At 71.4% G+C, this 56163-nt stretch carries 55 protein-coding genes and 1 pseudogene (2 of these 56 running past the window's edge); 21 read left to right on the forward strand and 35 right to left on the reverse strand.

Annotated features, from left to right (window positions below; translation table 11 throughout):
* Both DV20_RS37695 and DV20_RS37700 read right to left on the reverse strand, forming a co-directional pair.
* Window positions 1–1855, reverse strand: partial view of an ABC transporter ATP-binding protein gene (locus DV20_RS37695; RefSeq protein ID WP_043788216.1) — the 5' portion only. Its footprint begins 17 nt before the window's first position; the window shows 1855 of its 1872 coding nt (coding positions 1–1855); it begins with the start codon at window positions 1853–1855; its stop codon lies beyond the left edge, outside the window.
* A 98-nt stretch (window positions 1856–1953) separates the two neighbouring features.
* A complete protein-coding gene (locus DV20_RS37700) occupies window positions 1954–2385 on the reverse strand; it encodes a MarR family winged helix-turn-helix transcriptional regulator (RefSeq protein WP_043788217.1) in 432 nt (143 codons plus the stop codon).
* Window positions 2386–2457: 72 nt separating this feature from the next.
* On the opposite strand from DV20_RS37700, the gene DV20_RS37705 reads away from it, so the two are divergent.
* A complete protein-coding gene (locus DV20_RS37705) occupies window positions 2458–3312 on the forward strand; it encodes an LLM class flavin-dependent oxidoreductase (protein WP_043788218.1) in 855 nt (284 codons plus the stop codon).
* A gap of 33 nt (window positions 3313–3345) precedes the next feature.
* Complete coding sequence (locus tag DV20_RS37710) at window positions 3346–4698, forward strand: glycosyltransferase 87 family protein (RefSeq protein WP_043788219.1); 1353 nt, start codon at window positions 3346–3348, stop codon at window positions 4696–4698.
* Here DV20_RS37710 and DV20_RS37715 read toward each other — a convergent pair.
* From DV20_RS37715 to DV20_RS37735, 5 genes are all read right to left on the reverse strand, one after another.
* Window positions 4685–4894, reverse strand: coding sequence for a helix-turn-helix domain-containing protein (locus DV20_RS37715; protein ID WP_003071237.1), 210 nt, complete (start codon window positions 4892–4894; stop codon window positions 4685–4687). The two genes, DV20_RS37710 and DV20_RS37715, sit on opposite strands and share 14 nt — an antisense overlap.
* 178 nt (window positions 4895–5072) lie before the next feature.
* Window positions 5073–6701 (reverse strand): ABC-F family ATP-binding cassette domain-containing protein, encoded by a 1629-nt coding sequence (locus tag DV20_RS37720; RefSeq protein ID WP_043788220.1) that lies wholly within the window; start codon window positions 6699–6701, stop codon window positions 5073–5075.
* Between the two features lie 137 nt (window positions 6702–6838).
* A complete protein-coding gene (locus DV20_RS37725; protein ID WP_043788222.1) occupies window positions 6839–7486 on the reverse strand; it encodes an acVLRF1 family peptidyl-tRNA hydrolase in 648 nt (215 codons plus the stop codon).
* 73 nt (window positions 7487–7559) lie between these two features.
* Window positions 7560–10430 (reverse strand): S8 family serine peptidase, encoded by a 2871-nt coding sequence (locus DV20_RS37730; RefSeq protein ID WP_043788224.1) that lies wholly within the window; start codon window positions 10428–10430, stop codon window positions 7560–7562.
* A gap of 350 nt (window positions 10431–10780) precedes the next feature.
* Window positions 10781–12352, reverse strand: coding sequence for a deoxyguanosinetriphosphate triphosphohydrolase family protein (locus DV20_RS37735; RefSeq protein WP_043788225.1), 1572 nt, complete (start codon window positions 12350–12352; stop codon window positions 10781–10783).
* A 62-nt stretch (window positions 12353–12414) separates the two neighbouring features.
* On the opposite strand from DV20_RS37735, the gene DV20_RS37740 reads away from it, so the two are divergent.
* Entirely contained in the window at window positions 12415–12786 is a 372-nt protein-coding gene (locus tag DV20_RS37740; RefSeq protein ID WP_043788227.1) for a PASTA domain-containing protein, read from the forward strand.
* Window positions 12787–12845: 59 nt separating this feature from the next.
* Here the strand turns inward: DV20_RS37740 and DV20_RS37745 are convergent, their stop codons facing one another.
* A complete protein-coding gene (locus tag DV20_RS37745; RefSeq protein WP_043788229.1) occupies window positions 12846–13484 on the reverse strand; it encodes an SRPBCC family protein in 639 nt (212 codons plus the stop codon).
* Complete coding sequence (locus DV20_RS37750; protein WP_043788230.1) at window positions 13481–13828, reverse strand: ArsR/SmtB family transcription factor; 348 nt, start codon at window positions 13826–13828, stop codon at window positions 13481–13483. Before DV20_RS37750 ends, DV20_RS37745 begins: the two co-directional genes overlap by 4 nt.
* Window positions 13829–13956: 128 nt before the next feature.
* Here DV20_RS37750 and DV20_RS37755 point away from each other — a divergent pair, with 128 nt between their 5' ends.
* Together DV20_RS37755 and DV20_RS37760 are read left to right on the forward strand one after the other, a co-directional pair.
* Entirely contained in the window at window positions 13957–15630 is a 1674-nt protein-coding gene (locus DV20_RS37755; RefSeq protein WP_043788336.1) for a GGDEF domain-containing protein, read from the forward strand.
* Window positions 15631–15767: 137 nt separating this feature from the next.
* A complete protein-coding gene (locus tag DV20_RS37760; protein WP_084093868.1) occupies window positions 15768–17033 on the forward strand; it encodes a TIR domain-containing protein in 1266 nt (421 codons plus the stop codon).
* Window positions 17034–17070: 37 nt separating this feature from the next.
* On the opposite strand, the gene DV20_RS37765 is transcribed toward DV20_RS37760, so the two are convergent.
* A complete protein-coding gene (locus tag DV20_RS37765) occupies window positions 17071–17694 on the reverse strand; it encodes a TetR/AcrR family transcriptional regulator (protein ID WP_043788232.1) in 624 nt (207 codons plus the stop codon).
* A gap of 38 nt (window positions 17695–17732) precedes the next feature.
* Between DV20_RS37765 and DV20_RS37770 the strand changes: the two genes are divergently transcribed.
* On the forward strand, window positions 17733–18926 hold the full coding sequence (locus DV20_RS37770; protein WP_043788234.1) for a glycosyltransferase: 1194 nt from the start codon (window positions 17733–17735) through the stop codon (window positions 18924–18926).
* Here DV20_RS37770 and DV20_RS37775 read toward each other — a convergent pair.
* The 4 genes from DV20_RS37775 to DV20_RS37790 are packed head-to-tail and all read right to left on the reverse strand — an operon-like array spanning window position 18916 to window position 22547.
* Window positions 18916–20085, reverse strand: coding sequence for a sulfotransferase family protein (locus DV20_RS37775; protein ID WP_043788235.1), 1170 nt, complete (start codon window positions 20083–20085; stop codon window positions 18916–18918). The two genes, DV20_RS37770 and DV20_RS37775, sit on opposite strands and share 11 nt — an antisense overlap.
* 10 nt (window positions 20086–20095) lie before the next feature.
* Entirely contained in the window at window positions 20096–20884 is a 789-nt protein-coding gene (locus DV20_RS37780) for an SDR family oxidoreductase (protein WP_043788236.1), read from the reverse strand.
* Entirely contained in the window at window positions 20881–22071 is a 1191-nt protein-coding gene (locus DV20_RS37785) for a hypothetical protein (protein WP_043788237.1), read from the reverse strand. Before DV20_RS37785 ends, DV20_RS37780 begins: the two co-directional genes overlap by 4 nt.
* Window positions 22068–22547, reverse strand: a complete 480-nt coding sequence (locus tag DV20_RS37790) for a nuclear transport factor 2 family protein (RefSeq protein ID WP_043788239.1) — start codon at window positions 22545–22547, stop codon at window positions 22068–22070. Before DV20_RS37790 ends, DV20_RS37785 begins: the two co-directional genes overlap by 4 nt.
* Window positions 22548–22586: 39 nt before the next feature.
* Here DV20_RS37790 and cysD point away from each other — a divergent pair, with 39 nt between their 5' ends.
* Genes cysD through DV20_RS37805 form a run of 3 tightly spaced genes read left to right on the forward strand, consistent with a single transcriptional unit; the run spans window position 22587 to window position 25735 of the window.
* Window positions 22587–23519, forward strand: coding sequence for a sulfate adenylyltransferase subunit CysD (gene cysD / locus DV20_RS37795; RefSeq protein ID WP_043788240.1), 933 nt, complete (start codon window positions 22587–22589; stop codon window positions 23517–23519).
* Window positions 23519–25330, forward strand: coding sequence for an adenylyl-sulfate kinase (gene cysC / locus DV20_RS37800; RefSeq protein ID WP_043788245.1), 1812 nt, complete (start codon window positions 23519–23521; stop codon window positions 25328–25330). Before cysD ends, cysC begins: the two co-directional genes overlap by 1 nt.
* A 33-nt stretch (window positions 25331–25363) precedes the next feature.
* Window positions 25364–25735, forward strand: a complete 372-nt coding sequence (locus tag DV20_RS37805; protein WP_043788246.1) for a VOC family protein — start codon at window positions 25364–25366, stop codon at window positions 25733–25735.
* Window positions 25736–25738: 3 nt separating this feature from the next.
* Here the strand turns inward: DV20_RS37805 and DV20_RS37810 are convergent, their stop codons facing one another.
* The 4 genes from DV20_RS37810 to DV20_RS37825 are packed head-to-tail and all read right to left on the reverse strand — an operon-like array spanning window position 25739 to window position 28855.
* Complete coding sequence (locus DV20_RS37810) at window positions 25739–26443, reverse strand: class I SAM-dependent methyltransferase (RefSeq protein WP_043788338.1); 705 nt, start codon at window positions 26441–26443, stop codon at window positions 25739–25741.
* 19 nt (window positions 26444–26462) lie between these two features.
* Window positions 26463–27110 carry a response regulator gene (locus DV20_RS37815; protein WP_043788339.1) on the reverse strand — a complete coding sequence of 216 codons (648 nt, stop codon included), beginning with the start codon at window positions 27108–27110 and terminating at the stop codon, window positions 26463–26465.
* A complete protein-coding gene (locus DV20_RS37820) occupies window positions 27107–28333 on the reverse strand; it encodes a sensor histidine kinase (protein WP_043788247.1) in 1227 nt (408 codons plus the stop codon). Before DV20_RS37820 ends, DV20_RS37815 begins: the two co-directional genes overlap by 4 nt.
* 57 nt (window positions 28334–28390) lie before the next feature.
* Complete coding sequence (locus DV20_RS37825) at window positions 28391–28855, reverse strand: Lrp/AsnC family transcriptional regulator (RefSeq protein WP_043788248.1); 465 nt, start codon at window positions 28853–28855, stop codon at window positions 28391–28393.
* Window positions 28856–28964: 109 nt separating this feature from the next.
* Here DV20_RS37825 and DV20_RS37830 point away from each other — a divergent pair, with 109 nt between their 5' ends.
* Window positions 28965–29930: a DMT family transporter gene (locus tag DV20_RS37830; protein ID WP_051736296.1), complete on the forward strand. Its 966-nt coding sequence runs from the start codon at window positions 28965–28967 to the stop codon at window positions 29928–29930.
* On the opposite strand, the gene DV20_RS37835 is transcribed toward DV20_RS37830, so the two are convergent.
* Window positions 29884–30417, reverse strand: coding sequence for a snapalysin family zinc-dependent metalloprotease (locus DV20_RS37835; protein WP_043788249.1), 534 nt, complete (start codon window positions 30415–30417; stop codon window positions 29884–29886). The genes DV20_RS37830 and DV20_RS37835 overlap by 47 nt on opposite strands.
* Before the next feature lie 183 nt (window positions 30418–30600).
* On the opposite strand from DV20_RS37835, the gene DV20_RS37840 reads away from it, so the two are divergent.
* A complete protein-coding gene (locus tag DV20_RS37840) occupies window positions 30601–32547 on the forward strand; it encodes an ABC1 kinase family protein (protein WP_043788250.1) in 1947 nt (648 codons plus the stop codon).
* On the opposite strand, the gene lepB is transcribed toward DV20_RS37840, so the two are convergent.
* Together lepB and DV20_RS37850 are read right to left on the reverse strand one after the other, a co-directional pair.
* Window positions 32471–33241, reverse strand: a complete 771-nt coding sequence (gene lepB, locus DV20_RS44480) for a signal peptidase I (protein ID WP_235191114.1) — start codon at window positions 33239–33241, stop codon at window positions 32471–32473. The two genes, DV20_RS37840 and lepB, sit on opposite strands and share 77 nt — an antisense overlap.
* Before the next feature lie 38 nt (window positions 33242–33279).
* Window positions 33280–33612 (reverse strand): YnfA family protein, encoded by a 333-nt coding sequence (locus tag DV20_RS37850; RefSeq protein WP_043788252.1) that lies wholly within the window; start codon window positions 33610–33612, stop codon window positions 33280–33282.
* Between the two features lie 74 nt (window positions 33613–33686).
* Between DV20_RS37850 and DV20_RS37855 the strand changes: the two are divergent.
* Window positions 33687–34259, forward strand: a pseudogene (locus DV20_RS37855) (DUF4184 family protein); the annotation flags it as partial.
* A gap of 150 nt (window positions 34260–34409) precedes the next feature.
* Here DV20_RS37855 and DV20_RS37860 read toward each other — a convergent pair.
* The 7 genes from DV20_RS37860 to DV20_RS37890 are packed head-to-tail and all read right to left on the reverse strand — an operon-like array spanning window position 34410 to window position 40819.
* Window positions 34410–34805, reverse strand: coding sequence for a metal-sulfur cluster assembly factor (locus tag DV20_RS37860; RefSeq protein ID WP_043788253.1), 396 nt, complete (start codon window positions 34803–34805; stop codon window positions 34410–34412).
* Window positions 34802–35251 carry a Fe-S cluster assembly sulfur transfer protein SufU gene (gene sufU / locus DV20_RS37865; protein ID WP_043788254.1) on the reverse strand — a complete coding sequence of 150 codons (450 nt, stop codon included), beginning with the start codon at window positions 35249–35251 and terminating at the stop codon, window positions 34802–34804. Before sufU ends, DV20_RS37860 begins: the two co-directional genes overlap by 4 nt.
* On the reverse strand, window positions 35248–36537 hold the full coding sequence (locus DV20_RS37870; protein ID WP_043788255.1) for a cysteine desulfurase: 1290 nt from the start codon (window positions 36535–36537) through the stop codon (window positions 35248–35250). The genes sufU and DV20_RS37870 overlap by 4 nt, the downstream gene beginning before the upstream one ends.
* Window positions 36538–36580: 43 nt before the next feature.
* On the reverse strand, window positions 36581–37351 hold the full coding sequence (sufC, locus tag DV20_RS37875) for a Fe-S cluster assembly ATPase SufC (RefSeq protein WP_043788256.1): 771 nt from the start codon (window positions 37349–37351) through the stop codon (window positions 36581–36583).
* Window positions 37352–37380: 29 nt separating this feature from the next.
* Window positions 37381–38553 (reverse strand): Fe-S cluster assembly protein SufD, encoded by a 1173-nt coding sequence (sufD, locus tag DV20_RS37880; protein WP_043788257.1) that lies wholly within the window; start codon window positions 38551–38553, stop codon window positions 37381–37383.
* Between the two features lie 2 nt (window positions 38554–38555).
* Window positions 38556–40004: a Fe-S cluster assembly protein SufB gene (gene sufB / locus DV20_RS37885; protein ID WP_043788259.1), complete on the reverse strand. Its 1449-nt coding sequence runs from the start codon at window positions 40002–40004 to the stop codon at window positions 38556–38558.
* A complete protein-coding gene (locus DV20_RS37890; protein ID WP_152603810.1) occupies window positions 40001–40819 on the reverse strand; it encodes a helix-turn-helix transcriptional regulator in 819 nt (272 codons plus the stop codon). Before DV20_RS37890 ends, sufB begins: the two co-directional genes overlap by 4 nt.
* Window positions 40820–40939: 120 nt before the next feature.
* On the opposite strand from DV20_RS37890, the gene mptB reads away from it, so the two are divergent.
* The 6 genes from mptB (at window position 40940) to DV20_RS37920 (ending at window position 46671) form a co-directional block, all read left to right on the forward strand.
* A complete protein-coding gene (gene mptB / locus DV20_RS37895) occupies window positions 40940–42571 on the forward strand; it encodes a polyprenol phosphomannose-dependent alpha 1,6 mannosyltransferase MptB (protein WP_043788342.1) in 1632 nt (543 codons plus the stop codon).
* Window positions 42572–42577: 6 nt separating this feature from the next.
* Window positions 42578–43504 (forward strand): ABC transporter ATP-binding protein, encoded by a 927-nt coding sequence (locus tag DV20_RS37900; RefSeq protein ID WP_043788261.1) that lies wholly within the window; start codon window positions 42578–42580, stop codon window positions 43502–43504.
* A complete protein-coding gene (locus DV20_RS37905) occupies window positions 43501–44286 on the forward strand; it encodes an ABC transporter permease (RefSeq protein WP_043788262.1) in 786 nt (261 codons plus the stop codon). Before DV20_RS37900 ends, DV20_RS37905 begins: the two co-directional genes overlap by 4 nt.
* Before the next feature lie 155 nt (window positions 44287–44441).
* The gene (locus tag DV20_RS37910) at window positions 44442–45407 is read left to right on the forward strand and encodes a COX15/CtaA family protein (RefSeq protein WP_043788263.1); all 966 of its coding nucleotides are present in this window, start codon (window positions 44442–44444) and stop codon (window positions 45405–45407) included.
* A 64-nt stretch (window positions 45408–45471) separates the two neighbouring features.
* A complete protein-coding gene (locus tag DV20_RS37915) occupies window positions 45472–46389 on the forward strand; it encodes an acyl-CoA desaturase (RefSeq protein ID WP_043788264.1) in 918 nt (305 codons plus the stop codon).
* A gap of 102 nt (window positions 46390–46491) precedes the next feature.
* A complete protein-coding gene (locus tag DV20_RS37920; protein ID WP_043788265.1) occupies window positions 46492–46671 on the forward strand; it encodes a hypothetical protein in 180 nt (59 codons plus the stop codon).
* A 59-nt stretch (window positions 46672–46730) separates the two neighbouring features.
* On the opposite strand, the gene DV20_RS37925 is transcribed toward DV20_RS37920, so the two are convergent.
* Window positions 46731–47933: a hypothetical protein gene (locus DV20_RS37925; protein WP_235191115.1), complete on the reverse strand. Its 1203-nt coding sequence runs from the start codon at window positions 47931–47933 to the stop codon at window positions 46731–46733.
* A 181-nt stretch (window positions 47934–48114) separates the two neighbouring features.
* On the opposite strand from DV20_RS37925, the gene DV20_RS37930 reads away from it, so the two are divergent.
* Window positions 48115–48306, forward strand: a complete 192-nt coding sequence (locus tag DV20_RS37930; protein WP_043788266.1) for a hypothetical protein — start codon at window positions 48115–48117, stop codon at window positions 48304–48306.
* Here DV20_RS37930 and DV20_RS37935 read toward each other — a convergent pair whose 3' ends face one another.
* Both DV20_RS37935 and DV20_RS37940 read right to left on the reverse strand, forming a co-directional pair.
* On the reverse strand, window positions 48307–49167 hold the full coding sequence (locus DV20_RS37935; RefSeq protein ID WP_043788267.1) for an ATP-grasp domain-containing protein: 861 nt from the start codon (window positions 49165–49167) through the stop codon (window positions 48307–48309).
* Window positions 49164–49466 carry a hypothetical protein gene (locus DV20_RS37940; protein WP_043788344.1) on the reverse strand — a complete coding sequence of 101 codons (303 nt, stop codon included), beginning with the start codon at window positions 49464–49466 and terminating at the stop codon, window positions 49164–49166. The genes DV20_RS37935 and DV20_RS37940 overlap by 4 nt, the downstream gene beginning before the upstream one ends.
* Before the next feature lie 92 nt (window positions 49467–49558).
* Here DV20_RS37940 and DV20_RS37945 point away from each other — a divergent pair, with 92 nt between their 5' ends.
* The gene (locus DV20_RS37945; RefSeq protein ID WP_043788268.1) at window positions 49559–50527 is read left to right on the forward strand and encodes a quinone oxidoreductase family protein; all 969 of its coding nucleotides are present in this window, start codon (window positions 49559–49561) and stop codon (window positions 50525–50527) included.
* 45 nt (window positions 50528–50572) lie between these two features.
* On the opposite strand, the gene DV20_RS37950 is transcribed toward DV20_RS37945, so the two are convergent.
* From DV20_RS37950 to DV20_RS37965, 4 genes are all read right to left on the reverse strand, one after another.
* Window positions 50573–51133 carry an FKBP-type peptidyl-prolyl cis-trans isomerase gene (locus DV20_RS37950; RefSeq protein WP_043788346.1) on the reverse strand — a complete coding sequence of 187 codons (561 nt, stop codon included), beginning with the start codon at window positions 51131–51133 and terminating at the stop codon, window positions 50573–50575.
* Between the two features lie 10 nt (window positions 51134–51143).
* Window positions 51144–53381, reverse strand: coding sequence for a HelD family protein (locus DV20_RS37955; RefSeq protein ID WP_043788269.1), 2238 nt, complete (start codon window positions 53379–53381; stop codon window positions 51144–51146).
* Window positions 53382–53441: 60 nt separating this feature from the next.
* Window positions 53442–53873: a hypothetical protein gene (locus DV20_RS37960; RefSeq protein ID WP_200876583.1), complete on the reverse strand. Its 432-nt coding sequence runs from the start codon at window positions 53871–53873 to the stop codon at window positions 53442–53444.
* 173 nt (window positions 53874–54046) lie between these two features.
* Window positions 54047–55027 carry a heme o synthase gene (locus DV20_RS37965; protein WP_043788271.1) on the reverse strand — a complete coding sequence of 327 codons (981 nt, stop codon included), beginning with the start codon at window positions 55025–55027 and terminating at the stop codon, window positions 54047–54049.
* Between the two features lie 282 nt (window positions 55028–55309).
* Between DV20_RS37965 and tkt the strand changes: the two genes are divergently transcribed.
* On the forward strand, window positions 55310–56163 hold the 5' end (the start) of the coding sequence (gene tkt, locus DV20_RS37970) for a transketolase (RefSeq protein WP_043788272.1). Its footprint extends 1249 nt past the window's final position; the window shows 854 of its 2103 coding nt (coding positions 1–854); its start codon is at window positions 55310–55312; its stop codon lies off the right edge, out of view.

Consider the following 56163-nt stretch of genomic DNA (forward strand, 5'->3'; position numbering starts at 1 on the left):
CCTGGTCGGCGAACTGGGTCGCGTGGAGGGTGGCGTAGCGGCCGTTGCGGGCCAGGAGTTCGTCGTGGGTTCCGCGCTCGACGATCTCGCCGTGTTCCAGGACCAGGATCTGGTCGGCCGCGCGGACCGTCGAGAGGCGGTGGGCGATGACCAGGGCCGTGCGGCCGGCCAGGGCGTGGGTCAGGGCCTCGCCGACGGCGGCTTCGGACTCCGAGTCCAGGTGGGCGGTCGCCTCGTCGAGGATCACGACCTTCGGCTGGGCCAGCAGGAGACGCGCGATCGTGAGCCGCTGGCGTTCGCCGCCGGAGAGGCGGTAGCCGCGTTCGCCGACCGTCGTGTCGAGGCCGTCCGGCAGGGAACGCACCAGGTCACCGAGCCGGGCCCGGTCCAGGGCGGCCCAGATCTCGTCGTCGGTGACGCCGGGCCGCGCGTACGCCAGGTTGGCGCGGATCGTGTCGTGGAAGAGGTGCCCGTCCTGCGTCACAACGCCGACGGTCTCCCGCAGCGAAGCGAAAGTCAGGTCCCGGACGTCCACATCGGACAGCCGCACCGCGCCGGAGTCGACGTCGTAGAGCCGCGGCAGCAGGGACGCGATCGTCGACTTCCCCGCCCCCGAGGACCCGACCAGCGCGACCATCTGCCCCGGCTCGGCGCGGAACGAGATCCCGTGCAGCACCTCTTCCCCACCGCGGTGGTCGAGCGTGGCCACGTCCTCCAGCGAAGCCAGCGAGTACTTGTCCGCCGCCGGGTAGCCGAAGCGGACGTCGGAGAACTCGACCGAGACGCCACCCGGCGAAGACAACGTCCGCGCGTCCGGCTTCTCCTGGATCATCGGCTCCAGGTCGAGCACCTCGAAGACCCGCTCGAAGGAGACCAGCGCCGTCATGACGTCGACGCGGACGTTGGCCAGCGCGGTCAGCGGCGCGTAGAGCCGGGTCAGCAGCAGGGCCAGCGCGACGACGGTGCCCGGCGCGAGCTTGCCGGTCAGCGCGAGGTAACCGCCGAGGCCGTAGACGAGCGCTTGCGCCAGCGCCGAAACCAGGGTCAGGCTGGTCATGAACCAGCGGGTCAGCATCGCGGTCCGGACCCCGATGTCCCGCACGCGCCCGGCCCGCACCCCGAAGTCGTCCGCCTCCTGGACCGGACGGCCGAAGAGCTTCACCAGCGTCGCGCCCGGCGCGGAGAACCGCTCGGTCATCTGGGTGGTCATCCCGGCGTTGAGGTTGGCGGCTTCCCGCTGCAGCCCGGCCATCCGGCGGCCCAGCCGGCGCGCGGGGACGACGAAGATCGGCAGCAGCACCAGCGCGAGCAGGGTGACCTGCCAGGACAGCGTGAGCATGACGGCCAGCGACAGCGCCAGCTGGATGACGTTGGTGACCAGCCCGGACAGCGTCGCGGTGAACGTCCGCTGCGCGCCGATGACGTCGTTGTTGAGCCGCGAAACCAGCGCGCCGGTGCGGGTGCGGGTGAAGAAGGCGATCGGCATGCGCTGCACGTGCTCGAAGACCGCGCGGCGCAGGTCGTAGATGATGCCTTCCCCGATGCGCGCCGACTGCCACCGCTCGATCAGGCCGAACCCGGCGTCGGCGACGGCCAGCGCGGCGATCACCACGGCGAGCCAGACGACCGCGGTGACGTCGTGGCCGCCGACGATCGCGTCGACCACCTTGCCCGCCAGCACGGGCGTCGACACGGCGAGGACGGCCGAAACGACGGTCAGCACCAGGAAAGCCAGCAGGCGCCGCCAGTGCGGCCGGGCGAAGCGCGCGACGCGGTTGAGCGTGCCGCGGGTGAGCGCCTTCGGCGTGTCGCCGGCGCGCATCGCCGAACTCCACAGCCCCCACATGTTGTCCACGGGAAACCCCCAGGATCAGAAACCTCTACATTGGCTGAGGTTTTCGCCGGATATGACCTGGACAACGCCCTCGTTGCCCGTTTGCTTCCCCAGGTCGTTCACTCGGCGCGAACAACCTGGTGCAGGGCCGCGCGCAGCCGCTCGGCGTCGTCGGCGGAGAGCGGTTCCAGCAGGAGCGCCTCGGCCTTCCGCGTGACCTCCGCCCCCGCTTCGCGGACGCGCTCCCCTTCGGGAGTCAGCACCACGAGGCGCTTGCGCCGGTCCCCCGGCGCGACCTCGCGCCGGACCAGGCCCTTGGCCTCGAGTTCGTCGACGAGGGCGACCATCGTCGTCCGGTCGACGCCGAGCCGCGCCGCGCCGTCCTGCTGCGACTGCGCCGGCCCGTCACCGAAGAGGGTGAGCAGCGCGAGCTGCCGGCCGGTGACACCCAGAGGTGCGTACAGCGGCTCCGCCAGCTCGGCGAGCCGCAGCTGGGCGTGTTTGAGCAGGTAGCCGAGCCGCTGGGTGACGGCGAGGGGCGCGCTGGACATGGGCTGACTCTACACCTACACTGATCGTCAGTAACACTGATGATTTGGCTGACTGACTATCAGGAGTTCCTCATGCCTACCGTCGGGCTCAAGCCCCCTCAGCAGCACATCGGCATCCCCGCGCTCCGCGACATCTGGGCGATCGCCGACGACGCCGGCTTCGACGGCTGCTGGGTGTTCGACCACCTCGCCCCGATGGGCCCCGACCGCACCGGCGACGTCTTCGACGGCTGGAGCCTGCTGGCCGCGATGGCCGAGGCGACGAAGCGGGTGCGGATCGGCTGCCTGGTGTCCGGCAACACCAACCGGCACCCGGGCACGTTCGCCAAGATCGCGGCGACCGTCGACCACCTCTCCGGCGGCCGGCTCGACGTCGGCCTCGGCGCGGGCGGCGACACCTGGACCGACGCGATGATGGGCACCCCGACCCCGTCGGCGGTCGAACGCGTCGAACGGCTGGCCGAGACCTGCGAAATCCTCCGTCTGCTGTGGACCCGGCCCGAGACCACCTACCCGGGCCGCCACTACAGGCTGACCGGCGCGATCAGCGATCCGAAGCCGGTGCAACGGCCGAAACCGCCGCTGTGGCTGGGCAGCAGCGGCGAAAAGCGCGGTCTGCGCGTCGTCGCCGAGCACGCCGACGTCTGGCTCAACGCCGCCCTGCCGGGGACGGAAATCGCCGAGCTGCAACGGCTTTCGCGCGTCTTGGACGAGCACTGCGCGGCGGTGGGCCGCGACCCGGCGGCGATCCGCCGTGCCGTGCAGTTCCGGCTGCCGTCCGATGCGGACAGTGCCCTGCGCCTCGCGGAGAGCTACGCGAAAGCGGGCTTCACCGAGCTGGTCCTGATGCCCGGCGGCTCCGGGGACGTCGTCGCGGCCGCCGAAGCGGCCGCGAAGCTGCTGTCCCGCCTGCGAGACGTCGGCTGAACCGGGCGGCGGCCCGCTCGGTAGCCTGACGAGGTGGGAACGGAGGTGGGCCAGGCGCCCGCATGGCGGCGCGCGGCCCGGCTCTTCACGGCGCCGGCACGCCCCGGCGAGGTCGGCCCCCTGCGCTGGGACCTGGGGTTTTACCTGGCCTGTCTGGCTTTCGCGCTGCCGACGGCGTTGGTGGCCGAGTTCTACGGATACCGCGTGTGGGGCAATTTCGCGACGGTGGCCTACGGCTTCGGCGCGGCGCACAGCGGATACCTGCTGCTGTCCGCCCGCCGGGGACGCGCCCCGCGCGGACTCCTCGGCTCACGCTGGTGCGGTATCGCCGCGGTCGCGCTGTTGGCCATGATCATCCCGCTGGCGCTTCTGGTGATTCGCCGGCTGACCGGGGTGGACTGGCTGATCACGCCGGGCTCGTGGGCCGCGCAGCCCGAGGTCTGGGTGATCGAGCGGTCCGCGGATCTGCTGCTGCGCCACGGAACCCCGTACGTCGACGTCACCGCGCTCGACCGGGCGCCCGAGGTGAACGACTACACCCCCTACGGCCCGGTGATGACGGTCTTCGGCCTGCCGCGGGCGCTGTTCGGCGGCACCCCGCTGACGAACGCCCTCACCGACGCTCGGTGGATGTTCGCCCTGGCCGCCGTCGCGTGCGTGCTCGGCACGCTGAAGCTGCTGAAGTGGCCGAAGGTGCCGGTCGGCGCCGCACAGCTCGCGGTGGCCTGCCCGCTCACCGCGCTCACCTGGGCCGTGGCCGGCCCGGACCTGGCCATCGTCGGGCTGCTGGTGCTCAGCTGCGCGCTCGCGGCCACCGGGCGGGTCGCCTGGTCGGGCCTGGTGCTCGCGCTGGTCGTCAGCGCGAAGCTCATCGTCGCGCCCGCGGCCGCGGTCCTGGCGGTGCTGGTGCTGGTGCGCCGGGGACGGGGTCTCGACTGGGCGGCGCTGGGCCGGTTCGCGGCGGCGCTGGTGGCGACGACGGCCGCCGTGCACCTGCCGGTGTACCTGGTGGATCCGGCGGCGTTCGTCGAGCACGTCTTCCGGTTCCCGCTCGGCATGGGCGTCGTGCGCTCGCCCGCGGCCAGCCCGCTCCCGGGCCACCTGATCGCCGAGACCGGCCCGTTGGGCCAGGTGGCGGCGTTCGCGCTCGTCGGCGCCGCGGCCGTGGCGATGGTCGTCTGGCTGGTGCGCCGGCCCCCCGCGAACGGCTCCGCCGCACTGCTGCGCATCGCCGTCGGACTCGGCGCGTTGATCCTGCTCACCCCGGCCACCCGGTACGGCTACCTGGTGTACCCGCTGGTCCTGCTCGGGGCCCACCTGGCGTTCCGCGTGGCCGAAGTTCCCGCTGCGCCCCCCGCGCAGCAGTCCTCGCCTACTTCTTCTTGACCCTGGTGGCCCCGCCGCGCCCCCGCAGCTGGACACCCGACTCCGACAGCACCCGGTGGACGAACCCGTAGGACCGCCCCGTCGACTCCGCCAGCGCCCGGATGCTCGAGCCCTTCTCGTATTTCTTCTTCAGGTCAGCGGCCAGCTTGTCGCGCGTGTTGCCGGTGATCCGCGCGCCTTTCTTGAGATCAGCCACGTCGATCGCCTTCCCGCCGAGAGTGTTCTGGGCCACATATCGGCCCCTGCCGGGGCAATGATCGAACACTGAGCGCCGGAATGCCAGACGACAGCCGCGAAACAGCCGAAATTGCGATCACATTGGGCCATTCCAGTGCTCTACGGCGAGTGATCTTGCACCCGAATGGACGCACGCCTCACGCGAGCTGGACAAGTTCGAGGTAGTCCGCCGACCAGTGGTCCTCGGTTCCGTCGGGCAGCAGGATGACCCGCTCGGGCTCCAGTGCCTCGACCGCGCCCGGGTCGTGCGTGACCAGGACGACGGCACCGGCGAAGCTGCGCAAGGCGTCCAGGACCTGGGCCCGGCTGGCCGGGTCGAGGTTGTTCGTCGGCTCGTCGAGCAGCAAGACGTTGGCCGCACTGGAGACCAGTCCCGCCAGCGCGAGCCGGGTCTTCTCGCCGCCGGAAAGCGTGCCGGCGGGCTGGTCGAGTTGTTCGCCGGTGAAGAGGAACGAGCCGAGCAGGTTCCGCAACTCCTGCGCCCCGGTGTCCGGAGCGAGATGTCGGATGTTTTCCCACACCGACGCTTCATGATCAAGAGTTTCGTGTTCCTGTGCGTAATAGCCCAACCGCAATCCGTGACCCGGAACGACGGATCCGGTGTCCGGGGTTTCCATTCCGCCGAGCAGCCGGAGCAAAGTCGTCTTTCCCGCGCCGTTCAACCCGAGTACGACAACCTTCGAACCGCGGTCGATCGCGAGATCGACGCCGGTGAAGATTTCCAGTGAGCCGTAGGACTTCGAGAGGCCTTCGGCGGTGAGCGGGGTGCGTCCGCAGGGCGCGGGCTCGGGGAACTTGATCCGGGCGACCTTGTCGGCCTGCCGGGTGTCCTCGAGGGAGGACAGCATCTGCTCGGCGCGGCGCGCCATGTTCTTGGCCGCCACCGCCTTCGTGGCCTTCGCCCCGAGCTTCGCGGCCTGCTGCTGCAGCGCCGACGCCTTCTTCTCGGCGTTGGCCCGCTCACGGCGGCGGCGCTTCTCGTCGGTGGCCCGCGCGTCGAGGTAGCGCTGCCAACCCATGTTGTACAGGTCCAGCTCGGCGCGGGTGGCGTCGAGGAACCACACCTTGTTGACCACGTCGGCCAGCAGCTCGACGTCGTGGCTGATCACGACCAGGCCGCCGTCGTGCTGCTTGAGGAACCCGCGCAGCCAGTTGATGGAGTCGGCGTCGAGGTGGTTGGTCGGCTCGTCGAGCAGCAGGATCGTCTCGGACTTGCCACCGGCGCCGGCTTCGGCCGCGGCGAACAGGATCCGCGCCAGCTCGACGCGGCGGCGCTGGCCACCGGAGAGCGTTCCCAGCGTCTGCGCGAGGATGCGGTCGGCGAGGCCCAGGTTGGAGCAGATCCGCGCGGCTTCGCTCTCCGCGGCGTACCCGCCGAGGGAGGCGAAACGCTCTTCGAGGCGGGCGTAGCGGTTGATGGCCTTGTCGCGCGCGGCGTCGTCGACGAGCTCGGCCATCGAGGCCTGCGCCTTCTCCATGTCGCGCATCAGCTTGTCCAGACCACGCGCGGAGAGCACGCGGTCCTTCGCCGTGACCGACAGGTCGCCTTCGCGCGGGTCCTGCGGCAGGTAGCCGAGCTCGCCGGTGCGGCGGACCTCGCCCGCGTGCGGCTCGCCTTCGCCGGCGAGGACCTTCAGCGAGGTGGTCTTGCCCGCGCCGTTGCGGCCGACGAGGCCGATGCGGTCGCCGGACTGGATGCGGACGGTGACGCCGTTGAGCAGGATGCGCGAACCCGCGCGCAGCTCAAGGCCGGTGGCCGTGATCAAGGGGAACTCCCGTGGAAAGGGGGCGTACGGAGGACAGCATCAGGCGGCCGCTCGGGCCGCGGCGTCACTCCAGCTGGATATCCACGGAACCCAGTGTACGGGCCGCCGTCCACCGGTTTTCCCGGACGTGGGCGGTCTCACCCGTCGCGCAGGGTGACCTGCACGGACAGCGCTCGGACGGCGGCCTCCCCCAGCACGGCCCGGCTCGGTTCGCCGACGTCCAGCACGCGGGGTTCGGCACGGGAGAACAGCGGGGCCAGGCGCCGGTCCTCGCGCAGCTCGTCGAGCGCCCGGCGGTCACCGCCCAGCACCACGGCATCCACTTCGGACAGCCGGGGCACGAGCACCTCGAAGACGTCCTTCGCCGCGTCCTGGAGCGCGTGGCGGGCCTGGTCCGCGCGACGCCGGGCGAAGCGCTGCTGCGACCACCCGCCCGCGGCGGAGCGGCCCTGCACGAGGTGCCGGTCGGTGCGCGAGACCTCGATCCGGCCGTCCCGCGCGATGCCGACGCTGTGGCCGCCCCGGCGCACCAGCACGAGCGCGATGCGCCGCGGCACCAGCGCGTGGGCGACAAGCCCGGCCACGGATGGTTCTCCGAGTGGCCCGAACGGGACGGGGGCGGTCGCGGTGGTGCCGTCGGCCGCGGTCACGCGGACCTCGTGCGGGGTGGCCTCGGTGCGGGCGATCCCGTCGTGCCGCTCGGCGAAGCGGGCGAAGAAGCCGTCCAGCCGCTCGGGCGGTACCTCGACCGTGCGGCCGCCGCCCGCAGCCTCCCGTGGCTTCATACGAACTGTGCCTTCACCAGAAAAGGGTACGGGGCCGCCGCGATCATCGCGACGGCCCCGCACCGGGTGCTGCTTACAGCGGGTGGACCGGACCGTTGTTGGTCACGCCCCGCACGTTCGACGGCGCTCCGGCCGCCGGGGGCTGGACGAACCCGTTGATGTGCAGGGCCACCGAGCGGATCGAGCCCGCGTCGCCGCCGGCCGCGTCGACCACGGAGAACGTCCACGTGCCGTCGGCCGCCGCACCGGTCAGGCCGCCGGTCAGCGACTGCGTCGGCCGCCAGGTGCCGGTGAACGGCGCGTTGGCCGAGGTCACCGTGCTGAACGCGGCCGCCGCGTCGTCGGCGAAGACGACCTTGCACAGGTTCTTGCCCGAGCTGCCGTTGCGCTGGAACACCGTCGCCTTCCCACCCGAAGGCGCGGTCAGCGTGCCGACCAGGTCACCGACGTACGAGTGGTTCAGCCCCACCGTCGTCGACGCCGGGTCGGTGCCGCAGGTGGTGCCGTCCACGGAGAACGTCACCTTGGACGCGCGGCCGACCCCGGTGACCGGGATGGTCACCGACGCCCCGACCGGGCTGTTGTCCGGGATCGCCACCGGCGCGCCGGTGTAGGCGAAGTCCTGCGCGACCGGCGACGGGGTGCCGACCGGGAGCGAGAACGTCGTCGTCGTCGGCGAGTGCGCCCCCGCGAAGGTGACGCGGGCGTTCAGCACCACCGGCACGCCGAGCTGCTGGCTCGCCGGGACGGTGATGGTGAAGTCGTTGACGCCGGTCTGTCCCGGGCTGATGGTGCCGTAGGACTTCGACCGCGGCGCCACCGTGACCCCCGGGGTGGGGCTGGTGAGCACGACGCTGGTGGACACCGCGGTGCCGTCGCCGTCGTTGGTCACCGGCAGCGTCACCTTGGCGGTGTCACCCGGGTCGAGCGCCGAGCCGCCGTCGGCCGGGGTGACCGTCGGCTGCTTGGCCACCGCGAGGGGCTGCGGGCTGGCGCCGGTGTAGGCCAGCACCTTGTCCGCGAGGATGACGCCGGCCCCGGTGAAGTTGTCGCTGCCCGGGGTCTCGATGTCGATCGCGGTGTTGATCAGCGCTTCCCGCACCTCCGCGGGCGGCAGGCCGGGGTTGCCGGACAGCACGAGCGCGGCGATGGCGGCCGCGTGCGGGGCGGCGGCCGAGGTGCCGAAGAACGGGTTGAACCCGGTCACGCTGGTGGTGACGCCGTCGGCCGCGGTGATCTCCGGCTTGTTCCGGACCTCGCCGCCGGTCGAAGACACGTTGCCCGGGGTGATCGGCGTGCCGTTCGCCTCGTAGAACACGCGCCGCGGGCCGTCGGAGGTGAACCGCTCGGCCTTGGTGGCGCCGCTGAACGCGCCCGGGTACGGGCCCGCCGGGTTGGCCGGGTCGCCCGGTTCCAGTGCCCGGCCGAACGCCTTGGCCGCCGGGGCGGCCGCGACGCTGAAGGCGTCACGGGCGGCCGAGTGGCCGACGGTCACACCCGGGGTGTTGTAGGCCTTGAGCCCGGCCGAGTCGGAGAACCGGCCGCGCAGCGCGGAAAGCGACAGGTAGCGGTTCTGGCCGGAGAACTTGACGATGGCCAGCCGCAGGCCGGTTCCGCCGAACGTGGGCGTCCGCAGGATCTCGTACGGGTCCTGCGTGCCGTCCTGGACGTTCTGGCTGAAGCTGACCACCGCGCCCGTGGCGTCGAGCAGGTAGAGGTCGTAGTCGTTCGCGGACGCGCCGAGCGGGTCGGACCAGTGCAGCGTCACCGGCACGCCGGCCGACGAAGCGCTCGAGATCGGTTCGTAGATCTGGCTGCCCGCCGCGCCGGCGAAGTTGTGCGCGGTGCCGGCGAACTTGCCGACCGACTTGCCGGAGTCGGCGAAGTCGCCTTCCCAGTGCGCGGCGGTGCCGCTGGCGACGTTGCCTTCGTTGCCCGCGGAGGAGAAGTACAGCGCGCCGTCGGCGGTCACGTCGTTCACGGCCTGGGCGATGATCCAGTCCTGGAACGGCGATTCCTTGAAGTAGATCACGTCGTCGACGATGACGTCGCAGTGCGACTCGAAGCGCAGCTTGCGGATGTTGTCGGCGAAGCTGGCGTCGGAGTTGAACGCCGAGGCGAAGCCGAGCGCGGCGCGGGGCGCGAGGTCGTGGATGATCTCGAGCATCGCGGTGCCCTCGTCGCCCTCGCCCTCCTGGCCGGCGATGACGTCGACGTCCGGCAGTTCGCCCTTGGCCTGCGAAGCGGCCAGGGAGTCGACGCCGTCGGACAGCGCGCACGCCTTGACGCCGACGCCGGTGACGCCGAACTGCTGGCGGGCGAGGTCGGCGTTGTGCGCCCGGTCGCCTTCGCTGACCAGCGGTGCGGCCGCGGCGGCGCTGCGCTGGGACTGGGCGCTGACGGCCTTTTGCAGCTCGCCGGCGATGCGGTCGGCCTTCTGCTGCTTGGTCTCGGTCTTTTCCGGCGTCGTCGCCGGGGTGGCCAGTTCCCGGGCGGTCATCGCCTGGTCGGCCTGCTCGACGCGCTTGACGTCGCCGCGGGCGGCGATCTCGCCGACCTTGTCCAGCGGCACTTCGGCGCGGACGCTGCCGTAGCGGTCCGACACCGCGCGGATGCCCGCCCCGGCCTTGGTGAGCCCGGCGAGCAGGTCCGGGGAGACCTTGCTCGCGCGGATGTCGACCAGGACGGTTCCGGTCGCGGAAACGGCGGCCCCATCCCGCAAGCTGTTCAGCTGCTTCCCCACGCCCTTGGCGGCGACGAGCAGCTTGCTGTCTACTTTGGACTCGGCGGCGGTGCGGCCCGCCTTGACCGCCTGCAGGGCGGCGATCTGCTGTTGTGCGGTCTCGCTGAACGCGTCCGGAGCGGACGCGGGTGCGGCCCCCGCGACGGGCGGGGAAACCAGGCCGAGCGCGGCGAGCAGAGCCGCGGCGCCGGCGGTGAGCACTGTGGATCTCGATCTGTTGGAACGGGTACGGCGCACGGGCGCCCTCCGATTCTCCAGGCGCGTGCCCCGACTCACGCTGACCGACCGCCGGTGATCACCGGCTGAGCACAGCTAAGTACCGGTAGTTCTACGTAAACATCAGCCGTTCGAGTGACAAAGGACGGATAATTTCCCGAATGGGCCGGATGACGTAGGCCGTTCAGCGCAGCGGTCAACCGGTCACCGGACACGCACCGGACAAATGATCGCTCCACCGCCCGCCGCAAGGGCGACCACGGGCTGGGACGTCCACAAGCAACTCGCGGAGCGTGCAACCGGGGGAGCCACGCGGGAAGTTCGTTACCGCTGCCTCAAAGGACGAACGAGTCCGACCACGGCTGCGACGCCCGCCCGGACAGCGCGTCCAGCAGCGTCACCGCCTGCTTGTCGGTCAGCGAAGCCACGAAGTCGACCACCGCCCGCCCGCGGGCCAGGCCGCGCACCGCGTCCGCCCCCGTCACCGGCTCACCCGTCGCCCCCACCAGCAGCTCCGGCGCCGACCGGGCCAGCCCGGCGTACTCGGCGCGGGCCAGCTCGACCAGGTCGTGCAGCCGGCGCGGCAGGCGGGAGACCTCGTCGCGGTCGAGCAGCCACGCGTCGAGCGCGTCGACCAGGCTCGTCACCACGCCGGCCTGCCCGCGCTGGTGCAGCGCGAGGTCGGGGCGCAGCAGCACGAACCGGCGGTGCACGAACTTGAGCACCTGGACCTCGTGCCACTGGGCGGGCCGCAGCGAGACGTGCCCGGTGCGGGTGGACGGCGACGCGAGCAGGTACACGCCGTCGACCAGCCGGGCGGTCCAGTTCGCGGAGAACGCCGCGGTGGCCTGCTCCGCCTCGATCGAGCCGTCGAACTCCCCCGCCAGCAGGCCGTCGGCCAGCTCGGCGCGCACCCGCGCGACGGCGGCGGCGAACGCGTCGTCGTCGACGATCCACGCGTCCTTGGCGTGCATGCGGCGGCGGAGGCGTTCCAGCGACCGGCCCGGGCGGCGCAGGTCCGCGTGCAGCGTCTCGTCGTCCAGCGACGCCAGCTCGACGGCGTGCTCGAGCCACTCCCCCAGCTCCGCGGCGACCGGTGCGTGCTGCAGCACGCCGATGCGGTGGAAGTCCTGCAGGTCGTGGATGGCGTAGGCGATGTCGTCGGCGGTGTCCATCACGGACGCTTCGACGGTCTGCTGCCACCCTTCGACGCGGCCGGCGAAGGCCGCGCGCGCCTGCTCGAAGTCGTCGAGTTCGGTGGCGTAGGCGGAGAACTTGGCCGCGCCGGTGCCGGGCAGGCCGCCCGGCTCGCCCGCCCCGCGGGGCGGCACGGCCAGCTCCGAGGGGTGCGGCGCGGGGTGGTGCAGCCGCAGCCACGGGTACTTGAGGACGGCGGCCCGCACCGCGGCGGTCAGGTCCAGCCCGATCGCCGACGGCCCCCGCACGTCGGTCGTGGTGATGATCCGGAACGTCTGCGCGTTGCCCTCGAAGCCGTCGGCGAGGCCGAAGCGGTGCCGGGCGATCCGGTCGAGCGTCTGCTCCCCGAGGTGCCCGAACGGCGGGTGCCCGAGGTCGTGGGCGAGCGACGCGGCCTCGGCGACGTCGGGGTCGCAGCCGCCCAGCTTGTCGGCCAGCCCGGCGTCCGGCCCGCCGGTGATGCGCTCGGCGATGGCCCGGGCGACCTGCGCGACCTTGAGGCTGTGGGTGAGCCGGTTGTGCAGCAGCCCGGCCCCGCCGGCGCTGACGACCTGGGTCACCCCGCCGAGCCGCGCGAAGAACGGCGACGCGGCGATCCGGTCGCGGTCGATCCGGAACGGGCTGGTCGCCAGGTCGGTGAACCCGCCGACGTTCGCCACGGGGTCGCGCCGCGCGGCCCGCGGGTCGGTGTGCTCGCTGCCCTGCTCCATGCGCCGACCTTATCCGCCAGGTTCACCTGAACGGCGGGCAGGCGCGTGGGTACCCCGGCAGCATGTCCCGACGAACGGTCACGGCAGTCGCGGTCCTCGCCTTCGCCCCGGTCGCGTGCGGCGCCCCGCCCGGCGGGCCGGGCACGGCGACCGTCACCTCGATCTCGGAATCGACCACGACTTCGGCTCCGGCTGCGGCTCCGGCGAAGCTCATCAAGGTCCCGGACGTCTCCGGCATGAACCACCAGGACGCCCAGGACGCGATGCAGCGCGCCGGGCTCTACAACCTGCGCGAAGTCGACGGCACCGGCCAGGGCCGCGCGCTGGTGATCGACCGCAACTGGCGCCAGACGGGCCAGGACCCGGCACCAGGCACGGAGGTCCCGGCCGACGCGGTGATCACCTTGACCGCGGTCAAGTACGACGACCGCTGACCCGTGATGCCCCTCCCGTCACGCGTGATGCCTTCCTCGTCACGCGTAATGCCCCGCGGCTACCCCTCCGGCTGGGCCGTGTAGGCCGCCAGGCAGCGGTCGGCCTGCGCGCGGGCCACGGCTTCGTCCTCGCCGCCGGCGACGTGGGCCGCATACCAGGCCTCCCCCGCCTCGGTCACGAACTCGACGCCTTCGGGTGACGCCATCCAGGCCATCGCCTCCTGCGGGTCGACGACGTACCCCGGGCCGGCGGCCAGGTGACGGACCAGGGCCGTCAGCGCCATGTCCCAGCCGATGCCGACCGCGCCCGGGCCGAACTGGTCCCAGTGGTCGTCGATGTGGGCGACGTGCTCCAGCTCGAACCGCGTCCCCTCGCCTTCGGGACTCAGCCGGACTTCGATCCAGCTCACGCCGCCGTGCATCTCCCACGTGGCGGCGAAGCTCTTCGGCGGGTCGCAGCGCTCGACCGTGCCGCCCGCGTTGCCCTCCAGCTGGTACTTCCCGCCGGCGCGCAGCTCGCCGGACACCGGCAGGAACCAGCGCGGGATGCGTTCGGCGTTCGTCACCGCGTCCCACATGTCTTCGACGTCGGTGTCGTAGACCTGGCTGATGGTCATGACGCGCGCCTCGCCCGCTTCGAGCACGCGCCGGCCGACCGTCCGGCGGACGGCGCTGATCTGGTGGCTGACGTCGATCACGGGGCTTCTCCTTCGGTGAGGCGCCGGGCACGTTTGCCGCGGGCGATTTCGGTGGCCAGCGCGTCCAGCGGCGGCGTCCAGTACCGGCGGAACCGGTCGAGCCAGACGTCGACGTCCCGCAACGGCGCGTGGCCGACCGCGTAGAGCCGCCGGGTCCCGTCCTGGCGGACGACGGCGAAGCCGTTCTCGCGCAACACCTTCAGGTGCTGGGAGACGGCCGGCTGGGAGATGCCGAACTCGGCGCGGATCACCTCGGTCACCGCGCCGGCGGCCCGTTCGCCGTCGGCCAGGAGCTCGAGGATCCGGCGGCGGACCGGGTCGCCGAGGACGTCGAACGCGTGCACCCGGCCAAGCTACAAGCAGCGACTTATATAAGTCAACACTGAAACAGTTACTCCGATGCAGGGAACCCCCGGTGAACATCAGCCGACATCGGTTCCGCTGCGCCGCCCGGCCCGCGACGATCGAGGCCGTGAAGTCGCCACGCACGGTCCGCTTCGCCTTCCAGCCGCTGTACAGCCTCCACACCGGAGGCGTCGTGGCGCACGAAGCGCTGGCCAGGCCCGGCCGCGGAACCGTCCCCGAGCTGCTCGCGCAGGCGCGCCGCGACGGCAGGCTCGCCGAGGCCGACATCGGCCTCGCGGTCGCCGCCGTCCGGCAGGACGCCGAAAACCCGGCGAAGCTCCCGCTGCACCTCAACCTCTCCGCCCGCACCCTGGCCGCGCCGCCGTCGATGTACGACGACCTCCTCGAAGAGCTCGGCGACGCCGGCCGCCGCACCCGCGACGTCGTCCTGGAGATCGGCCCGCCGTTCGCGCCGCTGCCCGCCGGCCGCGCGCTCGCCGGGATGCGGGAGCTCACCGAGCTCGGCTTCCGGCTCGCGCTCGACGGCCTCGGCCGCGGCGACCTGCCGCTGGGCCTGCTGGTCGAGGCGCCGATCGACCTGGTCAAGCTCGACCGGACGGTGCTGCGCGGGCTGCCGGACGACCCGGCTCCGGCGGCCGTGGTCGAGGCGCTGCTGCACTACACGAACCGCACCGGCACCCGGCTCGTCGCGACCGGCGTGGAAACCGGCGCCCAGCTCGACGCCGTCCGCGAGCTCGGGGTCCGGATCGCGCAGGGGCACCTGCTCGCGCCGCCGACCGCGGCCGGTCCGGCGCCGGCGCTGCTCACGCGCGGCCGTCCGGCGAGCGGGCCGGGGGCACCGGCGCCGTGCGTCGGCGACTTCCTCCGCCCGGCGACGACCCTGCCCGAGTCCGCGACCTGCGACGAGGTCCGCGAGGTGCTCGCGGCCGCGGACGCGCCTTCGGGGGTGGTCGGGGTGGACGAGCTGAACCGGCCGCGCTGGTCGGTCGACCGGACGCGGTTCCTGGTGGCGGTCACCGGCCCGTACGGGCACGCGCTGCACGCGAAGCGCCCGGCGGCCCGGCTCGCCGACACCCCGCACACGATCGAGGCCCGCGCCGGCGCGATGGAGTTCCTCGAGCTGGTCACCGACGCCGACTGGGGCCGCACCGGCGACGACGTGGTCGTGGTCGACGAGCTCGGCCGCTGCCTCGGCGTGGTGCTGGTGACCGAGGTGGTCCGCGGCGTGGCCGAGGCGAAGGTCGAGGCGGCCGCGGCGCTGAACCCGCTGACCCGCCTGCCGGGCAGCGACACGATCGCCCGCGACGTCGCCCGCCGCATCACCATCGGCGAGCCGTTCGTGGCGGCCTGGCTGGACATCGACGGCTTCAAGACGATCAACGACACGGCGGGCTTCGCGGCGGGCGACGACCTGATCCGCGAGCTGGGCGCGGCCCTGACGGAGCTGGCCGGCAGCCTGCGGCGCATGCGCGTGAGCCACGTCGGCGGCGACGACTTCCTGGTGGTGTGCGACGTCGACGAGATCGCCACGGTGGCGGGGGCGCTGCTCGACCGCCCGTGGTCGGCCGACGGCCTGCCGGTGACGGTGTCACTGGCGACGCTGGTCTGCGCGAGCGGTGCGATCGCCTCCTACCAGGAGGTTTCCCGGCTGCTGGCGCCGTTGAAGAAGCGCGCGAAGGCGGTGCCGGGGTCGAGCTGGGTGCTGAGCCGCCCGGGCTCGGACCGGATGGAAGTGCTGCGGGGCGTCGGAACCCGCGGGTTGCGGGCGGCCGCGGGCTGAGGCCTTCTGCACCACAGCACGGCCTGGCAAATTGGGGCAAACGACACCGACGTATTCGCCGGCACGGACAACGTTGTAACCGCCTCGAACCGGGTTGACCGGGCGGGTAGAATTCGCGCCGGCGAAGGGAACCACGTATGGACGACAACGATCGGCGAATCCCCCCGCCTGTCGGCCCCTTGCGAGGACTGGGCCCAAAGGTTTTTCTCAGCTACAGCTTTCGGGATCGCGCCTTCGTGGACACAATTGCCGAAGATCTACGCGCACACGGAATGCAAGTACGCATGGAAGACGAAAGAAGCCTGCTCGGATCACGGCTTGACGTCGCCCTGCCCGCACGTATCGCCGACTGCGAGGTTTTTATCCAGGTAGTGACAGAAACGTCCGCAAACTCGGCATGGGTTGCCCGCGAATTCGAATGGGCGACCTCGGACCACGCCGGACACACCAGGCCACCCGTCGTCTTGCCGGTGGCCGTGGACGGTGCGCGGGTGCCCGACCGAGTCGCGTCATGGGTGTATCTGTCGGTGAATACGCCGATCGACCTCGCCTCCCTGGAAGTGATCCGCGCGGTCGCCATGCGAGCGGTCGTGCCGCTCCCTCTCGATCCGGACGCACCGTACCAACTCGCGGAACGCGAACTCGTCGAGTACTGCGGCAGCAACCTGGAAGAACAACGGCGGGTCGTGCTCGATTCAGGTGGCCTCGTCCCAAATCTGGTCCGAGAAACCGCGCGGTTCGTCGCCGGACTGACCGAAAGTCACGGAGACAAGGTTCTCGCGGCTCTCACACAGCAAGTCAGGAGCCACCAACGCCTGAAACGTTATCTGTCCATACTTGACGCGCTCATCCCCGACGTGGCCCGTCGGGTCCAGCCTTTGGCGCAAACCCACTGGGATCTGAAGGACTGGCTGACCGAAATGGTGCGCATCATGCAGCGCATAGTGAAACTCACCTTGGGACGGATTGTCCTCGACCTCATCGAGCAATGGGGCATTTCCCTTGAAGGCAGCCTTGCGCCATCAACCCGTGATCGCTGCACGGCAGCCGTTGCCAAGACCAAAGAACTCCAGGAAATCATGAAAAACCATGGCGGCGCGGGACAATTTTTCTGGGCCCTTGATGCGTCACCCGGCCAGCGATGGCTTGACCTGGGATTCGACGCAGACCACGTCGACGGAGTCCACGTCCGCCTCCCGGCCGATCATTTTGACGAAATCGGGATCCTGGCACTTCGCTCCGGCGATCGTCCGGCCCATGAGGTCACCGGCGCCGACTGGCTCACCATCGGCCTGCCCCAAGTCATCGCCCGCATCGTACCCACCGCCGTGTCGGACGTGCCGGGCGTGCTCGAGCGAGTCGGCTGGTCGATCACGGACTACGACCGGTCCGGTCCGCACTGAGCTCCGGACGCGAGCGGGGCGGGACAAGCACCGGGGCTCACGCCCAGCCGAGGGTCAGCTGGGCTTGGACCGCTTTCGCCGCCCAGGCCACGTACTCCTCGTGCGTCCAGCCGCAGACCGCCGTCAAGTGGTCGTACGCCTCGTGGGACATGACGAGCCCGACCGCGTCGGCCAAGCGGCCGATCCCCTCGCCTTTCGGCGCCAGGCCCGCCGCCGAGAGGCGGCCCGCGATCTCCGCGCGGCGGGCCACCGCCTGCTCCGCGCGGACCGCCGCCACCGCCGGATCGGCCGCCGCCGCCGTGGTGAACGCGCGCCAGATCGGCAGTGAGCGGCGCACGCCCGCCGCGACGCGGGCGACCACCGCCGGCAGGTCGGCCAGGCCGGCCGGCCCGACCACCGCGTCCAGGTTCACCGCGTCCGGGTCGCCCGCGAAGCCGTCGCGGAACGCGGCGATCAGCAGCTGCGGCTTGCGGCCCGTCTGGGTCACCGTCTCGAGGCTCACCCCCGCCTCCGCGGCGATCTGCCGCATGCTCGTGCCCGCGTAGCCGCGGGAGGCGAACAACTTCCCCGCCGTGGCCACCACGTGGGCCCGGGTGCGCCGGGCGCGGGCTTCGCGCACCGGCGAGTCGTACCGGCGCCGCGAACCTTCGGGTATCGTCATCAATTGGATAGTACAACGTATCGATCAAAGGACGCGCCATGGCCCGGATACTCGTGTGCGTGCAACCCGCCCGCGGCCACGTGGGACCGACCAAGCCGGTCGTCGAGGCGCTGGTCGCCGCCGGCCACGACGTCGCCGTCGTCACCGGGGCGCGCTACCGGGAGCCGTTCGAGAAGCTGGGGGCCACCGTCGAACCGCTGCCCGAAGAGGCCGACTTCGACGAGACCGACCTGGACGGCTCGATCCCCGGCCGCGCCGGGCTGCGCGGGCTGAAGCTCGCCCGGTTCGACCTGACCAACTTCGTCCGCGCGATGCCCGCCCAGCTGAGCGTGATCGACGCCCACGACGCCGACGTCGTGCTGTGCGATCCGCTGATGATGGCCGGGCTGGCCCTGGTCGGCCGCGAACGACGGCCCCGCCTGCTGGTCCTGGGGTTCCTGCCGTTCATGCCGCCCGTCCCGACCGGCCCGCCGGGGCACCCCCTGCGCGGCGCGGTCTTCAAGGCACTCGCGCCGCGAGTGCTCGGGCCGGCGCAGCGGCTGGCCCGCGAGCTGCTCGGCGGCGACCCCGGCCTGCTGTTCGCGGACTGGCCATTGCGCAGCGACGGCGTCCTGCAGATGACCTGCCCGGGCTTCGAATACCCGCGCGAGGGGGCGCCGCTGCACTTCATCGGGCCGACGACGGTCAGCGCGGCGAGCGAGCACCCGCTGCCGCCGTGGTGGGCCGACCTCGACGGCGGACGACCGGTCGTGCACGTGACCCAGGGGACGGTGGCGAACGACGACCTCGGCCGGCTCGTCGAGCCCGCCATCGAGGCGCTGGCCGGACAGGACGTGTTGGTCGTCGCGACGACGTGCGGCGGACGGCTGCGGTCCGGCGCGCTGCCGGAGAACGTCCGGGTGGCGGACTTCCTGCCCTACGACGAGCTGCTCCCCCGCTGCGCCGCCATGGTCGGCAACGGCGGGTACGGCGGCGTCAACCACGCCCTCCGCTACGGCGTCCCGCTGGTCGTGGTCGGCGCCAGCGAGGACAAGCGCGAGGTGGCGGCCCGGGTCAGCTGGTCCGGGGCCGGGATCGGCCGCGCCCGCGCCTCGGCCTCGCCGCGGACGCTGCGGCGGGACGTCCGCGCGGTTCTGGACGATCCGCGCTACCGCACCCGGGCTCGGGAACTGGCCGCCGAGATGGCCGCCGGGCCGGCGATGGACGAGGTGGTGAAGCTGATCACCGGCTGAGCGGCGCGTGCGCCGCCAGGTAGCTCGCGAACCGCTCGTCGACCTCCGCGCGGGTCAAGCCGAAGTCGGCCAAGCGGTAGCGGTGCACCGGCTTCCGGTCCCCCGTGCGGCTCGCCTCGTGCACCGCCGTCATGGCCGCGCGCGCCTCCGGCGTGAAGTCCAGTCCGAAGTGGTCGTACACAGTGGACACCGTGCCGATCGGGTCCGCGACGAAGTCCTCGTACCGGACGTCGCAGAACTGCGCCGGGTCGTGCCGCGCCCGGGCCCAGCCGAACTCGTCCGCTCCGCGCGCCCACAGCTCCAGCTGCCCGCGGCCGATCACCTCGCCGCGGAATTTCGAAGACCAGCCGTCCGCGGCCTTCTCGGCGAGGCTGCACATCGACGCCATGATCGTGCTCGGCGCCCGGTGCGTCTGGATCACCAGCGCGTCCGGGTAGTTCGCCATCAGCGCGTCCAGGGCGAACAGGTGGCTGGGGTTCTTGAGCACCCAGCGCTTGCCGGCGTCGGGCAGCCCGATCAGCTGCAGGTTGCGCTTGTGCCGGGCGTAGGCGTCCGTCCAGTCCTGCTTGGCCAGCCAGCGCGAGTAGCGCGGCAGGTGCGCGAGGCATTCGAAGGACACCGACCGCATCGACTGGCGCAGCAGCTGCCAGCACTCCTCCACCTGGTCGGCGGACATGTGGTGCACGCCCATGAACTCCGGGTGTTCGACGTGGTGGCGTTCGTAGCCGGCCTGGATGCCCTGGAAGATCGGGTTGTCCGCCCACGACGCCCGTGGCGGCCGCGGCTGCGGGACCTCGGCGAGCCACACCTCGAGCCCCTGGTGCGCGGGGTCTTCGGCGAGCAGCCGGTGCAGCGCGGTCGTGCCGGTGCGCGGCAGGCCGGTGACGAAGATCGGCCGCTCGATGCGGACGTCGGCGTACGCCGGGTTCTGCTTCCACGACGCCTCGCTCAGCAGCCGCGCCACGAGCGCGCCGCGCAGGAACGCCCGGTGCACCTTGTTGCCGAACGGCGTCAGTTCCGCGTCGGCCTCGTAGGACTCCAGCAGCACGCGCAGGCCTTCGAGGTACTCGTCGGTGCCGAAGTCGTCGAGCCCGGTGAGCTTCGACGCCGAGGCGTGCAGGTCCTCGACGGTGCCCACGTCTTCCCGGCCGGGGAGCATGTGGTCCTCCTCAGTGGTGGTACTCGCCGCCGTTGACGTCGAGGCATTGCCCGGTGATCGCGCGCGCCATCGGCGAGGCGAGGAACACCACGGTGTCGGCGATCTCGTCGGGCTCCGGCAGTTTCCGGAGATCTGTCGTGGCCGCTGTCTCGGCGTAGACCTCCTCCGGCGTGACGCCGCGTTCCTTGGCCAGGTAGGCGAAGTACCACTGCAGGTTCGGCCCCCAGATGTAGCCGGGTGCCACGGTGTTGACGCGCACGCCGTCCGGCCCCAGCTCGCTGGCGAGGCTTTGGGAGAGCGACAGCAGCGCCGACTTCGCCATCTTGTAGGCGCCGAACGTCCGCCGCGAATGCCGCAGCACGGCGGAGTTGATCATCACCAGCGAGCCCTTGCTCTCCTTGAGCGCGGGCAGGAACAGGCGGGTCAGCCGGAGCACCGACACGGCCGCGGTTTCGAAGCCCGCGCGGACGGCGTCGAGGTCCACAGTGGCCAGATCGGTCAGCGGCGGAACGGCGAAGGCGTTGTGCACCACGGTGTCCACCCGCCCGAACGCCGCGAGCGCCTCGGTCACCAGGTTCGCCGCGGAGTCCGCGTCGTCGATGTCGGTGCGGACCGCGACCGCCCGGCGGCCGAGGTCGGTCACCTCCTTCGCGACCTCGCTCAGCCGCGACTCGGTTCGCGCGGCGAGCACGACGTCCGCGCCGGCCCGTGCGCTGCGCACGGCGATCGACCGGCCGAGCCCGGGGCCGATCCCCGAGACGACGACCACCTTGTCCTGCAGCAGGTTGTCCACGCTCACCCCAGCATCCGGGCGGCGACGGCGTCCTGCCGGGCCGCGATCCGCGCCGCCCACTGCTCCGGCGTCACGCGCGCTTGTTCGTGGTGGGGCAGCCGGTCGGGCAGTTCGTCGGTCTTGACCACCTCGACGACCGGCCCGTCGGCCGGGCCGAGGTCGCGGGCGAGCCGTTGCCAGCGGATCTGCACGTACCCGCGGTCGTGCCCGGTCAGCTCCAGCCAGTTCGCCAGGCCAGGGTCGCGCTCGGCGATGACGAACCGGATCTTGCCGTCCGGGTCGACGTGCGCCTGGTCGGCGGTGAGGCTCGTCTGGTGGTTGATGTAGTCGAGCGAGACGTACCAGCGGCTGCCGAGCTGGATGCCCTGGTAGGGGGCGTCCGCGCAGCGCGGCACGGTGACGATCATCGCCTCTTCTCCGGCCAGCTCGTAGTGGCCGGCCGAGGAGAACTGCGTGGTGAGCCCACCCGGCGTCGAACGCGGCTCGGTCATCGTGTTCACCGGCAGGTTGTCGTAGAACCACTTCGGGAAGGCCAGGAACGTCTTGAGCCTGCTCAGCAGGATCTTGCCGGTGACGCCGTAGCGCTTGGCCAGCGCGGACCGGTCCGGCACCGGCGGCGCCTGGCCGGCCGTGTCGACGCACCGGATGCGGATCTCGCCCCGCCGTTCGGTGGCCCAGTCGCTGTAGACCTCGCGGACGACGAGCATCGCCGAGCCCTCGCCGAGGACGAAGTAGTTCGGGCCCGGGTTCTCGCGAGCCGGGCCGAAGCGGAGCTCGAACCGGCCGTCCGGGCCGATCTCGATCGCCCGGTCGTCGAACGCGGCGAGGCTGTCGGGCACCTCCACCGGCGAGTAGTCGCCGTTGAGGACCTGGAAGCTCAGGTCGGCGGTGGTCCCGCGGACCCCGGTGACCAGGTACTCGCGGTCGGCGCGGATGTTCGCGTTGAAGTACAGCGTGTCCGGGTTGTCGAGGCCCATCTTGGTGTAGGGCCCGGTGGACGCGGTGAAGTACGGGAAGTCGCGCTGGTAGGCCCAGGCCATCTGCAGCGACGCCCGGATGCTGCCGGCGAGGTAGTCGTAGCCCTCGAGGAGGCCCTGCTCGGTCTGCGCCGGCGGGGCTTCGGCGATCAGCTTCTCGGCCTCGACGATGGCGTCGGCGAACGGCCGGGTCAACGAGAACTCGTTCTCGATCATGCCGGGACGGCCCAGCGGTTCGCGAGCAGCCGGAAGCCGGGGACGGCGTCCCAGGACGTCATCGATTCGTAGGTGCGGACGTACCCGATGTGCGACATCCGCCAGGCGCCGTCGTGGTCGCGGCGGTAGGTGTCCTCGTAGAACGCGGCGCCTTCGATGATCACCTTGTGGTCGGGCACGATGACCTTGTCGGTGAACGACCACCGCCCGGTCGCGGTGTCGCCGTCGACGTCGATCTCGGGCTGAGCGGCGTGGTGCACGGTGATGATGCCGTTGCCGAGGCTCTGGGTGAGGAATCCGACGATGGCGTCGCGGCCTTCGAACCGCTTGCCGTCACCGCCCACCGCGTGCGTCCCGTAGTTCGCCGTGGCGTCGGCGGTGAACGTGCCGGCCACCTCGTCCCACAGTTTCAGGTCCACCCCGCGCAGGTACCGGTACTTCAGCCGCTTGATCTCTTCGAGTACGACCAGGTCCATGCCCCTAGCGTCCCGCACGCCTTGACCAAAGACAAGAACATGTTCTACTTTTTTCCGGTGTCCGTGACCTCGTACGAGTTGTCGCACCTGGCCGCGCTCGAAGCGGAGGCCGTGCACGTCTTCCGCGAAGTCGCGGCGACCTTCGAGCGCCCGGTCCTGCTCTTCTCCGGCGGCAAGGACTCGGTGGTGATGCTGCACGCCGCCGCGAAGGCGTTCTGGCCCGCTCCCCTGCCGTTTCCCGTCCTGCACGTCGACACCGGTCACAACTTCGACGAGGTCATCCGGTTCCGCGACGAGACGGTGGCCGCACTCGGCCTGCGCCTGGAGGTGGCCAGGGTGCAGGACGACCTCGACGCCGGCCGCGTCGTCGAGGAGACCGGGCCGCGGGCCAGCCGCAACCGGCTGCAGACGGTGACGCTGCTGCGGGCGATCCGCGAGGGCGGGTTCGACGCCGTGTTCGGCGGCGCCCGCCGGGACGAGGAGAAGGCCCGCGCGAAGGAGCGCGTGTTCAGCTTCCGCGACGAGCACGGCCAGTGGGACCCGCGGGCACAGCGCCCGGAGCTGTGGAACCTGTACAACGGCCGGCACCGCCGCGGCGAGCACATCCGCGTCTTCCCCCTGTCGAACTGGACCGAACTGGACATCTGGCAGTACGTCCGCGACGAGCGCATCGCGCTGCCGCCCCTGTACTACGCGCACCAGCGGCCCGTGGTGCAGCGCGACGGCATGCTGCTGGCGGCCACCCGCTTTCTGTCCCTTGTGGACGGGGAGACACCGTACGAGGCGACCGTCCGCTTCCGGACCGTCGGCGACGCCACCTGCACCGGCTGCGTCGAGTCTTCGGCGACGACACCGTCCGAAGTGGTCGCCGAGGTGGCCGCCACCCGCGTCACCGAGCGCGGCGCCACGCGCGCCGACGACCGGATCTCCGAGGCCGGCATGGAAGACCGCAAGCGAGAGGGTTACTTCTGATGCAGCTGCTGCGGGTCGCCACCGCCGGGAGCGTGGACGACGGCAAGTCGACGTTGATCGGGCGGCTGCTGTTCGACTCGAAGGCCATCTTCACCGACCAGCTCGCCGCCGTCGAACGCGCCAGCCGCGACCGCGGCGAGGACTACCCGGATCTCGCGCTGCTCACCGACGGGCTGCGCGCCGAGCGCGAGCAGGGCATCACCATCGACGTCGCCCACCGCTACTTCGCGACACCGCGGCGGAAGTTCATCATCGCCGACACGCCGGGGCACCTGCAGTACACACGCAACATGGTGACCGGCGCGTCCACGGCCGACCTGGCGCTGATCCTCGTCGACGCCCGCAAAGGCGTCCTCGAGCAGTCGCGGCGGCACGCGTTCCTCGCCTCCCTGCTCGGGATCGGGCACCTCGTCGTGTGCGTGAACAAGATGGACCTCGTCGGGTGGTCGCCGGAGCGGTTCGACGAGATCCGCGAGGACTTCCGCCGGTTCGCGATGAAACTCGACGTCGCCGACCTGACGTTCGTGCCGGTTTCGGCGCTGCACGGCGACAACGTCGTCCACCGCAGCGCGAGCATGCCGTGGTACGAGGGCACTTCGCTGCTGCACCAGCTGGAAGAGGTGCACGTCGCCTCCGACCGCAACCTCATCGACGCGCGGTTCCCGGTGCAGTACGTCCTCCGCCGGTCCGACTTCCGCGGCTACGCGGGCACCATCGCGGGCGGGGTGTTCAAGCCGGGCGACGAGGTGGTGGCGCTGCCGTCGGGGTTCACGTCGAAGGTGCGCGCGGTCTGGGGCCCGGGCGGCAGCCCGCTGTCGGAGGCGTTCACGGGCCAGGCGGTGGCCGTGGAGCTGGCCGACGACCTCGACCTCGGCCGCGGCGCCATGCTGTGCCGCCCCGGCAACCGCGCCGAGTCGGCCCGCGAGGTGGACGCCCTGGTCTGCTGGTTCTCCGAGCGCGCCGCGCTGACACCCGGCGCGACCTACGCGGTCCGGCACACGACCACCGAGACGCGGGGCACGGTGGAGCGGCTGGAGTACCGCCTCGACGTCACCACCCTGCACCGCGACGAGACGGCGGAAGCGCTGTCCTTGAACGACATCGGCCGCATCCGGCTGCGCACGCGGTCGCCGCTGCTGTTCGACCCGTACCGCCGCAACCGGGCCACCGGCGGCTTCCTGCTGGTCGACGAGCACACCGGCGACACGGTCGCGGCGGGCATGATCACCGGCGCGGTCGCTTCGCCGGTGGTCTGGCACACGGCGGCGGTGCGGCGCGAGGACCGCCCGACCCGCGGCGCGACGGTGTGGCTCACCGGGCTTTCGGCGTCAGGCAAGTCGTCGGTGGCGGTCGAGCTGGAACGCCGGCTGGTCGCGGCGGGCCGCCCGGCGTACCTGCTCGACGGCGACAACCTGCGCCACGGGCTCAACGCCGGTCTGGGGTTCAGCCCCGAGGACCGCGCGGAGAACGTCCGGCGCGTGGCCGAGGTGGCGCGCCTGTTCGCGGACGCGGGCGTGGTGGCGATCGCGTCGCTGATCAGCCCGTACGCGGAGGATCGGGCCCGGGCGCGGGCGATCCACGACGACCTGCCGTTCCTGGAGGTCTTCGTCGACACGCCCCTGGAGGCGTGCGAAGCCCGCGATCCGAAGGGCATGTACGCGAAGGCGCGCGCCGGGGAGATCACCGGCTTCACCGGCATCGACGCCCCCTACGAGCGGCCGTCGTCGCCCGATCTGGTGCTGCGCCCGGGCGACGGTGACCCGGCGGCGATGGCGGCCGCGATCCAGGCGCTGCTGGACGAGCTCGGCTGAAATCCTCTTGCCCGCGGCCTTAAGGTGGGCTCCATGATGTCGGTCAGGAAGGTCCAGGTCACCTTCGACTGCGCGGATCCCGGGCGCGTCGCCCGGTTCTGGTGCGAGGTGCTCGGGTACGAGCTGGAGGGTGACGGCTCCGCCTGCGGCGATCCGACGGGCGTGGGCCCGCGGCTGTACTTCCAGCGCGTGCCCGAAGGCAAGGTCGTCAAGAACCGCGTGCACCTCGACGTCCGGGTCGGCACCGGGCTCGTCGGCGAAGAGCGGCTCGCCGCCCTCGAGGCCGAGTGTGCGCGGCTCGAGAAGCTCGGCGCGAAGCGCCTGTGGCTCCAGAAGGCGGACGAGGAAAACGAGTCGTGCCTGACGATGCAGGACGTCGAGGGCAACGAGTTCTGCCTCGACTGAGCCCTACTCGGCTTCCAGGACGAAGAAGAGGAAGCTCGGGAAGGTGTCGAGGATTTCGAAGTCGCCGGGGAACAGCTCCCGGGCCTCCGGCACCGGGTGCGGTTCGCTGATCACGGCGATCCGGAAGCCGGCCGCGGTGAAGGCGTCGGTCATCGCGTGCAGCGGCTTGTTCCAGAACGTCATCCGCGCTTTTTGGCCGTGGAGCTCGAACTCGTCGGTCCAGGTGTAGGACTCGAAGTAGTCGGGCCGGGGCCCTTCGTGGCGGTGCGTCAGGTTGACCATCATCGGGTGGTTGACCGAGGCGATGAGCCGGCCGCCGGGCTTCAGCACGCGCCGCAGTTCGGCGAGCACCGGGTTCCAGTCCCGCAGGTAGTGCAGCACCAGGGACGCGATGACATCGTCGAACTCGCCGTCGGGGAAGGGCAGCGGGTCGGCCAGGTCGGCGACCCGCAGGTCCGCGTCGTCGCCCAGCCGCCGCCGGGCGTGCGCCACCATTCCGGCGCTCTGGTCGAACCCGCTGACGACGGCGCCCTTTTCCCGCAGCACCTCGAACAGCTGGCCCGCACCGCAACCGGCGTCGAGGATCCGCCGTCCGGCCACGTCACCGGCGAGCGCCAGGGTCGCCGGCCGTTCGTAGTAGGCGTTCATCAGGCTGGTTTCGTTCTCGGCCGTGTACACCTCGGCGAATTCGTCGTATGCGGCAGTCATGCGGCCCATAGTGCCCGAATCAGCCGGACGGCGTCACGAAGCCCGAGTCGTACGCCCGGATCACCGCCTGCGTCCGGTCCCGCGCGCCGAGCTTCGCGAGCACGTTGCCGACGTGGGTCTTCACCGTCTGGACGCCCAGGTACAGCTCGCCCGCGATCTCCACATTGGACAGTCCACCGGCCATCAGCCGCAGCACCTCGCGTTCCCGCTCGGTCAGCCCGGCCGCGGCCAGGCCGTCGCCGGCCGGGGCGCACTGGGCGGCCAGGCGGCGGATCGCCGCCGGGAACAGCAGGGATTCCCCGGCCACGACCGTCCGGATCCCCGCGACGATCTCCTCCGGCCGGGCCCGCTTGAGCAGGAAGCCGCTGGCTCCCGCGACGAGCGCGTCGTAGACGTAGTCGTCGTTCTCGAAGGTGGTCACCACGATGACCTTCGGCGGCTCCGCCATGGTGGACATCAGGTGGGTGGTCGCCCGGATCCCGTCCACCGCGGGCATCCGCACGTCCATCAGCACGACGTCGGGACGGAGCCGGGCGACCAGCCCGGGCACCTCCGCGCCGTCGGCGGCCTCGCCGAGCACGGTCAGGCCGTCCTCGCTGTCGACGATCGCCCGGAGCCCGGCCCGGATCAGCGGCTCGTCGTCCACCAGCAGCACACCCACGCTCATCGCCCGCTCCCCCACGGCACCCGCACCACGACCTCCCACCGCCCGTCCACCGGCCCGGCCGAGAGCTCCCCGCCGAGCAGCACCACCCGCTCGGCCATCCCCCGCAGGCCGCGGTAGCCACCGGACCGGCGCGAGCCGTTCCCCAGCGGGTTGACGACCCGGGCGCGCAGCTCGTGCGCCGCCACGCCGACGACCACCGTCACCGGGACCCTACCGGCGTGGCGCACCGCGTTGGTCAGGCATTCCTGCAGGATCCGGTACACCTCGCGGGACACCACCGGCGGCACGGCGGCCAGGTCGCCGCCGACCTCGGCGGTGACGTCGACGCCCGCGAGCCGGGTCGTTTCGAACAGGGCGGGCAGCCCGGCCAGCGTCGGCTGCGGCGTGCGGCCGGCCGCCTCCTCCCGCAGCAGGCCGAGGACGTGGTCGAGGTCGTCGAGCGCGGTGCGGGCGGACTCCTCGATCGCGCCGAGCGCCTTCTCGGTGAAGTCCGGGTCGGTGCGCAGCGTCCGCCGGGCGGCGCCCGCCTGGACGGTGACGACGCTCAGCGCGTGCCCGACCGAGTCGTGCAGGTCCCTGGCCAGCCGGTTGCGTTCGGCGAGCTGCTCGGTCCGTCGTTCCAGCCGGGCGATCCGCTCGGCGGCGGTGGTCCCGAGCAGGGCGGTCGCGGCCCGGCGCAGCAGCCCGCCGATCGCCCAGGCGGTGTAGATCAGCAGCACCAGGGCGAGCAGGAAGACCGCGGGCAGCCACACCGACGGCCAGCCCACCGGCACGGTGATTTCGCCGCCCGCGCCGTCCCGGAAGAGCTGCCCGGTGAACACGGCGCTGACCGACAGCCCGACCGCGACGGGGACGGCGAGGCTGAAGAAGCTGACGACGAACCCGGCCCCGACGTGCAGCACGAACATCACCGCGGCGCGACGGCGCCCCTGGCGGGTGCCGGGTTTCGCGGGCGCGTCCGGCACCGGGTCGTCGAGCAGCTCCCGGACGGCGGCGGACTCGAGGACGTGCACCGCGGGCAGGAACGCCGTCCCGGCGACGACGGCCGCGGTGAGCAGCCCGCCGACGACGGTGGCCTGCTCCGGCGTGGTGACGAACGGCAGCAGCGACGGCACGGCGACCGCGGAGAACAGCAGGTAGGGCACGCTGATGGCACCGCCGAGGACCAGGTAGACCCAGCGGCGGTAGGTCGCCTTGCTCGTCAGGGGCCGGAGGATGCGCACCGGCCGATCTTCGCAGCCGGACCCCGGACGGCGCCTCCCGCTCGCGGTGGAGGCGCCTCACTCCCCGGTCTCGGCCGGGGTGACCACGGTGCGGCGGAAGTGGCTGAAGATGACCGAGGTCCGGACGTCGACGATCTCCCGGCGCTGGGTGAGCCGGTCGAGGACGAAGCCGCTCAGCTGGTCGTTGTCGGCGACGGCGATGTGCAGCAGGAAGTCGTCGCTGCCGGACATGACGAAGACGGAGAGCACCTCGGGCAGGCCGGTCACGAAGGCCCGGAAGGATTCGATGACGGCCCGGTCCGGCGGCCGCAGCCGCACGGCGACCATGGCCTGCACGGGACGGCCGATCTTCTTCAGGTCGACGTCGACGGTGTGCCCGCGCACGATCCCGCGCCGGGTCAGCTCCCGCACGCGCTCGAGGCACGTCGACTGGGCGATGTGCAGGCGGCGGGCGAGTTCCTTGTTGGTCTGCTTGGCGTCCTCCTGGAGGAGGGTCAGCAGGGCCGTGTCAAGTTCGTCCATCGGGCCCTCGCTCGCTGTTTCTCGTCACAGGATTCGCCATTTTGCGGGATCCGCCGAATCTAGCACGGTGTTCGCCGTTCTGGTTCCGACTGTTCTTTATCGTGGCGCCGTGCTCACCGAGTCGCCTCGCCCGGCCCTGTCCGTCGCCGCCGTCCTGGGCGCGGCGCTGATCTGGAGCAGTTCGTTCGCGGTCACCAAGGTGGCGCTGACGGAGGTTCCGCCGATGACGCTCGGTGCGCTGCGGTTCGCGCTGGCGGCGCTGATCCTCGGGGCAGTGGTGCACGCGGGCCCGGACCGCCGTCGCCTGCCGTCCCCTCGGCAACGGCTGTTCATCGGCTTGGCGGGCCTGCTGGGGATCACGGCCTACTTCGCGCTGGAAAACGTGGGCGTCGACCTGGCGACGGCGTCGGACGCGACGCTGATCGTGGCTTCGTACCCGATCCTGACGCTCGTGCTGGAGGTCCTGGCGGGCCGCGCGGCGATCTCGCCGGTGCGGCTGACCGGCATGCTGGTGGCGGTCGCCGGCGTCTGGCTCGTCGTCCAGGGCCGGCCGGGCGGGTCCCACTCGCTGTGGGGCGACCTGCTCCTCATCGTGGCCGGAGTGGTCTGGGCGGTGTACAACATGCTGGCGCGACGGGACGGCTCCGGCGCGTCGCCGATCGTGGTCACCTACTACCAGACCCTCGCCGGAGCGGGCGGGTTCGTCCTGCTGTCCCTGTCCGAAGCGGACCGGTGGAGCGTGCCCGGCGGGAGTGCCGTGCTGCGGATCGGGTTCTTGGCCGGCCTGTGTTCGGTCGCGGCCTTCCTGCTGTACAACCACGGCCTGCGCGGGCTCGAGCCGAGCGTCGCGGTCAACCTGCTGAACATCGTGCCGGTGGCGGGTTCGGTGTGGGCGGTCGTGCTGGCTGGCGAGCGGCTCACGCTCGCCCAGGTGCTCGGCGGGGCCGTCGTCATCGCCGGGGTCACCCTGGGCTTGCACCGCGGGAGGAAAACGGCCTCCGGCGCACCGGAGGCCGCCGCTTCCCGGATCAGTGAGCGACCGCCCGCGTCTGCGCCCCGGCCGCCACCCCGTTGACCCACAACGACTGCACCTTCGCCGCCTCGGCCGCGGACGGTTTGGCGTTCTTGCACGCCGTTCCCGGCCCGTGGCCCGACATCAGCTCCGTGCACGGCCCGCTGTAGTGATCCGGCAGGCCCAGGTTGTGCCCCAGTTCGTGCGCCGCGATGCGCGTCGGGTCGTACCCCTCCGCCACCTGGCTCGTGTCCAGGTAGATCTGGCCGCGCCCGTGGCCGTCGGTGCTCGTGTACGAGCCCCCGCTGTGCACTTCGTGGAACACGATCGTCGCCCCGGTGGCCCGCTGGACCAGCTTCACGTCGGTCACCGCCGCGTTCCAGTTGGCCGCACCCCGGTCGATCTGGGCCAGGTAGTCCGGAGCGCCTGACGAGCTGTAGTACAGCGTCGTCACCGCGGCCGCCGAGGCCGCCGGGGCGGTCGCCAAGCCCAGGCCCAGCGGGACCGCGACGGCCAGGGCCGCCACCCGGCCCGGCACGCGTCCGTTCATCGTGTCTCCTTCGTCCGATTCAGAGAGCACTTCACCGTGGTTCGCGCGATCAGGTTAGAAGGTCACCAACAGCGCCGGCCACGGCCGAAAGTCGCTCCCCCGCGGGAGGGAGCCGGGTCCCGCCGCCGCGTGAGCCGCCGGCCGGGTCCGGCGTGATGTGCTCGGCGCCGACGGAAGGAACCGATGGACATCTTGCTGGGCCTGCTGACCCTCCCCCTCTACGTGTCCCTGCTGTGGCCGCTCGTCGTCGCGGCGCGGCGGGTGCTCGGCGTCCGGATCGGCGCCGTGCGCGCCCTGTGCGCCGCCGCGTTCGGGTGGCTCGTCGCCGGCGGCATCGGGCAGGCGTTCCCCGTTTCGCTGCTGCGCAACGGCGGTGCGGCCCTCGGGCTGCTGATCCCGTTGGCGGGCAGCGCTTTCCTCGCCACGCTGGTCTTCCTGTTCGTCGCCGAGCTGGCGCTGCCGAACGGCTTCGGGCTCGGCCGGCTGCGGGGGCGGCTCTCCCGCACCCGCCGGTACGCGCAGATCAGCCGGATCGCGGTCAAGCACGGCCTCGGCCGCTACCTCACCGGCCGTCGCGAACCCGGCCTCGCCCCGGGGCGGCACGCCAAGCTCGCGCGCTCCCTGCGCCGCGCCCTCGAAGAAGGCGGCGTCACGTTCGTGAAGCTCGGCCAGCTGCTCTCCACCCGCGCCGACCTGCTGCCCCCGGTGTTCGCCGACGAGCTGAGCCGGCTGCAGGACCAGGTCGCGCCCGCCCGCGCCGACGCCGTGCGGGCCCTGCTGGCCGACGAACTCGGCGGCTCCCCCGACGACGTCTTCGCCGAGTTCGACCCCGAACCGCTGGCCGCCGCGTCGGTCGCGCAGGTGTACCGCGCGAAGCTGCGCAGCGGCGAAAACGTCGTCGTCAAGGTCCAGCGGCCGGGCGTGCGGGAGCAGGCCGACCGCGACATCGCCATCGTCCGGCGGGTCGCCGCGGCCCTGGAGGACCGCGCGGACTGGGCGCGGTCGCTCGGCGTCGCCGAGCTGGCCGAGGGATTCGCCGCCGCGCTGGCCGAGGAGCTCGACTTCACCATCGAAGCCCGCAACATCGCCGCGGTCGCCGCCACCGGCTCGCCCGACGTGGGGCTGCCGGTGGTCCACAAAGGACTCTCGACCGATCGCGTACTGGTCATGTCCCGGCTGGACGGCAAGCCGCTCGCCGCGGCGAAGGACACCCTGCCGGCGGCCGAGCGCACCCGGCTGGCGCGGTCGCTCCTGCGCTGCCTGCTCGACCAGGTGATGATCGGCGGCGTCTTCCACGCCGACCCCCACTCGGGCAACCTCATGCTGCTGGGTGACGGCCGCCTGGGCCTGCTCGACTTCGGCTCGGTCGGCCGCCTCGACGCCGGGCTGCGCGACGGCCTGCAGAACCTGCTGCTCGCCCTGGACCGCGGCGACCCGGCGGCCCTGCGCGACGGGCTCCTCGAGATCGTCGACCGCACCGGCGAAATCGACGAACAACGCCTCGAACGCGCCCTCGGTGCCCTGGTCGCCCGGCACTTCGGCCCGGGCCGCACCCCGGACCTGGACCTGTTCACCGGCCTGTTCCGCGTGATCGCGGACTTCCGGCTCAGCGTGCCGCCGCCGGTGGCCGCGGTGTTCCGCGCCCTGGCCACGGCCGAGGGCACCCTGGCCGCGCTCGATCCCGGCTTCGACGTCGTCGCCGAGGCGCGCGCGTTCGCCGTCGAGCAGGTCGGCGCCGGGCTGCGGCCGGGTCCGCTGGGCCGCACGGCGCTCGGCGAGCTGACGGCGCTGCTGCCGGTGCTGCGCCGCATCCCCCGCCGCGTCGACCGGATCGGCGCCGCGCTGGAGGAGGGCAGGCTGTCGGTCAACGTCCGGCTGTTCTCCGACGAACGCGACCGCGACGTCGTCACCGGCCTGGTCCACGAAGCCCTGCTCGCCTTCGTCGGCGCGGTGACCGGGCTGATGGCGGTGTTCCTGCTGACCGGCTCGGGCGGCCCGCGGGTCGCCGCGGACCTGACGCTGCACCAGGTGTTCGGCTACAACCTGCTGGTGATCAGTGCCCTGGTGGGACTGCGGCTGCTTTTCGTCGTCTTCCGGCGTTCCGGAGGAGCGTCACGACCAGCCCGATGAGCCCGGCGAGGAACAGGACCGCGCCACCGGCGAGGAACCACCGCAGCGCGGGCAGGGTCGAGTCGGTCAGCGGGGCACCCGGCAGGCCCGCGTCGGTGAACGCGGTCACCGCGGGCAGCGAGCTCGGGGTGAGCACGGTGCCGGTCGCGACCACGAACCCGGTCACCCCGGACAGCTGGACGACGCCGCGGACGCGGGAGTCGGCCGCGTTGCCGCGGTTGTCCCCGGCGACGAAGACGGTGCCCGTCGGGACCTGGACGGAAAAGGGCGTGGTCGCCATCGGGTCCTGCGCGTACTCGCCGGTGCTGAGGTAGGTCTCCGTGATCGGTTTGCCGTTGACCGTCAGCTTCCCGTCGGTGCAGCAGGCGACCGTGTCCCCGGCCAGCGCGACCACGCGGAACACGGTGTCGCCGACCGAATCGCCACCCGCGAACGCCCGGCTGTCGAAGGCGATCACGTCCCCGCGGTGGACGTCCTCGCCATCGCGGTCGCGGACCACGATGCGGCTGTCCGGCGGCAGTGTCGGGCTCATCGGCTCATCCGGGACCACGTACGGCTGGTACCCCACAGTCAGCCGCACGACCCCGTAGAGGCCGGCGCCGGCGCCGAGCACCATCAGGGCCACCATCACCAGCACCATCGGCCAGGCGCGGCGGCCAGGGGACGATTCCGGCGGCGCGGGCGGCAACGACATTTCGGTCACGAAGATCTATCGCGCGCCCGCCTGCGGCGTTACGCCATCCGTGGCGCGTACATGATCACCGCGACCCCGGCCAGGCAGAGCAGCGCGCCGAGCACGTCGTAGCGATCCGGCCGGTAACCGTCCGCGACCATCCCCCAGGCCAGCGACCCCGCCACGAACACCCCGCCGTACGCGGCGAGGATCCGGCCGAAGTGGGCGTCCGGCTGGAGGGTCGCGACGAAGCCGTACACGCCCAACGCGACCACCCCGCCGCCGATCCACAGCAGACCGCGGTGTTCGCGGACGCCTTGCCAGATCAGCCAGGCGCCGCCGATTTCGCAGACGGCCGCGGCCAGGAACAGGAGGATCGACCGCAGGACCACTTCGGGATACTAACGCCGTGCCGTTCACGTTGAGTCACCCCGCCGCGGTGCTTCCCCTGGCGCGGCGGCCGCTGGTGCCTTCGGCGCTCGTCGCCGGGTCGGTCGCGCCGGACCTCTTCTGGTTCCTGCCCGCCCCGGAAGGGTTCGGGCTCTCCCGGACCCACGAGCTCACCGCGGTCCTCTGGCTCGATCCGCTCATCGCGCTCGTCCTGCTGGCCGTCTTCCACGCCGGTCTCAAGCGGCCGCTGCTGTCCCTCGCGCCGCGGCCACTCGCCGAACGGCTCCCGCGCCGATTCACCTGGCGGCGACCGGGCTGGATCGCGCTTTCGCTGGTCCTCGGCGCCGCCACGCACGTCGGCTGGGACGCCTTCACCCACGAAAGCGGCGGGCCGGCGTTCTTGCGGATCCCGCTCGTCACCGGCGTCGACGTCGGACGGCTGATCCAGCTGATCAGCACCCTCGCCGGGGCCGCCGTGCTCGCCTGGTGGCTGTGGCGCTGGTACCGCACCGCGGCCGTTACACCGGCGCCGCCGGGCATCCGCCGCCGCACGACCGTGGCCGCGTTCCTGGCGGGCGGCGCCCTCACCGGCATCCTGGCTTCGGTGCTGCCCTTCCTGGCCCACCACGCCCCCATGACCCGTGCGGGCGTGGCCGGCAACGCCACCTACCTGCTCGCCACCGGCGCCTGCAGCGGTTTCGCCGTCGCGCTCGGCCTTTATGCGCTGGTCTGGCACGTGCGGTATAGCTCGTTATACGCGAAAAGGCCGCTCCGGAGAGCGACCTTTTCGACGAAGAACTCAGACGGTGAAGCCGAGGGCGCGCAGCTGCTCGCGGCCGTCCTCGGTGATCTTCTCCGGGCCCCACGGCGGCATCCAGACCCAGTTGATCCGGAAGTCCTTGACCAGGCCGCCGGAGGTCAGCGCGGCGTTCGTCTGGTCCTCGATGACGTCGGTCAGCGGGCAGGCCGCCGAGGTCAGCGTCATGTCGAGGGTCGCCGTGTTGTCCGGCTCGACGCGGATGTCGTAGACCAGGCCCAGGTCGACCACGTTGATGCCGAGTTCCGGGTCGACGACGTCGCGCATGGCCTCTTCGACGTCCTCGATCTTGGCGAGGTCGAGGTCCTGCTTGGCGGTGGTCTCGGCGTCGAGGTCGGCGGCGGTGCGCCCTTCACGGGTCGCGGTGTCTTCGGTCATGCCTTTTCAGCTCCACTGGTCGTCCGGGCGACGGCGTCCTTGAAAGCCATCCAGCCGAGGAGGGCGCACTTCACGCGGGCCGGGTACTTGGCGACGCCCGCGAAGGCGACCCCGTCCTCCAGCACGTCCTCGTCCGGCTCGATCTTTCCCTTACCCTGCATCAATTCCACGAAGGCGTCCATGGTGGTGAACGCCTCCTCGACCGTGTGGCCGACGACGAGGTCCGTCATGACCGACGTCGACGCCTGGCTGATCGAGCAGCCCTGGCCGTCGTAGGAGACGTCGGCGACCTTCCCGTCTTCGAGCTTCACCCGCAGCGTCACCTCGTCGCCGCAGGTCGGGTTGACCTGGAAGGACTCGGCGTCGAACTCCTCGCGCAGGCCGCGCCCGTGCGGGTTCTTGTAGTGGTCCAGGATGATCTCCTGGTACATGCTTTCCAGGTTCACTGGCCCACCCCGAAGAACTTCTGCGCCTCACGCACCCCGGCCACCAGAGCGTCCACTTCGGACAAATCATTGTACAGGTAGAACGACGCGCGCACGGTCGCCTGGGCGTTGCACGCCCGGTGCAGCGGCCACGCGCAGTGGTGGCCGACGCGGACGGCGATGCCGAGGCTGTCGAGCACTTGGCCGGCGTCGTGCGGGTGCACGCCGTCGATCACGAACGACACCGTCGCACCGCGGTCCGCCAGGTCGGTCGGGCCGATGATCCGGACCCCCGGGATTGCGCCGATGCCTTCGAGGGCGGCCGCGGCGAGTTCCTTCTCGTGGGCCGCGACGCGGTCCATGCCGATGGCCGAGAGGTAGTCGACGGCCGCGCCGAGGCCGATGGCCTGCGACGTCATCGGCACGCCCGCCTCGAACCGCTGCGGCGGCGGGGCGAAGGTCGAGCCCTCCATGCGGACCATCTCGATCATCGACCCGCCGGTCAGGAACGGCGGCATCGCTTCGAGCAGCTCGGTGCGGCCGTAGAGGACGCCGATGCCGGACGGGCCGAGCATCTTGTGCCCGGAGAACACCGCGAAGTCGACACCGAGCGCGTGGAAGTCCACCGCGAAGTGCGGCACCGACTGGCAGGCGTCGAGCACGGTGAGCGCGCCGACGGCCTTGGCCTTCTCGACCAGCAGCGCGACCGGGTTGACCGTGCCGAGGACGTTGGACTGGTGCGCGAACGCGACGACCTTGGTCTTCGGCGTGATCAGCTCGTCCACATCGGACAGGTCGAGCCTGCCGTCCGGGGTGACCTTGAACCACTTCAGCGTCGCCCCGGTGCGCTGGCAGAGCTGCTGCCACGGCACGAGGTTCGCGTGGTGCTCCATCTCGGTGATGACGATCTCGTCGCCCGGGCCGACCACGAAACGCGAAGCTTCGGGACCGGCCGTGGCGGCGTTGCTCATCGAGTACGCGACGAGGTTGATGCCCTCGGTGGCGTTCTTGGTGAACACCAGTTCCTCGGGCTCGGCGCCGACGAACTCGGCGATCTTCGCCCGCGCGGACTCGTAGGCGTCGGTCGCTTCTTCGGACAGCTGGTGCGCGCCGCGGTGCACGGCGGCGTTCGACGTGAAGACGTACTCGCGTTCGGCCTCGAACACCGCGGTCGGGCGTTGCGAGGTCGCCCCCGAGTCCAGGTACACCAAGGGTTTCCCGTCGCGGACAGTGCGCGACAGGATGGGGAAGTCGGCCTTCAGGGCCGCCACGTCCAGTGGCAAAGAGCTGGCCGAGGTGGTGGTCATCGGGCCGACTCCTCTCGTTCTCGAGGTACCTGGGTGGGGACGGTCAGACCGCGGCGGGCTCGGTCTTGCCGGTGTACTTGACGTACCCGTGCTCTTCCAGCTCGTCGGCGAGCTCCTTGCCGCCCGACTCGACGATCTTGCCGCCGGCGAAGACGTGCACGAAGTCCGGCGTGATGTGCCGCAGGATCCGGGTGTAGTGCGTGATCAGCATGACGCCGACCTCGCTGTTGGCCTTGTACTGGTTGACGCCCTCGGAGACGATCCGCAGCGCGTCGACGTCGAGGCCGGAGTCGGTCTCGTCGAGGATGGCGAACTTCGGCTTGAGCAGGGTCAGCTGCAGGATCTCGTGGCGCTTCTTCTCGCCGCCGGAGAAACCCTCGTTGACCGAGCGCTCGGCGAACTCCTGCGAGATCTCGAGCTTGCCCATCTCCTCCTTGACCTCCTTGACCCAGTGGCGCAGCTTGGGGGCCTCGCCACGGACCGCGGTGGCCGCGGTGCGGAGGAAGTTGGACATCGACACGCCGGGCACCTCGACCGGGTACTGCATGGCCAGGAAGAGGCCGGCGCGGGCGCGCTCGTCGACGCTCATCTCGAGCACGTTCTCGCCGTCGAGGAGCACCTCGCCGGAGGTCACCTGGTACTTGGGGTGACCGGCGATGGCGTAGGACAGGGTGGACTTGCCCGAGCCGTTCGGGCCCATGATCGCGTGCGTCTCGCCTGAGGAGATCGTCAGGTTGACGCCCTTGAGGATCTCCTTGGCGCCCTCTTCGGTCGTGACCGAGGCGTGGAGGTCCTTGATTTCCAGCGTAGCCATTTCTTCGTTTCCTAAGTCAGAGAGGGCGGTCAGGCACCGACGGCTTCGAGTTCGGCCTCGATCGCGGCTTCGAGGCGCTCGCGCACCTCGGGGACGTCGATCTTCACCAGGATTTCGTGGAAGAACCCGCGCACGACCAGGCGCCGCGCGGCTTCTTCGGCGATCCCGCGCGACTGCAGGTAGAACAACTGCTCGTCGTCGAACCTTCCCGTCGCGCTCGCGTGGCCGGCGCCTTCGATCTCGCCGGTCTCGATCTCGAGGTTCGGCACCGAGTCCGCGCGCGCACCCGGCGTGAGCACCAGGTTGCGGTTGAGCTCGTAGGTGTCGGTGGCCTCGGCGGCCGCGCGGATCAGGACGTCGCCGATCCACACCGTGTGCGCGCCTTCGCCCTGCAGCGCGCCCTTGTACATCACGTTCGACTTGCAGTTCGGGACCGCGTGGTCGACGAACAGCCGGTGTTCCTGGTGCTGGCCGGCGTCGGCGAAGTACACGCCGAGCATCTCGACGTCGCCGCCCTTGTCCGCGAACGTCGCCGTCGGCGAGATGCGGACCAGGTCGCCGCCCAGGGTGATCACGGTGTGCCGCAGGGCGGCGTCGCGGCCCAGCTTCAGGTGCTGCTCGGAGACGTGCACCGCGTCGTCGGCCCAGTCCTGGACGCTGACCACGGTGACCTTGGCGCCGTCGCCGATGACGAACTCGACGTTGTCGGCGTAGGTACCGGAGCCGACGTGGTCGAGCACGATGACGGCTTCGGCGAACGCCTCGGCGCGGACCTGCAGGTGCCCGTAGGCGACCTTGTCCTCGCCCGGGCCGTGGATGCGCAGCACCGACGGCTTCGACGCCTTCGTCTCCTTCGGCACCGTCACGATGGTGGCCTTGGTGAACGCCGAGTACGCCTGCGCGGCGATCCGGTCGCTGGGGACGCCGGCCTGGCCCAGCCGCGGGTCGTCGCGGCCGACGGTCACGATGCCCAGCTCGGGCGCGGCGTCGGCTTCGAGGGTGATCTCGCCGGTGGCGACCGCGCTGCCGTCGTGCAGGCCGCGCAGCCGCTTCATCGGCGTGAAGCGCCAGTTCTCCTCGCGGCCGCCCGGGACCTCGAAGGCCTCGACGTCGTAGGAGGTGAACCGCTCCGCGCGGGAGGCCGCCGGGATGACGGCCCCCTCGCGGAGGGCTTCGGAAACGTTGTTCTCGGTAACCGACATGACTAGCCGACGGACCCTTCCATCTGGAGCTCGATCAGGCGGTTCAGCTCGAGCGCGTACTCCATCGGCAGCTCACGGGCGATCGGCTCGACGAAGCCGCGCACGATCATCGCCATCGCCTCGGCCTCGTCGAGGCCGCGCGACATCAGGTAGAACAGCTGGTCTTCGCTGACCTTGGACACCGTGGCCTCGTGGCCCATGGACACCTCGTCGTTGCGGATGTCCACGTACGGGTACGTGTCCGAGCGCGAGATGGTGTCCACCAGCAGCGCGTCGCAGACCACGCTGGACCGCGAGTGGTGCGCCCGCTTCGCGACCTTGACCAGGCCGCGGTAGGACGTCCGGCCGCCGCCGCGCGCCACCGACTTCGACACGATGGTCGAGGACGTGTACGGCGCGAGGTGCTCCATCTTGGCGCCCGCGTCCTGGTGCTGGCCCTCGCCCGCGAACGCGACCGACAGGACCTCGCCCTTGGCGTGCTCGCCCATGAGGAACACCGACGGGTACTTCATCGTCACCTTGGAACCGATGTTGCCGTCGATCCATTCCATGGTCGCGCCCTCTTCGCACTTGGCGCGCTTGGTGACCAGGTTGTAGACGTTGTTCGACCAGTTCTGGATGGTCGTGTAGCGGCAGCGGGCGCCCTTCTTGACGATGATCTCCACGACCGCCGAGTGCAGCGAGTCGGACTGGTAGATCGGCGCCGTGCAACCCTCGACGTAGTGCACGTACGCACCTTCGTCGACGATGATCAGGGTGCGCTCGAACTGGCCCATGTTCTCGGTGTTGATCCGGAAGTAGGCCTGCAGCGGGATCTCGACGTGCACGCCCTTCGGCACGTAGATGAACGAGCCGCCGGACCACACCGCCGTGTTCAGCGCGGAGAACTTGTTGTCGCCGGCCGGGATGACCGAGCCGAAGTACTCCTGGAACAGCTCCGGGTGCTCCTTGAGCGCGGAGTCGGTGTCCAGGAACAGGACGCCCTGCTCCTCCAGGTCCTCGCGGATCTGGTGGTAGACGACCTCGGACTCGTACTGCGCGGCGACCCCGGCGACGAGGCGCTGCTTCTCCGCCTCGGGGATGCCCAGCTTGTCGTACGTGTTCTTGATGTCCTCGGGCAGTTCCTCCCAGGAGGTGGCCTGCTTCTCCGTGGACCGCACGAAGTACTTGATGTTGTCGAAGTCGATCCCGGAGAGGTCGGCCCCCCAGTTGGGCATGGGCTTCTTCTCGAAGAGCTTGAGCGCCTTGAGTCGCGCTTCGCGCATCCACTCCGGCTCGGACTTCTTCGAGGAGATGTCGGTGACGACGTCCTCGTTCAGCCCGCGGCGGGCGCTGGCGCCCGCCACGTCGGAGTCCGCCCAGCCGAACGCGTACTTGCCAAGGGACTCGATGGTCTCTTCCTGGCTCAGTGGCGCGGTGGTGGGAGTGCGCTGCTCGGCAGCGGCAGTCATGCGGGTTTCCCTCCATTCGGGATCCGTGCTGTGTGCCCCTCGGGGGACACCGTTCTTCCCGGCTCGGGATGGGCCGGGTGACCCGTCGTGACGGGTACGTGGGTGGTGCACGCGGAATCACCGCGCGCGATGGTCGCCAGCCGCTGGACGTGGGTGCCCAGCAGCCGCGCGAACGCCTCCGTCTCGGCCTCGCACAGCTGCGGGAACTCCGCGGCCACGTGGGCGACCGGACAGTGGTGCTGGCACAGCTGCGCGCCCACGTTCTGACCAGGAGCCGGGGCGCCGACCTGGCGGGTCGACGCAGCGTAGCCTTCCCTGCTCAGCGCGGCCGCGAGGGCCTCCGCGCGTGCCGCGGGATCACCCGGACCGGTGATCGCGGCGCGGTGCGGGCCGACCAGCTTCTCGATGCGCTGCTCGGCGAAGGCGCGGACGGCGCCTTCGCCGGCGTGCTCGGCCAGGAAGCGGATCGCGGAGACGGCCAGGTCGTCGTAGGCGTGCCCGAAGCGGGCCCGGCCGGGCTCGGTCAGCAGGAACAGCTTCGCCGGACGGCCCCGGCCCCGGGGACCGCGGCGCGGCGCGTCCCGGGTCTCGGCTTCGCCGTCCGCGAGCAGCGCGTCCAGGTGCCGCCGGACGGCGGTGGGACTGATCCCGAGCTGCTCGGCGACCACGACGGCGGTCATGGGACCCTGTTCCAGCAGCAACCGGGCGACCTCGTGCCGGGTCTTGCCCTCGGCGCTGACCTGCGACGGGACGTGCGGCTGGCCGGCCCGCGGCAGCTCGCCGCCCGCCTGGTCACCCGCCGCCGTCTTTTTCACAACACAAGTGTGTCTTATTTCCGGGTGATCGGCAAAGGCGGGGTGTCCGGCAGTGACCCGACTCACTCGCCGGGCGACCGATACCCTGCACGCGTGGCAGTGGGCGAACAGGAGCAGCAAGTGGCACGGCTCGAAACCGGGAGTGCCCACCCCGTCACGCTCTCCCCGGTCCGCCCCCGCGAGCCGCTGCCCCTGGAGGCCGGCGAGCAGCGCGGGCTGAACGTCGTCCGCCGCTTCGGCACGGTCGGGTCGCTGTTCCTCGCGCTCGGCTCCCTCGGCGCCGGCGCCGCCCCGGTGATCAACCCGGTGCAGGAGATCCCGGTGCTGCGGCTGTTCACCCGGATCCCCACGGTGTCGCTCGCCATCGCCATCTCCGGGATGGGCATCCTGGTGCTGAGCTGGCTGATGCTCGGCCGGTTCGCCCAGCCCAGCCGCACGCGCCTGGCGTCGCAGGGCCAGCTCGCGCGCACCATCGCGCTGTGGGTGCTGCCGCTGCTGGTCATCCCGCCGCTGTTCTCCCGCGACGTCTACAGCTACCTGGCGCAGAGCGAGATCGTGCACCGCGGCATGGACCCGTACGTCCTCGGCCCGGCGCAGGCCCTCGGCGTCGCCGACCCGTTCACCGCGGGCGTGTCGAACATGTGGCGCGAGACGCCGGCGCCGTACGGGCCGCTGGTGCTGCGCCTCGGCGGCTGGCTGGCGCCGATCTCGGGCAACAGCATCGCCGTCGGCGTGCTGCTGCAGCGGGCGCTGGCGCTGGTCGGGGTGATCCTCATCGTCTGGGCGCTGCCCCGGCTGGCGCGCCGCTTCGGCGTCCAGCCCGCGACCGCGCTGTGGCTCGGCGCCCTGAACCCGCTGCTGATCTTCCACTTCGTCGCCGGCGCCCACAACGACGCGCTCGCCGTCGGCCTGATGCTCGCCGGGCTGGAGGTGGGCATCCGGCGGCTGCCGATCCGCGTGAAGGGCGACACGCCGCCCCCGCTCGCGCCCGGGGAACTGCGGTACATCGCGCTCGGCGTCGCGATCATCACCCTCGGCGTCGCGGTGAAGCTGCCCGCGGTCTTCGCGCTGCCGTTCTTCGCGGTGATGGTGGCGCGACGCCGGCACGGCAGGCTGAAGGACCTCTTCCTGGCCGGCGCGCCGATGGCGCTGTGGTTCGGCGTGGTCCTGGTCGCCGTCTGCTTCGGCACCGGGCTCGGCTTCGGCTGGTTCGGGGCGACGTTCAACACCCCCGGCCTGGTCCGCTCCTGGATCTCCCCCACCGCCGAGCTGGCCAACCTCTCCGGCGTCCTGGGCATCGCGCTCGGGCTGGGCAACCACACGAACGCGCTGGTGCCGATCCTCGGCGCGCTCGGTTACCTCGTCGCGATCGGGATCACCTTCAAGTTCCTCTGGGACAGCTTCAAGTGGCGCTACCGGCCGATCATCGGGCTCGGCGTGTCCATGGGCGCGGTGATGATCCTGCAGATCAACCTGCAGCCCTGGTACGTGCTCTGGGCGGTGATCCCGCTCGCCGCCGCGGCCGGGACGTCGCGGTTCCGGGTGGCGGCGGCGGTGCTGTCGGCCGCCCTGCCGTTCCTGCTCCCGCCGACCGGCAGCACCTTCGACGGCCGCCCGTACGTCCTGCCGTTCGCCTACGGCGCGGCGATCGTCGTCTGCGGCGGCGGGATGCTGATCGTGCGGCGGCTCGCTCCCGCGTTGCTCGCCAAGCCGTCCCCGCGGGTGCCCGAGCCGGTCGACGCCGTATCGTGACCCGACGTGAGTGTCGCGGCCGTCGAGATCAGCGGGCTGGTCAAAAGTTTCGGCTCCACCCGCGCGGTCGACGGCCTCGACCTGCGGATGGAGCGCGGCAGCCTGCTCGCCCTGCTCGGCCCGAACGGGGCCGGCAAGACCACCACCGTCGAGATCTGCGAAGGCTTCCTCCGCGCTGACGCCGGCTCGGTGCGCGTGCTCGGCCTCGACCCGGTCCGCGAGTCTTCGGCGCTGCGCCCCCGCGTCGGCATCATGCCCCAGGGCGGCGGCGCGTACCCGGGCGTCCGGGCCGACGAGATGCTCCGGCTGGTGGCGTCCTGCGCCGCGACCCCGCTGGACCCGGCGTGGCTGCTGGACGTCCTCGGGCTGGCCCCGGTCCGGCGCACCCCGTTCAAGCGCCTCTCCGGCGGCCAGCAGCAGCGGCTCTCGCTGGCGTGCGCCCTGGTCGGGCGGCCGGAGCTGGTGTTCCTCGACGAGCCGACGGCGGGCATGGACCCGCAGGCCCGCCGCCTGGTGTGGGACCTGCTGGGCGCGCTGCGCGCCGACGGCGTCTCGGTGCTGCTGACGACGCACCTGATGGAAGAGGCCGAGGCGCTGGCCGACACGGTGGTGATCGTCGACCACGGCAAGGTCGTCGTGTCCGGCGCGCCGCAGTCGCTGACGATGGACGAGACGGGCAACGCGGGCCTGCGCTTCAAGGCCCGCACCCGCCTCGACACGGCCCTGCTGACGGCGGCGCTGCCGGAGGGCTACGCGGTGCGCGAGTCGGCGCCGGGGACGTACGTGGTGGCGGGCTCGATCGACCCGCAGGTGGTCTCGACGGTCACGGCGTGGTGCGCGCAGCAGGGTGTGCTGCCGGAGGAACTGCAGGTCGGCAAGCGGACCCTGGAAGAGGTCTTCCTGGAGCTGACCGGACGGGAGCTGCGGGCATGAGCGTGTTCGAGCCCGGGGTCTTCGCTCCGGCACCCGGGCGGGGGTCGCTGGGCCGCATGCTGCGCACGCACGCGCGGGTGGAGGTCAGCCTGACGCTGCGCCACGGCGAGCAGGTGCTGCTGACGCTGCTGATCCCGCTGGCGCTGCTCATCGGGTTGTCGCTGCTGGACATCCTCCCGGCGGCTTCGCTGGGCCCGGTTCCCCGAGTGGACTGGATCACACCGCGGATCCTGGCGCTGGCGGTGATGTCGTCGGCGTTCACCGGCCAGGCGATCGCCCTCGGCTTCGACCGGCGGTACGGGGTGCTGAAGCGCCTCTCGGCCACGGCGTTGCCGAGGTGGCTCCTGGTGGCGGGCCGCCTTGCGGCGGCGCTGGTGGTCGTGGTCCTGCAGTCGGTGATCATCGGCGTGGTGGCGGCGTTCCTGGGCTGGTCGCCATCGGTGGCCGGGCTCTTCTCGGCGGTCCTGTTGCTGGTCTTCGGGACGTTGGCCTTCGGAGCGCTGGGCGTGCTCTTGGGCGGCGCGCTGCGGGCGGAAGCGGTGCTGGCGCTGGCGAACATCGTGTGGTTCGTACTGCTGCTGGCGGGCGGGATCCTCCTGGCGCCGTCGTCGCTGCCTTCGGGGATGGCGCGCGTGGTGGAGCTGCTGCCGTCGGGCGCGCTGGCGGAGGGGATGCGCGCGGCCTTGGTGGACGGGTCGTTCGCGCCGGGGCCGCTGGCGGTGCTCGCGATCTGGGCGGTGGTCGCCGGAGCGGTGGCCACCCGCACGACGAAACTCACCTGAGGACCCGGCGCCGGTTGTCGTGAGTGGTGAACCGGCCTCGACACCGACGACCTGGTCCCGTCCTTGCGTGACTTAGGTCCCTTGCGGCCGTGGCCGTCTTCTGGGCGTCCGGACCGGCCGGAAGCGCGTTTTCCGTGCGCTCTACCATCGATGCCGTGCCGTTCACCAGCCTCGTCGCCCGTCTGCCGTTTCCCTCCGCCGCCGTGCAGCGGGCCGTCGGGATCGCCGCGGTCCTCGCGCAGGCGCTGATCGGCGTCACCGGGTCCATCGTGCGCGTCACCGGGTCCGGGCTCGGCTGCCCGACCTGGCCCGAATGCGTGGCCGGCAGCCTCGTGCCGAAGCACGACTCCGGGATCGACGCGCTCAACCAGTGGATCGAGTTCGGCAACCGGCTGCTGACCGGCGTCGTCATCCTGGTCGCCGCCGTCGCGGTGGTGACGGCGTGGCGCGTGCAGATCGACCACCCGGGCCGCAAGCGCCTGGTGAAGCTGGCCTGGACGATGCCCGGCGGCGTCGTGCTGCAGGCCGTCGTCGGCGGTCTCACGGTGCTTGCGAAGCTGGAGTGGTGGACCGTCGCGATCCACTTCCTCGCCACGACCCCGCTCGTCTGGCTCGCCGTCCTCCTGCTGCGCGCGTTCCGCGAAGGCGACGAAGCGCCGCGGCTCCTGGTCCCGGCGGCCGGCCGCACGATCCTGGTCCTGCTCGCCGTGGTGATGTGGCTCGTGCTGGCGGCGGGCACCACGGTGACCGGCGCCGGCCCGCACAGCGGCGACATCAACACCCACCGCCTCGACGCCCCGGTCGAGGCCCTCGCCCAGGTCCACGGCGGCCTGCTGGTGCTCTACCTGCTGCTGCTCGCCGTGTTCGGCCTGCAGCTGCTGCGCGTCGGCGCCCCGAAGAGCCTCTGGCAGCGCTACACGGTGGTCTGGGTGGTCGCCGTCGCGCAGGGTGGGCTCGGTTCGCTGCAGTACGCGCTGGGCGTGCCGGAGGCGATGGTGTCGTTCCACGTCCTGGGCGCGATGGCGGTCATCGTCGCGACGGCCTCGCTGTGGACCGGCAGCCGCGACCGCGGCCCGGTGACCTCGCTGACCGCGGCGCCGCGTGAGCTCACAGCCGCTTGACGGCAACGCTCGCTTAATCCCGCGTCAGCGTGCACGTCCCCGCCGGTGGGTTATCGTTCGCGCCATGACGTCGCGCACCGCGCCCAAGCCGATGATCTCCCACCGCCGTGGCACCGGGGAGATGCTCGTGCTCAAGACCTTCCTGCTGGTGCCGTTCGCGGCCCTGCTCGTCGCGGTCCCCCTGGTGTGGGGCTGGGGCATGAGCTGGGTCGACCTGATCCTCGCGGCGGCGTTCTACGTGTTCGCCACGCTCGGCGTGACGGTCGGCTTCCACCGGTACTTCACCCACGGCGCGTTCAAGGCGTCGCGCCCGCTCCGGGTGGTCCTGGCGATCGCGGGCAGCATGGCGGTCCAGGGCTCGGTGATCTTCTGGGTGGCCAGCCACCGCCGCCACCACGCGTTCGCCGACCGCGAGGGCGACCCGCACTCGCCGTGGCTGTTCGGCACCTCGCCGTCGGCGTTGCTGCGGGGGTTCTGGCACGCGCACATGGGGTGGATGTTCGGCCGCGAGGTGACGAACGCGGACCGCTTCGCCCCGGACCTGGTGGCGGACCCGGACGTGCGCTGGGTGAACCGCTACTTCTGGCTGTGGATCACCCTGAGCCTGGCCCTGCCGGCGATCCTCGGCGGCCTGATCTCGTGGTCCTGGTGGGGCTTCGTGACGGCGTTCTTCTGGGCGGGACTGGTCCGCATCGCGTTCCTGCACCACGTGACGTGGTCGGTGAACTCGGTGTGCCACCTGATCGGGGAACGGCCGTTCGCCAGCCGCGACAAGGCGGCCAACTTCTGGCCCCTGGCCCTGCTGTCGATGGGCGAGTCCTGGCACAACTCCCACCACGCGGACCCGACCTGCGCCCGGCACGGGGTGCTGCGGGGACAGGTGGATGTTTCGGCACGGGTGATCTGGGCGTTTGAGCGGCTCGGCTGGGCGACGGATGTCCGGTGGCCGCGGGCTGAGCGGTTGGCCGCGAAGCGGCTTTGATCACCGCAGTTGGATCACTGCGCGTAGCCGGGCCTTCTCTACCGTGTCTTACGTCGATCGATAACTTTCCGTTACTTCCCACGAAAGAACGGAAAAGGCAAAGTGAAGCTCCTCGGCGGGCAGAAGCACCACAGCGGTCGCACACTACTGGTGGCCGCGATCATGCTTGCGTTCACGACGATCGGGGCGGCCGCACCGATGGTGGCAACGCAGGAACCGGTCGTCACGGTCACCGCGGCCCCCGGCGACGGGAACGGTGGCGGCGGAAACACCGGCAACTGACGAGCCGGTTTCCGAAGGAACGGGAAGAGATCCTCGTCACGGACGCGAACTCGCGTTGGTCACGAGGATTTCCACCGAAAGGCTATTCCGTAGTTTTCTCGCGGGTGGCACCCGTCGATGAAGGTGTGCCGGACGAAACCGTCCTCGGCGGGGAGCAGGTGCGGATCACCATCCGGCGGACGGCACCGTCGCTCGTATTCGGTCTGTTCCGCATACCACCAGCAAGCTTCGGGAAGACATTCCCCGTCGAAGGTGATCTGCACGGTCAAGCCGGCCACCGGCTTGCCGTCCGGAGCGCACAGACCGGGCGCAATACCGTGGTGGTCGACGTCGACGTTGACCCACTCGCGCGCCTCGGCGAGCTCCCCGTCGAGCGCCTCGGACAAGAAGGTGTACCGCTCGCCCCGGCGAAGTGCCCGGCGGAAGCGCAGGTGAGCTCGGACGGGGTCACCCGGATGCGCTCCGGGTGAGGTGACCAGCCGGCATGCCCAAAGAGCCGTCACCGGAATCTCTTCCGGCTCGTGCGCCCAGCCGGTCAGCGCGTGCACGCGATAGCCGTCGACACCGTCCTCACAGGCGATGATGTCGCGTTCGGTGATGCGGCGACGCACCGTTCTGCGATGCATCACCGCGGTGACGATCATGCGTTCCACGAACACCGGCTGCGCTCCCTTGGACGCCACCCGAGCTCGCCAGCCGACGCGCTCGTCGCTCGCGACCTCCACGACGGCACGCCCGATGTCGATGTAGAACCGCCAGCCCGGTTCGTCCAGGGAGACCAGTTTCCTCGCCAAGCAGCCGGCCAAGTCGCCGACGGCTCGACCCCATGCTTTGTGCATCGGCGTGGTGGTGCTGGGTGGCGGATCACCGAAGACGCCCCGCAACCGCATCAGCTGTTTGAAACGGTCCTCGAGCGCCGCCTTCCACGTGGTTTCCCCAGGCGCCGGCGGTATCCGGAAGGCCGCCAGCAGAGTGTTGCGGCGGCGCGAATCCCCCGCCGAGCCGAGCTTGCCGATCTCGTCGGTGATCAGCCCCAACACGGCGTACGCGCGCGATTCGGGCGGTTCGGCGGACAACACCGCCGTCGGCGCCACCAAAGAGCGGAGTGCGGCGGCCGACTTGCTCGCCGGCTCTTCGATCGCATAGCGGAGGAACCGGATCGGTCCGCCGTTCGGACGAGTCGCCAACCACCGCAGGGCCTCTTCGACCTTCCCCGGGCAAGCCGGCTCGTCGACGCGCTCTCCGTCCATCGGGATGGTCACGACATCCTCCACCGGCAATGATCGACAATCTCCCGGCAACTCCGGACAACGACGAGAGGTCGTCGACAGCCGGATGGCGACGAGAAACCGGCCGAGGAAACAAAAGATCATTTCCGGTCCGCCCAGTCCGGGGTCACCATTGCCCTAGGCGTACTAGTACACCATCAAGAGAGGGAGAACAATGGCCCAGGACGTCGCCGGAAGATCGGATACGCCGTCGCCCCGGCGGGACGACGGCCGCCCACTTCGCGAATTGATCAAAGCCGGCCTGGCCGGCATCGGCGGGCTCTATTTGATCACCGGCTCATTGGCCGTGACCGCAATCGGGGCGATCGTCGCGATCGTTCTCGTGGCCGCGCAGGCGGCCCGGTGACTACGCCAGCTGCTGCCGCACCGCCGAGGCGAAGCGCGTCGGTGCGCTCGCGTCCGCCTGGCGGAAGCCCAGCGACGGCTCCGTCAGCTCCAGCTCCAGCAGCAACGGCTTCCCGTCGCCCCCACGCACCAGGTCCACCCGCGCGTACAGCAGCTCGGCCCGCAGGATCCCCAGCAACGCCGAAGCCGCGTCCAGGACGTCCTCCGCCAGCGCCACCGCGTCCGCGGGCGGCGAGGCCGGCGCCAGCTCCTCCGCCAGGTACAGCCCCGAAGAATCCATTGTGGACCCCAGCATCGCACCCTTGGTGAACGCGTGGGAATAGATTCCGCCGAGGTACACCAGGGCCAGCTCACCAGATGTGTCCACACTGGACTGGTAGGGCTGGATCAACGCCGTGTGCCCCTCGGCGTGCAAGGAGGCCACGTGCGAGGACGCGTCGGCCCCGGCGGCGAACCGGGCCGCACCACGCGATCCCGCTCCCACCGATGGCTTCACCACGAAGTCCGACGACGGGAACGCGGCCTTCGAGTCGGGCGGGACCAGCGAAGTGGGCACCACCGCCACGCCCGCGTCGAGCAGCTCCACCAGGTACGACTTGTCCGTGTTCCAGCGCACCACGGCCGCGGAGTTGAGCAACGACGGCACCGACTCGCACCACGCGAGGAACTCCGCGCGGCGGGACGGGTAGTCCCAGGTCGCGCGCAGGATCACCGCGTCCGCCGAGGCGAAGTCGAACGCCGAATCCCAGGGTGCCCACGAAACCGAAAAGCCCAGCGAGGACAACGCCGGCACGACCGCGTCGTCGTCGCCGTCACCCGAGGGGAGTTCCGCGCAGCTGACCAGGACCGCCGTGCGGCTCACTTGCCTGCCATCTTGCGGCGGTGCTCCGGGCCGATCTTCGTCTGGTTGACCGTCTCCGCGTCCCACGTCGCCGGGGCGAGGTCCTCGACCGCCTCGATCAGCGCCTCGCCGGTGGCCACCGAGGGCACCACCACGTCGCCGAGGGCGCCGTCCGCGCCCACCAGCACGACGCGCGCTCCGGCGCGGCCGATGTTCTCCACCACCGCGCGGGACGGCTTGCCGTGCGCCTTCACGAACTTGCGGGCCGCGCCCAGCTGTGCGCTGGTCGGCGGGACGACAGCTTCAGATGATTCGGACACGTACGGAACCATAACCAACGGAGAGCCGGAACGCGGAACAGCGTGGCGTCGGCCATAGTTGCACCCGGGAGAACCCGACCCGAGGAGGAACCATGCCCACCGCAGTGCAGGTGACGAAGACCGGCGGCCCGGAAGTGCTCGAACCGGCCGAAGTGGACGTCCGCGCCCCGCAGGCCGGCGAACTCCTGGTCGACGTCGCCGCGGCCGGGGTCAACTACATCGACACCTATCAGCGCCAGGGCATCTACCCGATGGACCTGCCCTTCGTGCTCGGTCTCGAGGGCGCCGGCACGGTCGTGGAGGCGGGCGCCGACACCGGCTTCGCGCCCGGGGACCGCGTCGCCTGGCAGGGGTCGATCGGCAGCTACGCCGCCCGCAAGCTCGTCCCGGCGTCGGTCGCGGTGCGGGTCCCCGAAGGTGTCTCCCTCGAGACCGCCGCCGCCACCATGCTGCAGGGCATCACCGCGCACTACCTGGTCGCCTCGACCTTCGAGGTCAAGGCGGGCCACGACGTGCTCGTCCACGCCGCCGCGGGCGGTGTCGGCCTGCTGCTGGTGCAGCTGGCGAAGGCGCGCGGCGCCCGCGTCATCGGCACGGTGTCGACCGAGGAGAAGGCGAAGCTGGCCCGCGAAGCCGGCGCCGACGAGGTCATCCGCTACGACCGCGACGACTTCGCGAAGATCACCCGCGAGCTGACGAACGGCGAGGGCGTCGACGTCGTGTACGACGGCGTCGGCAAGGACACCATCGACGGCAGCCTGGCCAGCCTGAAGGTCCGCGGCCTGCTCGCGCTCTTCGGCGCCTCCAGCGGCCCAGTCCCGCCGCTCGACCCGCAGCGCCTCAACTCCGGCGGCTCGCTCTACCTGACCCGCCCGACGTCCGGCCACTACGTCCGCACCCGCGAGGAGCTGGACTGGCGCGCGAAGGAGCTCTTCGACGCCATCGCGGCCGGGCAGCTCGACATCCGCATCGGCGGCAAGTACCCGCTGGCCGACGCCCGCAAGGCCCACGAGGACCTGCAGGGCCGCCGCACCACCGGCAAGCTCCTGCTCATCCCCTGACGCGAAAAGCGGCACTTTCACGTGAAAGTGCCGCTTTCGGCGTTCTCAGGCGGTGGGGACGGAGACGGCGTCGGTGACGAAGACCAGCGTCTCGTTCGGCTTGATGCCCTGGCCGCCCTCACGGTAGGCGAGGTCCGGCGGGATGATCAGCAGGCGGCGGGCGCCCTGCTTGACGCCGACCAGGCCCTGGTCCCAGCCCGGGATCACCCTGCCCGCGCCCAGCTGCAGCTCGAACGGCTCGCCGCGGTCGAAGGAGCTGTCCAGCTTCTTCTTGTCCGACCAGGTGACCAGCGAATAGTTCATCTTCAGGTTCTGGCCGGCCTTCGCGCCGTTGCCGGTGCCGTCGGACAGGTCCTTGGTGATCAGCTTCTTCGGCGGGTCGCAGTCGTCCGGGATGGTGATCGTCGGCGCCTCGCCGAACTTCCCTGTCGTCTTGACGTCGTCCGCGGTGCACTCGCGGCCCTTGCTCTGGGTCGCCTGGGCGGCGTCGGACGACGGGACGGGCGGCCCCGCCGGTGCGGCCGTCTCGGTCTTGGCCTGCTGGCCGCACGCGGCCAGCGACAGCGCCGCCGCGGCGGCGACCACGATCTTCCCGATTTTCTGCATGCCGGGCACCCTAGCCAAGCACGGAGAGTGCCGGGACGTCGTCACCGGTGGCGACCACGCCGAGCCGCCGCGTCGCCCGCGTCAGGGCCACGTACAGGTCGTTGAGCCCGCGTGGCGAGCCCGAGACGACCTCGTCCGGCGCGACCAGTACCACCGAGTCGAACTCCAGGCCCTTGGACCGCTCCACCGTCAGCACGCTCAGCCGCTCGTCGTGCTCCGAAAGCAGCGCCGACACCTCGTCGAAGCGGCTCGCGGGCACCAGGACCGCCACCGTGCCGCCGTCCACTTCGGACAGCTCGCGGGCCGCCAGCCCGGGCAGCTCCGCCGCGAGGTCGCCGGGCCGCACCGACCACGGGGAGACCCCGGTCTCCCGCACCGACGACGGCGCCGACAACGACGGGTCGACCTCGTGCAGCACCCGCGCCGCGACGGCCATGATCTCGGCGGGCGTGCGGTAGTTCACGGTCAGCTGCTCCAGCCGCCAGCGGTCCTCGACGTACGGCGAGAGCACCTCGCCCCAGGACCGCGCCCCGCCCGCCGCGCCGGTCTGGGCGACGTCCCCGACCAGGGTCATCGAGCGGTTCGGCGTGCGCCGCATGAGCAGCCGCCAGTCCATCGCCGAAAGCTCCTGGGCCTCGTCGACGATCACGTGCCCGAACGTCCAGGTCCGGTCCTGCGCGGCTCGCTGGGCGGCGGTCAGCTCGCTGCGCGCCTGCTGGCGTTCGGCGAACAGCTCGGCGTCGAGGACGTCCGAGACGCGCAGCAGCTCCTCGTCGATGATCTCTTCGTCCTGCTCGAGGATGTCGAGCACGCCCTCGGCGTACGCACGCTGCTCGCGCTCACGGCGTTTGCGCTCGACGCGGGCCTCGGTGTCGTCGACACCGATCAGCTCGGCGAGCTCGTCGAGCAGCGGCACGTCCGCCGGGGTCCAGCGGGCGTCGCGGCCGCTTTCCAACAGGGCCCGATCACCGGGAGACAGCAGCTTGCCGGCGGCGCGGTCGAGCCGTTCGCGGTCGGCGAACAGGTCGTCGAGCACGCCTTCCGGGGTCAGCACCGGCCAGAGTTCGTCCAGCGCGGCGGCGACGTTGTCGTCGGCGGCCAGCTCGGCCCGGATGTCCTGCAGGTCCTGACCGTCCAGGAGGTCGTCCCCCAGCTTGCGGGCGGCTTGGCGGGTGAGCGCGTCGAGGACGTCGGAGACGAACAGGCGCCGCGCCGGGTTGTGCGGGCGCCGCGAGCGGCGGGCGCGGGTCCGGGCTTCGGTGCACGTCTTGCGGTCCAGCCGCAGCACGTCGTGCTCGTACTCGATCTCCATGACGGGCTCGGGCACGCGCTGGCGGTCGCGCACGGCGTTGGCCAGCACGTCGGCCATCACCAGCCGGCCCTTGACCTCGGTCGTCTCGCGCGGCTCGACGCCGTCGGCGGTCAGGCCCGGGTAGAGCTGGCCGATGGTGGCGAGCAGCACGCCGGTCTCGCCCAGCGACGGCAGCACCTGGCCGATGTAGCGCAGGAACGTGCTGTTCGGGCCGACGACGAGCACGCCGCGGGTGGTGAGCTGCTGGCGGTGGGTGTAGAGCAGGTAGGCCGCGCGGTGCAGCGCGACGGCGGTCTTGCCGGTGCCCGGGCCGCCCTGCACGACCATGACGCCGCCGAGCGGGGCGCGGATGATGCGGTCCTGCTCGGCCTGGATGGTCGCGACGATGTCGCTCATCTCGCCGGTGCGGCGCTGCTCGAGCGCGGCCAGCAGCGCGGCTTCGCCGGCCAGCCCCAGGTCCTGGCCCTGGTCGGCGGCGGTGAGGTCGAGGATCTCGTCGTCGAAGCCGGTGACCTTGCGGCTCAGCGACCGCAGGTGCCGCCGTCGCCGCACCCCTTCCGGTGACGCCGCGGTGGCCAGGTAGAACGGCCGCGCGACCGGCGCCCGCCAGTCGACGAGCAGCGGCTTGTAGTCGTCGTCTTCGTCGAACAGCCCGAGCCGGCCGATGTAGGTGGTCTCCTCGGCGCTTTCGGGGACGAAGTCGAGCCGTCCGAAGGCCAGCCCCTGCTCGACGGAGCCGAGCTGGGCGAGCCGGTCGGTGTAGAGGGTCGTGGCGACGTCACGCTCGGTGCGGGCCTGCGGCGTGCCGCCGGTCTGCCGCAGCGTCTCGTCGAGGCGGCGCTGGGCTTCGAGGCGCTCGGCGTCGAGCTTCGTGTAGAGGGTGGTGACGTACGCCTGCTCGCGGGCGAGCTCGGCGGAGAAGTCGTCCGAAGACAAAGATCCTGCTTTCGCCTCGAGGAAAAGAGCCAACGAAGTTTAACGGCGCCCGCGGCGCGATCATTCCGTCCGCAGGTCGCAGTAGGGAAAGACCTCGGCACCCGGGGCGCCCCCGGGCAGCACCCGCTCCCCCGGCGCGCACGACACGCTCGACGGCGGCAGCTGCTCGCCGCGGGTGATGCGCCCGGTCGCGTCGCGGAAGAGCACGGCGGCACCGCGGCTGGTCAGCGCGCGGCAGTTCCCGGAGTGGTAGCGGACGCCACCCGGCACCACGGTGGCGGTCACCGGGGTGAAGCCGCCCAGGGCCTCGGGGGCGAGCCAGATCACCGGGCCGGGGACCGGCCGGTCGAGCGCGACGCCGATCCGCTGTCCCGGGAGCAGCACCGGCACTTCGGCGGTCCGGGTGCCGGACGTCACCGCGATCCGGTAGGCGGCGAGGGCGCTGGTGTTCTCCAGCACGGCGGCACCCGGGCCCTGCTCGGCGACGCGCACACCGCCGCCGTCGGGCGCCGGGCCGGGGACCGCGGTGATCCGTTTCGGGATGGCGCAGCCGCCGGTGAGCAGGCTCTCGTCCAGGGCCGGGAGCTTCCCGCGGCCGAGGAGAACCAGCAGGCCGAGGACGACGACCGCGGTGACCGCGGTCCCGATCCGTCTCAGAACCGGATTCAGAACGGCAGGCCGAGCGTCGGCAGCCCGATCGCCGAGTCGACGGCCAGGGCGACGAACACGATCATCAGGTACGTGTTCGACCGGTGGAACAGCGCCATCGGCTTGGTCTCCTCGCCGCGCCGCACCGCCGCCTGCAGGCTGTGCGCGTAGAAGAGGAACCAGCCGCCCGCCAGGATCGCGAACGTGCCGTACAGCCAGGACGTCACCGGGAGCAGCAGCAGCGTCCACGCCACCATCACCCACGAGTAGATGACGATCTGGCGGGCGACGTGCTGGGCGGTGGCGACCACCGGCAGCATCGGGACGCCGGCGCGCTCGTAGTCGTCGCGGTACTTCATGCCCAGCGCCCACGTGTGCGGAGGCGTCCAGAAGAAGATCACGCCGAACATCACGAACGCCGGCCACTGGACCGTGCCGGTGACGGCGGCCCAGCCGATCACCACCGGCATGCAGCCCGCCGCGCCGCCCCAGACCACGTTCTGTGACGTGCGCCGCTTGAGGCCGAGCGTGTAGACGAAGATGTAGAAGAGGATCGTCGCGATCGCCAGGACCGCCGAGAGCAGGTTGACCGTGAGATAAAGCACGACGGCCGAGGCGACGCCCATCACCAGGCCGAAGACCAGCGCGCCGCGGCGGGGCACCGAGTCCTTGACCAGCGGGCGGCGCTTCGTGCGGTTCATCACCTTGTCGATGTCCGCGTCGATCACGCAGTTGAGCGCGTTCGCGCTGCCCGCGGCCATCGTCCCGCCGACCAGCGTGGCCAGGACCAGCCACGGCGAGGGGATCTGACGGCCGGCGAGGAACATCGCCGGGATGGTGGTCACCAGCAGGAGCTCGATCACCCGGGGTTTGGCCAGCGCGGCATAGGCGCCGACGACCCGGCGGAGGCTGCGCCGCTCACCGTGCGGTCGTTCACCGGTCGGGTGCACGGCGCTGGTGTCTTCACTGCGTCCGTGCGCAGCGTTCACCGGCGACATTTCACTCCCTGAGTCAGGTTCGGGCGGGACAGTCCGGGTAGCCGAAGAACCAGCCCTACTGAACCCTGAACCGATGTTAGACGTGGTGAATCGCGTGGGTGATCGCGGGTCCTCGACCGGCCCAAGCACTAGGCTGGCCGCGACGGGCCGCGATTGCCCCTGCGCATGGCCGCGAGCAGGAATATCGTCCCTTCGGGATCGATTGAGATAAGTAGCCGCGCGTACGGGTAACCGGAACGAGGAAGACCAGCCGCAACCATCATGACCGGGAGTTGGAGTTCAGTGTCCGAAACCGCCACTACCAGCGAGAACAACCCACTCCTCCGGCGCAACACGCCCGCCGACTGGACCGACACCGACACCCGGGCCGTGGACACCGTCCGGGTGCTCGCCGCCGACGCGGTGGAGAACTGCGGCAGCGGCCACCCCGGCACCGCGATGAGCCTGGCGCCGCTCGCCTACACGCTCTTCCAGCGCACCATGCGGCACGACCCGAACGACCAGCACTGGCCGGCCCGCGACCGGTTCGTGCTCTCGGCCGGCCACTCGAGCCTCACCCTCTACATCCAGCTGTTCCTCGCCGGCTACGGCCTCGAGCTCGAGGACCTCAAGCAGCTGCGCAAGTGGGGCTCCAAGACCCCGGGTCACCCGGAGTACCGCCACACCGACGGCGTCGAGACCACCACCGGCCCGCTCGGCCAGGGCCTGGCCAACGCCGTGGGCATGGCGATGGCGGCCCGCCGCGAGCGCGGCCTGCTGGACCCGGACGCCGCCCCCGGCGAGAGCATCTTCGACCACCACATCTACGTGATCGCCTCCGACGGCGACATCGAAGAGGGCGTCACCTCCGAGGCCTCGTCCATCGCGGGCCGCCAGGAGCTGGGGAACCTGATCGTCTTCTACGACGACAACAAGATCTCGATCGAGGACGACACCAACATCGCCCTGTCCGAGGACACCGTCGCGCGCTACGAGGCCTACGGGTGGCACACCCAGGTCGTCGAGGGCGGCGAGGACGTCGTCGCGATCGAGGAGGCCATCAAGGCCGCCAAGGCCGAGACGCAGCGGCCGTCGTTCATCGCGCTGCGGACCGTCATCGGCTACCCGGCCCCGAAGAAGATGGGCACCGGCAAGGC

Origin of the sequence: Amycolatopsis rifamycinica, assembly GCF_000695625.1 — a bacterium.
GTDB lineage: Bacteria > Actinomycetota > Actinomycetes > Mycobacteriales > Pseudonocardiaceae > Amycolatopsis > Amycolatopsis rifamycinica.

Excerpts from the sequence above, each read along its gene's own strand:
- DV20_RS37700 (WP_043788217.1), bottom strand. The coding sequence starts at position 2,385 with ATGTCCAGCGCGCCCCTCGCCGTCACCCAGCGGCTCGGCTACCTGCTC.
- DV20_RS37705 (WP_043788218.1), top strand. The coding sequence starts at position 2,458 with ATGCCTACCGTCGGGCTCAAGCCCCCTCAGCAGCACATCGGCATCCCC.
- DV20_RS37725 (WP_043788222.1), bottom strand. The coding sequence starts at position 7,486 with ATGAAGCCACGGGAGGCTGCGGGCGGCGGCCGCACGGTCGAGGTACCG.
- DV20_RS37735 (WP_043788225.1), bottom strand. The coding sequence starts at position 12,352 with ATGGAGCAGGGCAGCGAGCACACCGACCCGCGGGCCGCGCGGCGCGAC.
- DV20_RS37740 (WP_043788227.1), top strand. The coding sequence starts at position 12,415 with ATGTCCCGACGAACGGTCACGGCAGTCGCGGTCCTCGCCTTCGCCCCG.
- DV20_RS37760 (WP_084093868.1), top strand. The coding sequence starts at position 15,768 with ATGGACGACAACGATCGGCGAATCCCCCCGCCTGTCGGCCCCTTGCGA.
- DV20_RS37765 (WP_043788232.1), bottom strand. The coding sequence starts at position 17,694 with ATGACGATACCCGAAGGTTCGCGGCGCCGGTACGACTCGCCGGTGCGC.
- DV20_RS37770 (WP_043788234.1), top strand. The coding sequence starts at position 17,733 with ATGGCCCGGATACTCGTGTGCGTGCAACCCGCCCGCGGCCACGTGGGA.
- DV20_RS37775 (WP_043788235.1), bottom strand. The coding sequence starts at position 20,085 with ATGCTCCCCGGCCGGGAAGACGTGGGCACCGTCGAGGACCTGCACGCC.
- DV20_RS37785 (WP_043788237.1), bottom strand. The coding sequence starts at position 22,071 with ATGATCGAGAACGAGTTCTCGTTGACCCGGCCGTTCGCCGACGCCATC.
- DV20_RS37790 (WP_043788239.1), bottom strand. The coding sequence starts at position 22,547 with ATGGACCTGGTCGTACTCGAAGAGATCAAGCGGCTGAAGTACCGGTAC.
- cysD (WP_043788240.1), top strand. The coding sequence starts at position 22,587 with ATGTTCTACTTTTTTCCGGTGTCCGTGACCTCGTACGAGTTGTCGCAC.
- cysC (WP_043788245.1), top strand. The coding sequence starts at position 23,519 with ATGCAGCTGCTGCGGGTCGCCACCGCCGGGAGCGTGGACGACGGCAAG.
- DV20_RS37805 (WP_043788246.1), top strand. The coding sequence starts at position 25,364 with ATGATGTCGGTCAGGAAGGTCCAGGTCACCTTCGACTGCGCGGATCCC.
- DV20_RS37810 (WP_043788338.1), bottom strand. The coding sequence starts at position 26,443 with ATGACTGCCGCATACGACGAATTCGCCGAGGTGTACACGGCCGAGAAC.
- DV20_RS37815 (WP_043788339.1), bottom strand. The coding sequence starts at position 27,110 with ATGAGCGTGGGTGTGCTGCTGGTGGACGACGAGCCGCTGATCCGGGCC.
- DV20_RS37825 (WP_043788248.1), bottom strand. The coding sequence starts at position 28,855 with ATGGACGAACTTGACACGGCCCTGCTGACCCTCCTCCAGGAGGACGCC.
- DV20_RS37835 (WP_043788249.1), bottom strand. The coding sequence starts at position 30,417 with ATGAACGGACGCGTGCCGGGCCGGGTGGCGGCCCTGGCCGTCGCGGTC.
- DV20_RS37840 (WP_043788250.1), top strand. The coding sequence starts at position 30,601 with ATGGACATCTTGCTGGGCCTGCTGACCCTCCCCCTCTACGTGTCCCTG.
- lepB (WP_235191114.1), bottom strand. The coding sequence starts at position 33,241 with ATGTCGTTGCCGCCCGCGCCGCCGGAATCGTCCCCTGGCCGCCGCGCC.
- DV20_RS37860 (WP_043788253.1), bottom strand. The coding sequence starts at position 34,805 with ATGACCGAAGACACCGCGACCCGTGAAGGGCGCACCGCCGCCGACCTC.
- DV20_RS37870 (WP_043788255.1), bottom strand. The coding sequence starts at position 36,537 with ATGACCACCACCTCGGCCAGCTCTTTGCCACTGGACGTGGCGGCCCTG.
- sufC (WP_043788256.1), bottom strand. The coding sequence starts at position 37,351 with ATGGCTACGCTGGAAATCAAGGACCTCCACGCCTCGGTCACGACCGAA.
- sufD (WP_043788257.1), bottom strand. The coding sequence starts at position 38,553 with ATGTCGGTTACCGAGAACAACGTTTCCGAAGCCCTCCGCGAGGGGGCC.
- sufB (WP_043788259.1), bottom strand. The coding sequence starts at position 40,004 with ATGACTGCCGCTGCCGAGCAGCGCACTCCCACCACCGCGCCACTGAGC.
- DV20_RS37905 (WP_043788262.1), top strand. The coding sequence starts at position 43,501 with ATGAGCGTGTTCGAGCCCGGGGTCTTCGCTCCGGCACCCGGGCGGGGG.
- DV20_RS37915 (WP_043788264.1), top strand. The coding sequence starts at position 45,472 with ATGACGTCGCGCACCGCGCCCAAGCCGATGATCTCCCACCGCCGTGGC.
- DV20_RS37930 (WP_043788266.1), top strand. The coding sequence starts at position 48,115 with ATGGCCCAGGACGTCGCCGGAAGATCGGATACGCCGTCGCCCCGGCGG.
- DV20_RS37945 (WP_043788268.1), top strand. The coding sequence starts at position 49,559 with ATGCCCACCGCAGTGCAGGTGACGAAGACCGGCGGCCCGGAAGTGCTC.
- DV20_RS37950 (WP_043788346.1), bottom strand. The coding sequence starts at position 51,133 with ATGCAGAAAATCGGGAAGATCGTGGTCGCCGCCGCGGCGGCGCTGTCG.
- DV20_RS37965 (WP_043788271.1), bottom strand. The coding sequence starts at position 55,027 with ATGTCGCCGGTGAACGCTGCGCACGGACGCAGTGAAGACACCAGCGCC.